The sequence below is a fragment of the Sphingobacteriaceae bacterium genome, from assembly GCA_002319075.1.
In the GTDB taxonomy this organism is placed as follows: domain Bacteria; phylum Bacteroidota; class Bacteroidia; order B-17B0; family Aurantibacillaceae; genus Aurantibacillus.
Map to the genome: position 1 here is coordinate 57,672 of NVQB01000001.1, position 57,671 is coordinate 115,342.

59 protein-coding genes and 1 riboswitch (2 of these 60 cut by a window edge) are annotated in these 57,671 nt (G+C 38.5%); of the genes, 26 read left to right on the top strand and 33 right to left on the bottom strand.

Annotated features, from left to right (window positions below; genetic code table 11):
- From CNR22_00225 to CNR22_00260, 8 genes are all read right to left on the bottom strand, one after another.
- A protein-coding gene (locus tag CNR22_00225) for a hypothetical protein (protein PBQ30248.1) crosses the window boundary here: on the bottom strand, positions 1-1,457 show its 5' portion. Its footprint begins 790 nt before the window's first position; 1,457 of the gene's 2,247 nt are visible here — the first part of the coding sequence; the start codon lies at positions 1,455-1,457; its stop codon lies beyond the left edge, outside the window.
- Positions 1,454-1,789 carry a hypothetical protein gene (locus tag CNR22_00230; protein ID PBQ30249.1) on the bottom strand — a complete coding sequence of 112 codons (336 nt, stop codon included), beginning with the start codon at positions 1,787-1,789 and terminating at the stop codon, positions 1,454-1,456. The genes CNR22_00225 and CNR22_00230 overlap by 4 nt, the downstream gene beginning before the upstream one ends.
- A gap of 14 nt (positions 1,790-1,803) precedes the next feature.
- Entirely contained in the window at positions 1,804-2,295 is a 492-nt protein-coding gene (locus tag CNR22_00235; protein ID PBQ30250.1) for a hypothetical protein, read from the bottom strand.
- A gap of 10 nt (positions 2,296-2,305) precedes the next feature.
- The gene (locus CNR22_00240; protein ID PBQ30251.1) at positions 2,306-3,262 is read right to left on the bottom strand and encodes a hypothetical protein; all 957 of its coding nucleotides are present in this window, start codon (positions 3,260-3,262) and stop codon (positions 2,306-2,308) included.
- An 86-nt stretch (positions 3,263-3,348) separates the two neighbouring features.
- Positions 3,349-4,623: a hypothetical protein gene (locus CNR22_00245; GenBank protein ID PBQ30252.1), complete on the bottom strand. Its 1,275-nt coding sequence runs from the start codon at positions 4,621-4,623 to the stop codon at positions 3,349-3,351.
- A 135-nt stretch (positions 4,624-4,758) separates the two neighbouring features.
- Positions 4,759-5,406: a hypothetical protein gene (locus CNR22_00250; protein ID PBQ30253.1), complete on the bottom strand. Its 648-nt coding sequence runs from the start codon at positions 5,404-5,406 to the stop codon at positions 4,759-4,761.
- A gap of 154 nt (positions 5,407-5,560) precedes the next feature.
- Positions 5,561-6,646: a DNA alkylation repair protein gene (locus tag CNR22_00255; GenBank protein PBQ30254.1), complete on the bottom strand. Its 1,086-nt coding sequence runs from the start codon at positions 6,644-6,646 to the stop codon at positions 5,561-5,563.
- 159 nt (positions 6,647-6,805) lie between these two features.
- Positions 6,806-7,219, bottom strand: coding sequence for a DoxX-like family protein (locus CNR22_00260; protein PBQ30255.1), 414 nt, complete (start codon positions 7,217-7,219; stop codon positions 6,806-6,808).
- A gap of 137 nt (positions 7,220-7,356) precedes the next feature.
- On the opposite strand from CNR22_00260, the gene CNR22_00265 reads away from it, so the two are divergent.
- The 3 genes from CNR22_00265 to CNR22_00275 all read left to right on the top strand — a co-directional run bounded on the left by CNR22_00265 (position 7,357) and on the right by CNR22_00275 (position 9,693).
- Complete coding sequence (locus CNR22_00265) at positions 7,357-7,758, top strand: transcriptional regulator (GenBank protein PBQ30256.1); 402 nt, start codon at positions 7,357-7,359, stop codon at positions 7,756-7,758.
- Positions 7,759-7,766: 8 nt separating this feature from the next.
- Complete coding sequence (locus tag CNR22_00270; protein PBQ30257.1) at positions 7,767-8,801, top strand: LLM class flavin-dependent oxidoreductase; 1,035 nt, start codon at positions 7,767-7,769, stop codon at positions 8,799-8,801.
- Positions 8,802-8,985: 184 nt separating this feature from the next.
- Positions 8,986-9,693, top strand: coding sequence for a disulfide bond formation protein DsbA (locus CNR22_00275; protein PBQ34778.1), 708 nt, complete (start codon positions 8,986-8,988; stop codon positions 9,691-9,693).
- 157 nt (positions 9,694-9,850) lie between these two features.
- On the opposite strand, the gene CNR22_00280 is transcribed toward CNR22_00275, so the two are convergent.
- From CNR22_00280 to CNR22_00325, 10 genes are all read right to left on the bottom strand, one after another.
- A complete protein-coding gene (locus CNR22_00280; protein PBQ30258.1) occupies positions 9,851-10,273 on the bottom strand; it encodes a response regulator in 423 nt (140 codons plus the stop codon).
- Between the two features lies 1 nt (position 10,274).
- Positions 10,275-11,495 (bottom strand): PAS domain-containing sensor histidine kinase, encoded by a 1,221-nt coding sequence (locus tag CNR22_00285; GenBank protein ID PBQ34779.1) that lies wholly within the window; start codon positions 11,493-11,495, stop codon positions 10,275-10,277.
- 44 nt (positions 11,496-11,539) lie between these two features.
- On the bottom strand, positions 11,540-11,815 hold the full coding sequence (locus tag CNR22_00290; protein ID PBQ30259.1) for a circadian clock protein KaiB: 276 nt from the start codon (positions 11,813-11,815) through the stop codon (positions 11,540-11,542).
- Between the two features lie 9 nt (positions 11,816-11,824).
- On the bottom strand, positions 11,825-12,121 hold the full coding sequence (locus CNR22_00295) for a circadian clock protein KaiB (protein ID PBQ30260.1): 297 nt from the start codon (positions 12,119-12,121) through the stop codon (positions 11,825-11,827).
- Entirely contained in the window at positions 12,118-13,821 is a 1,704-nt protein-coding gene (locus CNR22_00300; protein PBQ30261.1) for a KaiC 1, read from the bottom strand. The genes CNR22_00295 and CNR22_00300 overlap by 4 nt, the downstream gene beginning before the upstream one ends.
- A 235-nt stretch (positions 13,822-14,056) precedes the next feature.
- Positions 14,057-14,554 carry a hypothetical protein gene (locus tag CNR22_00305; GenBank protein PBQ30262.1) on the bottom strand — a complete coding sequence of 166 codons (498 nt, stop codon included), beginning with the start codon at positions 14,552-14,554 and terminating at the stop codon, positions 14,057-14,059.
- Between the two features lie 63 nt (positions 14,555-14,617).
- Positions 14,618-14,851 (bottom strand): hypothetical protein, encoded by a 234-nt coding sequence (locus tag CNR22_00310; protein PBQ30263.1) that lies wholly within the window; start codon positions 14,849-14,851, stop codon positions 14,618-14,620.
- Between the two features lie 697 nt (positions 14,852-15,548).
- Positions 15,549-16,946, bottom strand: coding sequence for an aldehyde dehydrogenase family protein (locus CNR22_00315; protein ID PBQ30264.1), 1,398 nt, complete (start codon positions 16,944-16,946; stop codon positions 15,549-15,551).
- A gap of 47 nt (positions 16,947-16,993) precedes the next feature.
- Positions 16,994-18,109 (bottom strand): hypothetical protein, encoded by a 1,116-nt coding sequence (locus CNR22_00320; protein PBQ30265.1) that lies wholly within the window; start codon positions 18,107-18,109, stop codon positions 16,994-16,996.
- 120 nt (positions 18,110-18,229) lie between these two features.
- A complete protein-coding gene (locus tag CNR22_00325) occupies positions 18,230-18,919 on the bottom strand; it encodes a DNA-binding response regulator (protein ID PBQ30266.1) in 690 nt (229 codons plus the stop codon).
- Between the two features lie 157 nt (positions 18,920-19,076).
- On the opposite strand from CNR22_00325, the gene CNR22_00330 reads away from it, so the two are divergent.
- Together CNR22_00330 and CNR22_00335 are read left to right on the top strand one after the other, a co-directional pair.
- Positions 19,077-19,826: a hypothetical protein gene (locus CNR22_00330; protein PBQ30267.1), complete on the top strand. Its 750-nt coding sequence runs from the start codon at positions 19,077-19,079 to the stop codon at positions 19,824-19,826.
- A 19-nt stretch (positions 19,827-19,845) separates the two neighbouring features.
- Complete coding sequence (locus tag CNR22_00335; GenBank protein ID PBQ30268.1) at positions 19,846-20,850, top strand: hypothetical protein; 1,005 nt, start codon at positions 19,846-19,848, stop codon at positions 20,848-20,850.
- A gap of 67 nt (positions 20,851-20,917) precedes the next feature.
- Here the strand turns inward: CNR22_00335 and CNR22_00340 are convergent, their stop codons facing one another.
- Complete coding sequence (locus CNR22_00340) at positions 20,918-24,163, bottom strand: DNA helicase (GenBank protein ID PBQ30269.1); 3,246 nt, start codon at positions 24,161-24,163, stop codon at positions 20,918-20,920.
- A 349-nt stretch (positions 24,164-24,512) separates the two neighbouring features.
- Here CNR22_00340 and CNR22_00345 point away from each other — a divergent pair, with 349 nt between their 5' ends.
- Positions 24,513-25,004, top strand: a complete 492-nt coding sequence (locus tag CNR22_00345) for a cyclic nucleotide-binding protein (protein ID PBQ34780.1) — start codon at positions 24,513-24,515, stop codon at positions 25,002-25,004.
- Between the two features lie 158 nt (positions 25,005-25,162).
- Entirely contained in the window at positions 25,163-25,582 is a 420-nt protein-coding gene (locus tag CNR22_00350; GenBank protein ID PBQ30270.1) for a hypothetical protein, read from the top strand.
- Between the two features lie 96 nt (positions 25,583-25,678).
- On the opposite strand, the gene CNR22_00355 is transcribed toward CNR22_00350, so the two are convergent.
- A complete protein-coding gene (locus tag CNR22_00355; protein ID PBQ30271.1) occupies positions 25,679-27,241 on the bottom strand; it encodes a phospholipase D family protein in 1,563 nt (520 codons plus the stop codon).
- Here CNR22_00355 and CNR22_00360 point away from each other — a divergent pair.
- The 13 genes from CNR22_00360 to CNR22_00420 all read left to right on the top strand — a co-directional run bounded on the left by CNR22_00360 (position 27,231) and on the right by CNR22_00420 (position 37,380).
- Positions 27,231-27,416, top strand: a complete 186-nt coding sequence (locus tag CNR22_00360; protein ID PBQ30272.1) for a hypothetical protein — start codon at positions 27,231-27,233, stop codon at positions 27,414-27,416. The two genes, CNR22_00355 and CNR22_00360, sit on opposite strands and share 11 nt — an antisense overlap.
- A 47-nt stretch (positions 27,417-27,463) precedes the next feature.
- Positions 27,464-27,608: riboswitch (SAM riboswitch) on the top strand.
- A gap of 255 nt (positions 27,609-27,863) precedes the next feature.
- Positions 27,864-28,094: a hypothetical protein gene (locus CNR22_00365; GenBank protein ID PBQ30273.1), complete on the top strand. Its 231-nt coding sequence runs from the start codon at positions 27,864-27,866 to the stop codon at positions 28,092-28,094.
- 18 nt (positions 28,095-28,112) lie between these two features.
- Positions 28,113-29,192: a homoserine O-acetyltransferase gene (gene metX, locus CNR22_00370; GenBank protein PBQ30274.1), complete on the top strand. Its 1,080-nt coding sequence runs from the start codon at positions 28,113-28,115 to the stop codon at positions 29,190-29,192.
- A gap of 8 nt (positions 29,193-29,200) precedes the next feature.
- On the top strand, positions 29,201-30,457 hold the full coding sequence (locus CNR22_00375; GenBank protein ID PBQ30275.1) for a homoserine dehydrogenase: 1,257 nt from the start codon (positions 29,201-29,203) through the stop codon (positions 30,455-30,457).
- Positions 30,458-30,498: 41 nt separating this feature from the next.
- Complete coding sequence (locus CNR22_00380; GenBank protein ID PBQ30276.1) at positions 30,499-31,134, top strand: peroxidase; 636 nt, start codon at positions 30,499-30,501, stop codon at positions 31,132-31,134.
- A gap of 85 nt (positions 31,135-31,219) precedes the next feature.
- Complete coding sequence (locus CNR22_00385) at positions 31,220-32,116, top strand: aldo/keto reductase (protein ID PBQ30277.1); 897 nt, start codon at positions 31,220-31,222, stop codon at positions 32,114-32,116.
- 4 nt (positions 32,117-32,120) lie between these two features.
- Positions 32,121-32,744: a hypothetical protein gene (locus tag CNR22_00390; protein ID PBQ30278.1), complete on the top strand. Its 624-nt coding sequence runs from the start codon at positions 32,121-32,123 to the stop codon at positions 32,742-32,744.
- Positions 32,745-32,756: 12 nt separating this feature from the next.
- A complete protein-coding gene (locus CNR22_00395) occupies positions 32,757-33,170 on the top strand; it encodes a disulfide bond formation regulator (protein ID PBQ30279.1) in 414 nt (137 codons plus the stop codon).
- Positions 33,170-34,342 (top strand): O-succinylhomoserine sulfhydrylase, encoded by a 1,173-nt coding sequence (locus CNR22_00400; protein PBQ30280.1) that lies wholly within the window; start codon positions 33,170-33,172, stop codon positions 34,340-34,342. Before CNR22_00395 ends, CNR22_00400 begins: the two co-directional genes overlap by 1 nt.
- A 97-nt stretch (positions 34,343-34,439) precedes the next feature.
- Positions 34,440-34,805, top strand: a complete 366-nt coding sequence (locus CNR22_00405) for a hypothetical protein (GenBank protein ID PBQ30281.1) — start codon at positions 34,440-34,442, stop codon at positions 34,803-34,805.
- 168 nt (positions 34,806-34,973) lie between these two features.
- Positions 34,974-35,429: a GNAT family N-acetyltransferase gene (locus tag CNR22_00410; protein PBQ30282.1), complete on the top strand. Its 456-nt coding sequence runs from the start codon at positions 34,974-34,976 to the stop codon at positions 35,427-35,429.
- A gap of 508 nt (positions 35,430-35,937) precedes the next feature.
- A complete protein-coding gene (locus CNR22_00415; protein ID PBQ30283.1) occupies positions 35,938-36,723 on the top strand; it encodes a hypothetical protein in 786 nt (261 codons plus the stop codon).
- Positions 36,724-36,759: 36 nt separating this feature from the next.
- Positions 36,760-37,380: a hypothetical protein gene (locus tag CNR22_00420; GenBank protein PBQ30284.1), complete on the top strand. Its 621-nt coding sequence runs from the start codon at positions 36,760-36,762 to the stop codon at positions 37,378-37,380.
- Between the two features lie 241 nt (positions 37,381-37,621).
- Here the strand turns inward: CNR22_00420 and CNR22_00425 are convergent, their stop codons facing one another.
- The 8 genes from CNR22_00425 to CNR22_00460 all read right to left on the bottom strand — a co-directional run bounded on the left by CNR22_00425 (position 37,622) and on the right by CNR22_00460 (position 46,268).
- A complete protein-coding gene (locus CNR22_00425; protein PBQ30285.1) occupies positions 37,622-38,176 on the bottom strand; it encodes an inorganic pyrophosphatase in 555 nt (184 codons plus the stop codon).
- Positions 38,177-38,315: 139 nt separating this feature from the next.
- Complete coding sequence (locus CNR22_00430) at positions 38,316-38,690, bottom strand: response regulator (protein ID PBQ30286.1); 375 nt, start codon at positions 38,688-38,690, stop codon at positions 38,316-38,318.
- Between the two features lie 6 nt (positions 38,691-38,696).
- Complete coding sequence (locus CNR22_00435) at positions 38,697-41,408, bottom strand: histidine kinase (GenBank protein ID PBQ30287.1); 2,712 nt, start codon at positions 41,406-41,408, stop codon at positions 38,697-38,699.
- A gap of 220 nt (positions 41,409-41,628) precedes the next feature.
- Positions 41,629-42,369 carry an SAM-dependent methyltransferase gene (locus CNR22_00440; GenBank protein PBQ30288.1) on the bottom strand — a complete coding sequence of 247 codons (741 nt, stop codon included), beginning with the start codon at positions 42,367-42,369 and terminating at the stop codon, positions 41,629-41,631.
- Positions 42,370-42,448: 79 nt separating this feature from the next.
- Positions 42,449-42,700 carry a hypothetical protein gene (locus tag CNR22_00445; protein PBQ30289.1) on the bottom strand — a complete coding sequence of 84 codons (252 nt, stop codon included), beginning with the start codon at positions 42,698-42,700 and terminating at the stop codon, positions 42,449-42,451.
- 32 nt (positions 42,701-42,732) lie between these two features.
- Positions 42,733-44,259, bottom strand: a complete 1,527-nt coding sequence (locus CNR22_00450; protein PBQ30290.1) for an MFS transporter — start codon at positions 44,257-44,259, stop codon at positions 42,733-42,735.
- A 35-nt stretch (positions 44,260-44,294) separates the two neighbouring features.
- A complete protein-coding gene (locus tag CNR22_00455) occupies positions 44,295-45,734 on the bottom strand; it encodes a hypothetical protein (GenBank protein PBQ30291.1) in 1,440 nt (479 codons plus the stop codon).
- 108 nt (positions 45,735-45,842) lie between these two features.
- Complete coding sequence (locus tag CNR22_00460; GenBank protein PBQ30292.1) at positions 45,843-46,268, bottom strand: hypothetical protein; 426 nt, start codon at positions 46,266-46,268, stop codon at positions 45,843-45,845.
- 117 nt (positions 46,269-46,385) lie between these two features.
- On the opposite strand from CNR22_00460, the gene acs reads away from it, so the two are divergent.
- Positions 46,386-48,299 (top strand): acetate--CoA ligase, encoded by a 1,914-nt coding sequence (acs, locus tag CNR22_00465; protein PBQ30293.1) that lies wholly within the window; start codon positions 46,386-46,388, stop codon positions 48,297-48,299.
- Between the two features lie 18 nt (positions 48,300-48,317).
- On the opposite strand, the gene CNR22_00470 is transcribed toward acs, so the two are convergent.
- Both CNR22_00470 and CNR22_00475 read right to left on the bottom strand, forming a co-directional pair.
- Entirely contained in the window at positions 48,318-49,223 is a 906-nt protein-coding gene (locus CNR22_00470) for a transporter (protein PBQ30294.1), read from the bottom strand.
- Between the two features lies 1 nt (position 49,224).
- Positions 49,225-50,712 carry an XRE family transcriptional regulator gene (locus CNR22_00475; protein ID PBQ30295.1) on the bottom strand — a complete coding sequence of 496 codons (1,488 nt, stop codon included), beginning with the start codon at positions 50,710-50,712 and terminating at the stop codon, positions 49,225-49,227.
- 146 nt (positions 50,713-50,858) lie between these two features.
- Between CNR22_00475 and CNR22_00480 the strand changes: the two genes are divergently transcribed.
- From CNR22_00480 to CNR22_00500, 5 genes are all read left to right on the top strand, one after another.
- Positions 50,859-52,487 (top strand): malate synthase A, encoded by a 1,629-nt coding sequence (locus tag CNR22_00480; GenBank protein ID PBQ30296.1) that lies wholly within the window; start codon positions 50,859-50,861, stop codon positions 52,485-52,487.
- Between the two features lie 21 nt (positions 52,488-52,508).
- Positions 52,509-53,783: an isocitrate lyase gene (locus tag CNR22_00485; GenBank protein ID PBQ30297.1), complete on the top strand. Its 1,275-nt coding sequence runs from the start codon at positions 52,509-52,511 to the stop codon at positions 53,781-53,783.
- Positions 53,784-53,789: 6 nt separating this feature from the next.
- Positions 53,790-54,104: a hypothetical protein gene (locus CNR22_00490; protein PBQ30298.1), complete on the top strand. Its 315-nt coding sequence runs from the start codon at positions 53,790-53,792 to the stop codon at positions 54,102-54,104.
- Positions 54,105-54,245: 141 nt separating this feature from the next.
- On the top strand, positions 54,246-54,677 hold the full coding sequence (locus CNR22_00495; protein PBQ30299.1) for a hypothetical protein: 432 nt from the start codon (positions 54,246-54,248) through the stop codon (positions 54,675-54,677).
- An 80-nt stretch (positions 54,678-54,757) separates the two neighbouring features.
- The gene (locus CNR22_00500; GenBank protein PBQ30300.1) at positions 54,758-55,759 is read left to right on the top strand and encodes a hypothetical protein; all 1,002 of its coding nucleotides are present in this window, start codon (positions 54,758-54,760) and stop codon (positions 55,757-55,759) included.
- Between the two features lie 39 nt (positions 55,760-55,798).
- Here CNR22_00500 and CNR22_00505 read toward each other — a convergent pair whose 3' ends face one another.
- From CNR22_00505 to CNR22_00515, 3 genes are all read right to left on the bottom strand, one after another.
- The gene (locus tag CNR22_00505; protein PBQ30301.1) at positions 55,799-56,350 is read right to left on the bottom strand and encodes a hypothetical protein; all 552 of its coding nucleotides are present in this window, start codon (positions 56,348-56,350) and stop codon (positions 55,799-55,801) included.
- 150 nt (positions 56,351-56,500) lie between these two features.
- Positions 56,501-56,869 carry a hypothetical protein gene (locus CNR22_00510; GenBank protein ID PBQ30302.1) on the bottom strand — a complete coding sequence of 123 codons (369 nt, stop codon included), beginning with the start codon at positions 56,867-56,869 and terminating at the stop codon, positions 56,501-56,503.
- Between the two features lie 346 nt (positions 56,870-57,215).
- A protein-coding gene (locus CNR22_00515) for a hypothetical protein (GenBank protein ID PBQ30303.1) crosses the window boundary here: on the bottom strand, positions 57,216-57,671 show its end. Its footprint extends 1,869 nt past the window's final position; the window shows 456 of its 2,325 coding nt (coding positions 1,870-2,325); its start codon lies off the right edge, out of view — the gene reads right to left on this strand; its stop codon occupies positions 57,216-57,218.

Sequence of the window (57,671 nt, forward strand, 5' to 3'; positions counted from 1 at the left end):
GGTGTTTTGTACGCAGTATTGTAAGCATAACGAATTCCCGGTTTTATAACCAGCTTTGAAAGTTTGTATTCTGAAGTAGCGAACAAAGCATAATCGCCAATATTTTTTGTCTGCCCCTCTATACGTCGTCCTAAAATAGATTCATTATTTATGTCGTAACCTAATTCATAACTTATTTTTGAGGAAGGACTGTTGTGAATAAATGAAGCTCTGTTCATCAACAAAGTGTATTTATTTGTATCCTGGTCTCCTGAGCCTGTGGTAACTTCTTCACCCAATGTTGTAAGGTCTTTGTAAACTGTGCGCTTGATCCTTTGATAATAATTGTAAGCAGAAAGAGCGTTAACAGACCAGTTTTTAGATAAGCTTCCTGTTAAAGAAAGGCTATTGTCAACACGCTTGGTAAAATAACGGTCGTCGAGAGCATACTCTTTATAAACACCCAGTGGCAAGCCGCGATTAATAATCACTTCATCGAAATAAGCACTTTTAAATCCGAAATTAAATTTTTTAAAACTGTATGTATAAGCCAGACTGGCAAAATACTGTTCTTTTGGTTTCCATTGTTTAAACCTTGTACTGTCAGCAATATGCGGTTTCGGCATAAAAAATGCGGGTTCGGAGCTATTCCACCCGTCAAAATAATTTCTGCCGGCACTTAGTTGTAGCCCGTGTTTTTTGTGGGAATAAGCAAGGTCTGCCGTTAAGTTGTAGGTTCCTATGCTTTCGTAATAAGAAGTAAGGCCCGCAGAGAGCTTTTTCGTTAAGGTCTTTTTCGTAATGATATTGATCGTGCCTGCAAGTGCATCGGTACCGTATTGCACAGAGAGTGGCCCTTCAATAAATTCGATACGCTCTACGTTGTTCATGTTGATTTGTGAAATGTCTATGTTGCCGTCCAGTCGACCGATCACGGGCACACCATCTACCAGGATCTTTACATTTTGACCATTGATCCCCTGCAGACTCATAGTGCTTCCAAGAACATTATCTTGTTGTAACCGCACATTCATTTGATTGGTTAAAACATCCCGCAAATTTATTGCACCCATTTGTTGAATCTTTTCTTTATCGATGACCTTAATTTTTTGAACCGCTTTTTCGGCCGACGTTGGCTCGTACTGCGCTGTTACAACGACCTCTTCCAGGCTGATGTTGGAAGGAACCAGGTAAATTTTTTCAATCTTTTTTATCTGGTAACCATAATATTTTTTAGAGAATTTATCGAAACCGAAACAATGAACCGTAACTGTATAGTTTACAGAATCTTCAATCACCGAAGAAATCTGGATAATGCCTTCATCGCTGGCTGTTTTAGAATAATTGATCAGGTCGCCATTAATTAATAAAGAAGCAAAGGACACCCTAAGGGAGTCCTTTGCTGAAAATACCTGAATTTGTTGGGCTGATAAGAACATACATCCCAACATGAGAGTACCAAAAATAAGTTTCCTCATTCGCGTAATAAATTTATATCCTCAAAAATAGTTTCCATCTTTTCGTTGAACGAGGCTAGTGCAACAAGATCATTTAATTTCAAAAATTCTTCGTAAGTAAGAACCATTATTGTGCAGCGACAAAACAGATCTAATGAAATACATTTTTGCGCAGGCGACGTTTTGTATTTTTCCTGATTAAAGTGGTAGGTTAACTGACTTTTAAAAATCGAAAAATCAGAGGGCGGAAAACTCACTGCTGTAGTGCCGAAGGCCAGCCGGTAGTGATTGCAACTATTACATAAAATAATGTAGCCGTTTTCGTTATGCGCCAGGGTTTTATAGTTACACATTCGCTTTAATTTTTTCAAACTGCTTTTGCAATTTTAAAGGACCAGTCTTTAATAAATAAATTTTTAAGACGATCAGAATAAAAAACCAGCAACATCACGTTTAATAAAAACAAGAAACCCGTTTCTATATTTTCGTCAGGACGATTATCCATAAAAAAATGAAAACAGAATACGTTTACCGTTAAAGGCAAAAGCATTAACAAACCTATTAAACGTGATGGCGGTAGAATAATCAATAAGCCGGCTAAAATTTGCAATACACCAACCATCTTTAAAAAACCGCTGGTTTTAAGCGCCTTTATGGCCATCTTAAATGTAACCGGACTCTCGAATTTATTTTCTTCAAAAGCTTTTACAAACGCTTCATTGCTTACCGGTTTATTTAACGGGGGTTTAGGAATAAACTTTTTAACCCCCGCATAAATAAAAAACACAGCTAAAAAAACGGAAAGAACGATGTGATTAATTCTTACTAAAGTTGGATAACTACTCACCCTGTTCTGCATTACCGATAGTTTAAGCTTTAATAAAAGAAACCAAAACCTTTTTAATTTCTGGTGTAGCCGAACCTTGTACGTAGTTAGTTTTACTTACTTTATCACCAAGATCAAAAAGGTGTTCGTACAACCGTTTATCATCTACTTTTGCTGCTAGTTTTAAACTTGGAGTAGCAGTATAAATTTCGTCCCAGGCTTTTCTCACATCGGCCCAGTATTTTTCTTGTTTTTCCCAGTACTTAACAGCAGGTGTAGCATTGAAATCACCTTTTGTGAATTTCTCCATACCTCTTTCCCAAACAAGTGTTTTATCCATACCGTCTTTACGAATTACTTTTTCGTTGTCCTGAATTAAAGCCCAGCTACCGTCGTTAAATACTTCCATGCGGCTGTGTCTTCTCATCACATTGTAATCGTTGCGTTTTGTAAACTCACGACGCGGTAAGGGTGCATCGTTTAAACCTTCCCAGAAATGTTTTCCGTCAACATGAACCCATGTTCCGTAGCTTTCGTAACGTGGACTATCATCTACCTGGTAAACTTTTTGAGTCCAGGTTCCTTTAGCCTGATCTGCGGTTAAGGTTTCTTTAATCCATTCGTTGTCTTTGTAATATTTGTAAAGGTCTTTGTTTTCAAAAACCCAGTCCTGACGCCAGTGCTTAATAATCATAGTGTCGTTAACGATCAGTAAATGTTGTAAAGCAAGTTTATTCGGTGACTCTTCTGCAAGAAACACGTACTCTATACCCCACTCTTTGTAGCGCGATTTGTATTTGTATCCTGTATCTGCCGAAAAAGTTTCCGCAAAATCAAACGATACTTTGTAGATTCCGCACATACTTTTAATGATGGCTTTATCTTGTTCGTATTTTGAATTGGATGTTGTTGCCGCAGCGGCCTTTGTTTTTGGAGCTGCGGTTTGCGAAGCCAATGTAAGGCTTACTGCCAGGGCTGTGATGGTTAGAAAAGATCTCATTTTTTTTATTTTGTTGTTAAGGCCGGAGATTTGTAATGACTTAAACCCCTACAGTTTTTTCATCACTCCTCCCCGGCCTGTTTTTCTTATTGGATGATTAATTTTTGTGAGCTTGAATAACTTCCTGAATTTAATGTCACGAAATAAATTCCTGGTGAAAGTTCACCTGTATTTAAAGCGTGAGTAGTAATTCCTTCAGAAACCTGCAAAGCTTCTGTTGAAAGTACTTTTCCTGTCATGTCTATAATAGACACAGAAACATTCTGAGCAGCTTTGTTAGAGAAAAGTAAAGTTGTATTAAAGCCATTTGATGGATTTGGATAAACCATCACTTCAGAAACCACCGTTCCTTTTGTGTTAGCGATACCTGTAAAACTTCCCATTTTTTCTTTAGAGAAAACGAAATCTCCGTTAGCAGAGCCTCCAAAGGAAATCGGACGCACTTTCCAGATATCACCCACTTTATCTTTTACAAAATAAACCGTATCGTTTACAATGTTCCATGCACTTGTAGACATGTTAACTGTTTTCCAATCGTGGCCAATGGTTGTGATGTTTGTTTTATAACTTTCTGTCGACCAATTGCTGTATGAGGACGGATTAGCAACATTCTCAGCCTGAGCTACAGTAACGCCTTTATTTTGCGCAATTCCAACAACTGCATAAGGCGTTAGAGTTGGAGCCATCAACATAGCAGTGTAACGACCAAATACAAGATCCCAGCTTGAAGAAACCGGCTCTCTGTCGATGATTGTATTTGCAGTTAGATCAGCATACACAAAGTTTTTACCGGTGTAAGTTGCTTTGGTAATTGTTTGTGTAAACGAATTGGTTCCGTTTATATTAGCATATTCAAAAGTGTAGATACCGTTTGCAAGACTCACGATCTTCAATTTTTTGTACGACGTAGCCGATAACTTGATCACGAAACAGCTATCACCATTTACATAGTGAGTACTCATATCATACACCCCCCAACCCAAATCGAAAGCGTCAGAAAGATCTGCCCCTTTATTGAAAGCACCTACATTCCATGTAGTATCGCTGTTTTGCAGAGTTTTCCATGAACTAATGCCGGCTGTATCTAATGTTGCGTAATCCGCTAGTTTATAAGGAGCGTTGTATAAAGCGAAACCCGTTTTTTGCGTATTAGCTAAAATGGCAGAAGAGTAGCCTGTAATTTCAAAAGCAATGTCCCAGTTATCTTTAGATTGAGCAGCTCCTACTTCGCCATTAGCGAGGCTATACCATTTTTGATTAGCGTAAGAAGCTCCAATAGAAACTGTGTTTGTGATAACTTGTGCTGAAGCGCCTACAGTTAAAAGGACTGAAACACCTAAAGAGACTAATTTTTTGTTCATTTTTTATTGTTTAGAATGATTATAAATAATTTTTGTAAAGGTCTTCACTCTTTGCGCCGATCACAATACACCAAAAAAGGTATATTGTTTCGAGTAGTACCATAGTAAAGGTACCGCACTACCATAATCTTGGTATTATTTGATGAGGCCGGTTTTGATGGCGTATTGGGCTAATTCAATCGCGTTGCTGATTCCGAGTTTGGAATAGATGTTTCGTTTATGGGTAACGATGGTATGGTAACTTAAGTTCATGAGTTCCGCTATTTCCTTTGGACGTTTGCCGGAGACTAATTTTAAAATAACTTCAGCTTCTCTATCGGAAATACTGCCGGTCATGCAATGCTCATCGGGAGACAATTCTTTTTCAAGAAGCACATCAATGATTTGTCCGCAGAAATATTTTTGATTTTTAGCGCAGGCTACAATGGCGTCTGTTATTTCCTGCTCACTACAATCATTCAATAAATAATTTTGAATGCCTGTCTGAATGATCTTGCGGATTTGTTCAGCAGACTTCTCATGAGAGATAACAAGAAGATTTAGATCAGGATTTTCGTTTTTTACTTTTTGAATTGTATCAACCGAAAAACAGTCCTCACAACAATGTTCTATAACCAGGACATTTGCTAATTCGCGTGACAGAAGAACCTCAAGACTTGCCTTGTCTTCTGCCTCACCAACGAATATAAAATTTTCAGTTTCCTCAATCAAAGTCCTGAGACCTTTTCGCATAATAAATGCGGTGTTGGCAACAAGTATTCTTATAGGTTTGTGAGTTTTCAAAAAACAGATTCTGTAGAAATTCTGTTTTCAAAGGTATAGCAAAAACTAATGAGCGCTAATACCTCGAATGTGGTATACCGTTCGATTACTTATTTGGGATCGACTTACTTCGGGCTTCGAAAAAATTAAACTATGTATATAAAGCGTTTGATAGTCAGGAAATGAAAATTGTAAAATTGTTTTTTGCGAGAACTTTACCATTTACCTGTATCTCTATCTCATGAATACCAGCAAAGTGTTTACGGGTTGTGAAGTCTTTAAAGGTTTGTGATTTAGAGATATGGATGGTTTCTTTCGCCTTTAATTCCACATCCTTCAACTTAAATACTTTTGCTGATAAGTCGCCGGATTTCTTTTTATAATGAATAATGTAGTCCACTACCAGTTTTTGGTCTTTGGTCTTTTCAGAAATTAAATCAAATTCAAAAGTCAAACTTTCACCCAATGTTATTTTAGACTTACTGAGTTTAAAATTTTCCACCCGCACTTTTACATTCTTTTCGTAGTCAAATACAGAGAGGGAACCGGCGTGACCTTTTTTAATAAGGCTTCTGCTGGCGTGCTTAATGATCCATGCCGTATGCGGATGCTTTTTATTCCAGCTATTCACCAGGTCGAGCATGTAACCGGCATTTTCTTTGGTGATATCATTTAAATGATTGGCCACTGATTTACGCACATACAACTCATCGTCTTCTTTTAAAGTTTCCAGAATAGTTTTTGTCACAGCAGGGTTTTTAATGACTTCATCCAGTTTAAAAGACCAGGGCAAACGCGGACGACTGCCTTCGGAAGAAAGACGACGCACATGTGCATTTTTATCTTTCGCCCAGGTCTGCATCACTTTGATAGTTTTAGAGAAATCACGCTTTAAAAATTCCCGGATAGCAAATTCAGAAGAACCAAAAGTGGTGAAATATTTTAACGCTTCCATAGAAAGGTCGAAATGATCATGTCCATACAAACCTACAAAATCTGGAAACACCAGATTTGTGTATCCCCCTCTTGTATTGGGAATTACCCTTTCCAGAATATCCAGTGACTTCTTATAATCAGAAGGAAGATTGTTTTTAAGCGTTTCGGAGGTTCTTCGCATGCGTTGATTCAGCGAAAGATCCTTTATATTCTCAGTAACTTCTTTAAGAAATTTTTTAGAATTAAAATTTTTATCTGCTCTGGAAAATTCTTTTGCAAGATTTTCGTAGTAAGCAAGGTTGAACATTTCTTTGAGAGGTTCCATAGAATAATTTGTTTTGCAAAAGTAGGGAAATTGCCCGGACTTGTTTCCGGATGTTACAGCCGGAGAAATTTAAATAAGAAAAAACTGAGCACTAAAAAAAGCAGTCCATGTTTACGAACTGCTTTTTTAAGGAACTTTACCGATAATAAAGCTTAAGTATTATGCTTTTACCGAAGCTAGTGTTTGCTCCGCCGCACCCTCACGCACTTTCTGCCAAAAGAAATAAGAAAGTCCGGTAAGTAATAAAAATACCAGTGGCGCTACAAATGGAGTGCCGGTGGACACGTGAGTCCAGGTTGCTCCTATTAAAACGAAAGTGTAACCGGCATAAGCCCATTCTTTTAATTTAGGAAACCAGGGATTTAAAATAGCTACTGCTCCAAGCAATTTAGCACAGCCAAGAATAGTCACCATATACACTGGAAGGCCTATTTTCGCGAAACCTGACATCAGTTCGGGATTTTGACTGAGATACATATAGGCGCTCATTAAAAATCCAAAGGAAATAAAACCTGTAAATATCCAATAAAGAATTTTGTTCACTTTGTTTGATCTGTTTGTTTCTGTTTTCATGTTTTTTTTGTCAAAAGTAGTGTATTCACTACCCCATTTAGAGCAGGTATCTTTTAGGATACCGATATCCTTTTGGAAACCACTATTAAAAATATACCAGGTTTCTTCGTATATTTGTAGGGTAATTCGTAAAACCCATGGAAACACACGATAAAAGAAAATGTCCTGAACACCTTTCTTCGGAGCAATGCCAGAAAGCCTTGTTGCCGGTTAATGACGCCCTTGATGTATTGAGTGGCAAATGGAAAATACGCATCATCCTTTCTCTCACTTTCGGAAAAAAACGTTTTAAACAAATTCAGCGCGAGCTTCCCGGCATTACACCCAAGATGCTTTCTAAAGAATTGAAAGAACTGGAAATGAACCAGCTTGTGGATAGAAATGTTTACGATACGGTTCCTGTTAGCGTAGAGTATGAGCTAACCACTTATGGTAAAACTTTAAGACCCTTAATTGGCGAGCTCGGCGAATGGGGTGCTAAACACCGCAAGAAGATTATCGATGCCAGCAGGAGAGTAAAAGAAAAAGAACTTATATAACCGCCTCTATGACTAAAATTAAATTAGGAATTCTTGATCAGTCCATTGTACATCACGGTAAAACAGCCAAAGATGCTTTAGACGAAACTATATCAACCGTTAAGCTTGCAGAAACTCTTGGTTACAGCCGCTTCTGGGTTTCGGAGCACCATAACTCTACTTTTATAGCGGGTTCTGCGCCAGAATTACTAATGGTGAAACTCGCTTCAGAAACTAAAAACATTCGCATTGGTTCGGGTGGTATCATGCTACCGAATCACAGCACTTTAAAAGTGGCAGAGAACTTCCGTCTTTTAGAAACTTTGTTCCCGGGTCGCATCGATTTAGGCATGGGGCGTGCACCTGGAAGCGACCGTATTACAGCTTCGCTCTTGAACCCTTCGAATACTTTTAGCGAAGAAAGCTATTTAAAACAACTTGATCACCTGCAGCATTTTTTTACCGATTCTGCGGCTACTACTTACGGTCCCCTCCTTGCCGTACCACAGGCCCAAACAATTCCCGAGCAATGGATCTTAAGTTCGAGCGGAGGCAGTAGTTCTATTGCAGCGAAATTTGGAATGGGTCTGGCTGTGGCAAGATTTATCAATGGCTTCGCTGGTCCTGAAATTGCAAGCAATTACCGTAAAAATTTTAAAGCTAACGAGCATAGCAGTCAACCAAAAGTTTTACTATCCATTACAGCTCTTTGCGCTGACACAGAAGAACAAGCCCTGCAAATGCGTAAGTATATAGACTACGTTCTCATTCAATTTGAACAAGGAAGATTTGATGGCTTCGGCGATTATGAAACCATCAATAACTATAAATTTTCTCCGTCAGAATTAGAGCGCATCCGCCACAATAGCGGTAGAGTTGTATCCGGAACGAAAGAACAGGTAAAGGAACAGCTGACTAAGCTCGCGAATGATTTTGAAATTGATGAGATTGTTGTGTCGGCAATGGCCAACAACAGTGTGGCAAGGAAACGCTCTTTTGAATTGCTTGCAGAAGCATTTGAATTAGATAAAGTGGAGAAAAAAACTGCTATCGTCCAGAATTAACAAGAATGGATTTAAACCTATGAACGCGACAGTCAAATTAAACAAAACTTTTTCTCTTCTGCTTGCCGGCGGTTTTTTAGTGAGCTCCTTGAACTCGTGTTCGCAGGTTTCAGCCAAATCAAGTGCAAATGACGGAGAGAAAAAAGAAAACAAATCAAGTATAATAGCATTAAAAGCAAAAAAAATGAAAGTAGAAATCTGGTCAGACGTGATGTGCCCATTTTGTTATATCGGCAAACGTAAATTTGAGTCGGCATTAGACTCTTTTGAAAATAAAGAAAACATTGAAATTGTATGGAAAAGTTTCCAGTTAGACGCGGGTTTAAAGACCGATCCTTCCAAAAACACCATTCAGCATTTGGCTGAGAAAAAAGGCTGGACTATGGAGTACACACGCAACACCATAAAGTATGTAACCGATATGGCAGCAGGTGTTGGTTTGCATTACGATTTTGATAAAGCAGTTGTTGCCAATTCTTTTGACGCGCACCGTTTTATTCAATATGCAAAAACAAAAGGAAAAGGCGATGCAGCTGAAGAAAATCTGTTTAAAGCCTATTTTACTCAGGGAAAAAATACAGCAGATCATGCCGTTTTAATAGAATTAGGAACTCAAATTGGACTTGATGCGGAGGAATTAAAAAAAGTTCTGAGTGGAAATGACTTCGCAACTGAAGTAAATAAAGATGTTCAGGAAGCGCAACAGATCGGCGTGACTGGTGTTCCATTCTTTGTATTCGATCGCAAATATGCGGTTTCAGGAGCGCAGGATCCAAAAGCGTTTTTAGAAACATTGGAGAAATCTTTTGCAGAACATGCAAAAGCAAATCCAGGCGTGTTAAGTAAAGACGCAACAGGAGCAGTTTGCACACCTGATGGAGAATGTAAGTAGACACCTTAAAAAGACATTGTTATTTTCCCGTGAGATGTAAGCAACTGCCTTATATCTCACGAGGAAGATGACCCGGGACTTAATTAAGCGTGCGATCAATCCTTTAAAAAAGACGCATAGAGTATATTGATGCTGAACTCAAGTAGTTCATGTATGATCACATGGCGCCAGAACTTCTGCCCTGATTCAAAACGTAGAGGATCTGATAGGGAATATCGTCATAATCACTTAAACTAAAAGGTTTAATCAAAAAAGATTTTATACCTAATTCCTTGCATTTTAACTCATACATGGGGTTTACAGTGGAAGAACAAACAAAGCTGGGAATATCGGAGAGTGCGCGATCTTTAAAAATGTGCTCCAGCGCCTCTATACCGTTCAAGATCGGCATATTGATATCCGTTAGAATGATATCAGGCGGTGGTGAAGTGGTTTTTAAAAAATGAAGTAGTTCTCTTCCATTCTTTACCCAGTCAATCCGGGCAAATGAGGGATGTTTGGAAAAACTTTTTTGAATAAATTCTCCGTCATCCAGGTCGTCTTCCGCAATAATAATGTGGAGTTTCTTAAATTCCGTCATATTATTTTTTTACAGGAAAATAAAGATGAAAAGTGCTTCCATGGTCCAGAAGGCTTTCTACTTCCACTTTACCAAGGTGATTTTCCATTATCTTTTTACAAATGGCCAGGCCAATTCCATTTCCACTGTACTCATTTTGCATATGAAGTCTCTGAAAGATCGTAAATATTTTACCCAATTGATCTTGTTCCATGCCTATTCCATTGTCCTGAAGACTTATTTTATAAAATTTTTTATCGGGAAAGTGCAGGTCCACATTATCAATGATCTCAGCACTTATTAAAATTTTTACAGGCACCTCTTTTTTTCTGTACTTAATGGCGTTGTTAATGAGATTAGAAAAAAGTTGGCGCATTTGAACACGTGAAGCTATGATCACCGGAATATCCCGGCAGATAATCTCCGCTCCACTTTCTTCAATAACTAATTCCAGATCTTCTTTTACTTCTTTTAAAACAGCATTGAGGTCTACTTCCACCAGGTCTATTTTTATAGTACTGAAGGAATATTTCACCAGATCATCCACGAGAGAATTTAATCGTACAGCTGAATTGCTGATAACGTTCAGATTCCTGATTTCCATATCCGTTAAATGATTCTGCTGATTTTCGTTAAGATGCGAACTGTAAGCAATAATTTTTCTCAATGGCTCTTTAATGTCGTGGCTGATCACGTGAATAAACTGTTCTAAACTTGAATTGGTTTGGTTTAACTCATTCACTTTTATTTCGAGTTTACGCTGATATAAAGCAAGTGCCTCCTCTTGTTTTCTTTTATCACTTAGATCCGTGATCACAATCCCTATGGCAGAAAGCATAGGATTAAGATCGGTAAGAGAGGCGTAAACATGCAGCTTGCGTCCTTCTATATTGAGAACAATTTCACCTTTACTCGGACCATTGGAAAGAGCGGATTTCAATTTTTGAAACTCGCTGATCGAATCTACATAAGAATCAAAATATGTTCCAATAATTTTATTGGCGGGAATACTTATAAGCTTCGAAAAATAATCATTGCAATAAAGTATTAGTCCTTCTTCAGAAATACTTAAGGCTCCCTCACCGAATTTTTCAATAAGAATACGATAGGTGTAATCGGCACTCTCAATGGAGTACACACTGGACTTTCCATCTTTGTTCAAAACCAAAGCGTCTACCGATCCATCTTTAATTGCCTCAATCATATTGTTGGCTTCGTATAACTGAGCTTTAAGTTCAGCCATCTCTTCCAATAGTTTATCTATGTCTTTAGTTTCTTTCAAACGTTTTATTCGAGTTCTAGTATTTTTAAAACTTTTTCTTTGTCAGATAGATCTCCCAGTACGGTGCGCGTAGGCAAAGGAGAAATCTTAATTAAAGTAGGGATGGCGAAGATCTGGTATTCTTCGGCCTTATCACTGGCTTCGCGTATATCAATGATTTCAAATTTTATTTTTTTTGCGGGATATTCTTCACAAATTTTTTGCAGGTTTTCTATTGCATGACTCGACTTCACAGACATTCCAGAAATAAATAATATGAGCCTATACTCTGAATCTTCCATTTGTAGTACCTAAAAGACTTTTAAAGGTTTAATATTTAAACCCACTAAAACTTTTTCCTCATTAGACAGATCACCTATAATTTTACGGATAGGTTCTGGAAATTTCCTTACTAAAGTAGGAACGGCCAAAATCTGGTCACCTTCGGCCAGTTGGGGATTTACAAGGAGATCAATGATCTCAATAGAATAAATACCCGGCAAATGTACCTCGGCATATTTTTTTATGTTGCTAAGCGCCTTTATCGACTTAGGCGTTTGTCCGGCAATGTATAATAATAACTGCCATTCTGCTTCTGGCTTTTTCATTTCTTTTTTCGGATTTTAGTTTCGGACTCTTCCAACTCTTTTTGCATATTCTCATTTGCCCTTAAAATGCTCAGTTCATCTTGTATGGACTCAAATTCATTTTGCAGCATGGCAATATTCGATTCAAGAATCTTTCGTTTACGATCTATCTCACGGTCTTTGAGATCAAGCTCTCCCTTTTTCTTTAACTGGGACATTTTCCGATTTTGTTCAGACTTACGGCGTGCCCATCCGGTAAGAATTCCGTTCGGACCATGTTCTACTTCCAGAAGTTCAATTCCTGTTTCTGTAATAACAAATTCACGAACCTGGTTAGAGTGCCCCATGCCACGCGATTTGATAATAAAGATTCCACGGTTTCGCTCTCCGATGCCTTCCATATCCCGCACTGTGATCCAGGTATCTACCAAAGAAGAAACTGAATTCTCAGCCAGATCAGGTTTTAAATTATCATTCTGTTTATTAAGAGAAGTAAAAAGGGCCGTTATATTGTTGAATTTCAGAAGATCAATTAAACGTACCAGCATTGAACGTACTTCATTTTCACTTCCTACACTTATAAGATTACTAATGGGATCGAGGATCACAGTTGTTGGCTTAAATTCTTTTATAAGCTTACGTAAAGTAAGAAGATGTAATTCCAATCCGTTTAAAGAAGGACGGGAAGAGTGAATCTGTAAATTTCCCTTTTTTATATAGTGTTCGAGATCAATACCAATAGATCTCATATTACGAATCAATTGTTGAGGAGATTCCTCGAAAGCAAAAAACAACACGCGTTCTTTCCGCTTACATTGCTCATGCGCGAAGTAAGAAGCAACCGTAGTTTTAGCAGTGCCTGCTGTTCCTGATATTAAAATATTACTGCCCCTGAAAAATCCGCCTCTGTCGAACATCGCATCCAAACCGGGAACGCCGGTAGACACGATCTCTGAAGATACCGCATTATCTAATTTTAGAGACGTTATAGGAAGTACAGAAATGCCGTCTGCATCAATTAAGAAAGGATACTCGTTGGTTCCATGAAGCGATCCACGGTATTTTACAATTCTTAAGCGACGTGTAGACACTTGCTCAATCACTCTGTGATCGAGCATTATCACACAATCAGAAACATATTCTTCAAGTCCCTGACGGGTCAAAGTGCCATCGCCTTGCTCGCCGGTAATAACGGCTGTAACTCCTTTTTCTTTTAACCATAAAAAAAGTCTACGGAGTTCTGCACGCAAAATCCCCTGGTTATCAAGTCCCGCAAATAGAGATTCAAGTGTGTCTAACACCACACGTTTTGCTTTAACGGTATCTATGGCGTGACCTAATCGGATAAATAATCCATCAAGATCGTATTCGCCTGCCTCATCAATTTCTGACCTTTCAACGCGGACATAATCCACTACCAGCCTTTTTTCGGATTTTAATTTTTCGAGGTCAAAGCCCAGGGATCTTACGTTTTTAGAAAGATCTTTTGACGGCTCCTCAAAAGACATGAAGACGCCAGGTTCGTTATAGTCTGTAATTCCTTTTATAAGAAACTGCATAGAAAGCAGGGTTTTTCCGCATCCGGGTCCTCCGCAAATTAAAGTGGGTCTTCCCGTAGGAAATCCACCTTCTGTTATTTCATCGAGTCCCTCCACCCCGGTGGGTGTTTTAGGAAAGACGAATTTTTCGTTTTTAGATTTTTGTGATTTTGATCTATCCACCTTTTTAATTTTTTTAATTGTTGTTTAATCAGAACAAAAATTATCTAAAGAGTAATTATAATAATCGTACCGAATTTATTACATGGAGCAAGATTAACTGCTTAGCCCCGCCAACAAAGAAAAGTATTTAAACTTTACAGGCAGAGTTTGCTTTATAAGGGTTTTCCCTTGTTGAGAAATTTCCACACTTGAAAAAGTGTAGAACAGTTTGTGGACGAAAATCAACAAAAAAAATCTATTTTTTTCTGATTATTTTTCTTTGCACGCCATAATAGTTGTCATCGGCGGTACCATCGTTATCGCAATCCTCCACACCGAAGAACTCGGTAATATTGTCTTTAATAACTATTTTGTATTTATAAACCGGACCGGGTTGTGGGAATGTATCACGTAAAACAATAGTGTCGCCTAAAATAGTCCAGGTACCAAAGGGGTTAAAAATTATACTGTCATTCAAATTGCGGTGCTCCGCCATAAAAGTGCCATCACCAAAATAAACGGTTTTAACGGGACGAATATTCATTTCCTTTTCCCAATTACTTTCATCCACCTCAAAAACTCTTGTCGAGTCGCGGTTACTAAAGGTATTCATAGTAATTTTCAGAGAGGTAGAATTCCATTCGCCAATTAATTTTTTCTCCAAAGCCTTGTTCTCAGGCATTTTATAGTCATCGCAGGACACTAAAAGAAATAAAGGAAAAATTAAAAGTCTGAAAGCCGGTTTTAAATTCATAATAGTAATTTGGTTCACGAAGATAAAAAATTCAGACGATAAGGAAAGCGCTTATTTCAGAACTTATTGCTCTACCTCTTTTTTGAGGCCCCTGAGAATTTTTTCCCATCCTTTAACCGAACGCTTATAACGGTTCTCAGCACGATCACCGTTGCCTGCATTGTCGCTAACGGTTACCGTAGTTATTCCTTTGTTAGAAGTCAAAACATCGGTTACTACACACTTTCCGGCGGAAGCATCCGAACTGGATCCATTCTTTAATTCATAGTGTAAGAGTATGTTCGGTTCGCTACTCAAAATTTTGCCCTTCTTCTCAAATATAACAATGAAAAAAACATTCGCCCCTTAATAGTTATGTCGCTGCCAACCTTCCAATCAGAAAAAACTTTAGCGTTAAAAAATAGTTTTTTGTCCTGTCGCGATTGGTGAGGCATCCCAAACCTCCTGCGGTTTTGCTTTAATGCTGATACTTTTTCTTACAATGCATTCTTTCATATTGGAATTTCTGATAACGTAAACTGGCATTTCCCTGACTCTTATTAAAGCCGGCGCGCTTGTACCAGGTAGTGAATAAAATTACGTTGCCGGGGTAATTCCTGTTACCTGGCAGTAAACAAAACAAATGGCACCCGGGCTTAAAAACTGGGGAATTTCTCTGGCACGTGAATTGAGTTTACATGCTGACAAATAAACTACAAAACCCAACAAAAGATAACAGGTATGAAAGCATCTATATTTACTTCAGAATTCTCCATATATAAAATAAACAAGGAAGAAAACCTTTACATCGCTATCCCACAAGCTTTTGCGCGCATAGTGAGACAGTATGTGTTAGAATACCATAACTTATTATCTGTTCCATCTGACAAAAAAGTAAAGGGCATTCTATTTAAGGATTTGAACACTTACAATACGAATGTAGAAACCAGTCAACGTGTAATGGATGTATCCATTAACCAGTTAACTTTTGACAACTCTGACATGTTCTGTTAGACTACATCATTTTTTTCAACCATTTAAGCCAGCCTGTCTTCTTCTCGTAGGGAGGGTAGATCATTTTTGTAATGCCAAATTTTGATTGAAACATCACAGCCCTTTCATGTGAAAAGTTTTTAAAGCCGTAAATACCGTGAGAACTACCCATACCACTGCTATTCACACCACCAAAGGGAATATTAGGATTTCCTATATGCACTAGAACATCATTTATACAACTTCCACCCGAACTGGTTTCCTGAAGAACCTGGTGAATGTTCTTATCAGATACAGAAAACATATATAAGGCCAGAGGCTTGCTTTTATGATTGATCAGGCTTATTGCATCTTCCAGTTTGTTGAACGTAAGCACCGGTAGAAGCGGCCCGAAAATTTCCTCTCTCATTATTGGATTTTCCAGCGCAACCTGGGTTAGAAGCGTTGGTAAAATTGTAAGCGTAGGTTCTTCATTTTCTCCGCCCCAGGCTAATACAGCTCCTCCTTCCACTGAGTCTTTTATCAGTTTTGTGAGACGTGAGAATTGTTTCTGGTTGATTATTTTCCCATAAACTTCCTTATTAATTTTGCCATCTTTAAAAAATAACTTTTTACAAGAAGCCTTGTATTCCTCTACAAATAAGGCTGCCAGCTTTTCATGCACTAAAACATAATCAGGTGCTATACAAGTTTGACCGGCATTGACCAATTTGCCCCAGGCAATTTTTTCAGCAGCCTTTTTAAGATCTGCACTTGAATCAATAATTGCCGGAGACTTTCCACCTAATTCCAGGGTAACAGAAGTCAGATTCTTTGCCGCCGCTTCCATTACTATTTTTCCTATAGCGGTGCTTCCTGTGAAAAAAATATGGTCGAAAGGAAGCGTGAGAAGATCCTTAGAAAGCTCAGCTCCGCCTTCAAAACAGGCAATTTCGCTGGAAGGAAAAAGAGAAGCTATCATTTTGGTTATAACTCCTGATGTTGCAGGACTCAATTCAGAGGGTTTCAGCATACTGCAATTTCCAGCAGCAATAGCGGAGATCAAAGGACTCATTACTAACTGGAAAGGATAATTCCAGGGGGCAATGATCAAACAAGTACCTTTTGGTTCGTAGTAAATTTTACTTTTCGTGAAAAAATTTGTGAAGTTCGCTGAAGCGGATTTAGGCTTCATCCAACTGCTTAAATGCTGAATGGCATGATCTATTTCCGCATAGGTGAAAAATAATTCGGTAACGGCAGTTTCAAATCTGCATTTCCGCAGATCAGTCTGCATGGCGGCGTACAGCTGCTCTTCATAACTTTCAATTCCTTTCTTAAGAATTTTTAGTTTTGTTATGCGCTGCTCTGCGGTTGTTTTGCGTAACTCCAGTTTGTTTTTTTGTTGTGAATCGAAAACGTTTTTGATCTGCTGTTCCATACTTAAAGGTAAGCAAATTGTATACCCCTATTCTAACTTTTAAAAAATTACAATGGAATCTCCACCGTAACCGTTGTACCTTTTGTTGGGCAAGAATCAAAAAAAACGACGCCCTTTAAAAATTCTACCCGCGACTCAATACCTTTCAGGGCATTACTTTTGTTACTTTTCATGAGTTGCTTTACGTCAAAGCCAATTCCGTTATCCTCCACCAAAATACTCAATTCCCTTTCATGACGAATAATTTGAACGGTAATGACACTCGCCTCCGCATGCCGCAGTGCATTTGTGATCAACTCCACAACAACGCGATATAAAACCGATTCACTCACAGGTTTTTTCCGTTCAAAACTACCATAACTTTCAAAATGAATCTTTGTTTTTTCTGAACTAAGCCGCGAAGTGTAAGATTTTAATGCTTCAACCAGGCCGGCTTTTACCAGAACATTCGGCAGCATCTTTTGCGTAACATTCCTGACTTCTTTCACCGAATCATCAAGTATATCTACAGCATTCTGCAACATCCGTTTATCTGAACCGTTTTCGGTTTTCAAAATGGTTTGAAGAGCAGAAATATGTATGCGCGCAGCCGAAATTTGCTGTCCAATACCCTCATTTAATTCACGAACAAGCTCAACACGTTCCTTTTCTTCAGCTTCTATTATAGACCTTGAACGACTATCCTGCTCTTCCAGTAAATTTCTGAATACAGCGTTAAGCCTTTTTTGTCGCATTCGTAAAAAAAGCAAAAGCAGTATACCCGCCGAGGCAATAACTAAGAGTGAGAAACTGATTTGCTGAAGTCGTTTTCCTGAAGAGATAGAAGAGTCTGTTTTGTTAGCGTTCTTTTGATCTGTTTTTAAGCTTTGTTCCATATTACTTTTATTACTCAGTAAGCTATCGCTGGCATTCTGATAAAGCAGTGAATAAGTATATGCTTTCTTGTAATCTTTTTCTGTTTCGTAGTAACTGCTGAATTGCCGGTAAAGATTTTTGAGTTTTTCATAATTCGCCTCCGATTTTGCGAGCTTTAGATGTTGAGCAAGTGAATCAACAAGAGCTTCCTTTGCAGGAAGATCCAAACAATAAAAAAGTAGAACAGAGAAAAACAGTTTCTTCATGCGTTTGTGTGGAATGTGTGGTGGGTGAGTCTCGGCTTCCACACGAGACTTAAACTTATTTTAAGGTCTGATGTGAAAATTTAAAATTAAGATGAGAATTTGCCGGATAAAATACCGGGCAAAAGGTAATTTTTTATCCGTACTGGTACGGACAATCTGAACTTAGATCAGGTTGTGGCCAATGGCAAATTTTACAAGCCCTGCCACGCTCTTGGTATTTGTTTTTCTGAAAATATTTTTCCGGTGTGTTTCTACCGTACGTTCGCTTATAAATAACTTATCCCCGATCTGCGCATTACTATATTCCTCTGCGATAAGCTTTACAATTTCAAGTTCTCTGTTGGTAAGGTTTACAAGCTCTTTCGAATCGATTTTAGGTTGAGAAAAAGCCTTCATCATTTCCGCAGTTACTTCTTCACTAAAAAACTGATGTCCCTGAGAAATTTTTGTAAGTGCCGCTATAAGTTCTTCCATGCCGGTATTTTTAAGTACGTAACCGTTGATGCCGGCTACCAGCATTTCTGAAATAGTTTCCCGGTCGCTATACATAGAAAGGGCGAGAATCTTAAGATCTGGCATTGAAACTCTCATTTTACGGGCCAGCTCGATGCCTGACATTTCCTTCATACTGATATCCGTTATAAGGATATCCGCTTTCTTTTCAGGAATAGCTTCGATGGCTTTCAGTGGGTTTGTTTGTTCACCTACAACCTCAAAGGCATTAGAAATAGCCAGCAATGATTTTATGCCGTCGATCATGATCTGGTGATCATCTACTATATAAATCCTTTTCTTATCTACAGACACTGCTCGCTGATTGCTTTCCAGTGTAAAAGTAAAATTTTTAAGCATACTTCAAAAAAAATATACCCACCAGTACGGATATATTTTTACCCTGCATTGGGTATTTAGCAAAAGCCAGTAAACACGCACCTTTGACATCACACACACCTGCCATTTTACAGAAAACCAGACACCTTAAATATTTGTAATCAGAACAGGTAAAACCATGATAATATCTAAACACTACAGTATGAAAAAAACAATTATCACTTTGTCACTCCTGCTTGCCGTGACATTAAGCCGGGCGCAGAGCCTAGGAATGAGCTGCCAGTATTTTCCAGGATTACAGGTAGGTTACGTAAAAGTTAAGGTAACTAACAATGCGCAGTTTCAAAAGTACACCTTTGCTGCTGCGGTGCCACTCTTACTGGTTGATAAGCTGGCAAATCACTGGTACACTAATATTGATTTCAGTGCTTTTTATTATAGCGCTACACAAACCAATAAAGCCAATGATAACCGTGTAAAAATTTCAAAAGCCGAGGGTGGCCTGGTAGCCGGACGTTTAGGTTATGCTTTCGGTGAAGGAGATAAGGGACGTTTCGGTTTTTTTGGAGCGGGCGGACTCTCTACCTCTAACCTGGATTCGATTAACAGACCTTTCAAACAACGGTCTTACTACAACTTTGGTGGCGGTTTAATTGCCCTGAGAAAATTTGGAAAATTCCGTGTCATGGCAAAAGTAGGTTACGAACTCTACAAAATGAAAAATTACATTACCAAGGGTCACGGAACTTATTTTGAAGGAACAATCGGCTATTCGTTCTATCAAAAATACGGTATATCTGTTATGCCTTGTTTCTACAGTAAAAAAATGGATTACATGCCAAAGACAATGGATGGCGTAACCGGCGGTCCTGCAAACGCTAAAGTAAAATCATTTGTACTCAGAATTGGTTTAACAAGATTTTTCTAACACTAAAACAAAAGAAGACATGAAAAAAATATACACTTATATACTAGCTCTGGTAGCATTAAACGCCACTTTGAGTAAAGCACAATCTCTTTCTTATGATTATGTGAGAAACAATCCATTTGATATTAAAAATCTTACTTTCTCTATAGATCCATTTTTTGTAGATGTAAATGGACATAACGGTTATTCATTTGGCTGGGGAGCAAGAGCTGAAGGCATGTTTGGAAAACGTTTGCTGTTAAATTATGATGTAAGAACAGGATTTGGAACCAACCATTACCGCAAATCAAACGATAACACGCGCAATTATTTTGCCATGGAAGGCGGTATTGGCCTCATTCTTTCAAATAAGATGAAAAGTAAAAATCTTCGTATCGTGCTAAGTGAATCTACTTCTGGAAATGTAAAAACCACCACAACGGTTCGTGGCGGTGTTCCTGCAAAGACACGATTAATTATAGCATTACGCGGCGGATTTGCTCAGTATACAAACACTTTAGATTATAAAAATTTAAATGACAGTATCCTGACTTTTAATGGCACGCCCTACAAAACTGCTCAAACCAACGGTATGTTTACTGACAGTTCCGACATACAGAGAATTAAACCTATTGATCAATATGGCGGGATTGCGATGATGACTTTATATGGCGGTTTTCAATTTCGCAGAATATGGGATCTGGTGGTAGATGTGAGTGGATATGGACAACGCAGCAATGTACGTTTCTCTGACTTTTACATAGATGTGATGTTTGCCCCGGTTATAGGAATTAAAAATTTCGAAAACACCGATGGTAGAAAATACGATGTAAAATATGATGCCAAGAGTCACTTTGGTTACCGTTTAGGATGGTATTTCCGTAAACCAAAAGATCAGGGCTTCAGTTTCAAATTTGAATTAGGAAGTAAACCAGGCTTTAAAGCAGAAAAAGATAAGTATGTAAATCCAAAAAATCTTTATGGAATGTTAACTTTTGGTTTATACATACCATTAAAAGTAAAACCGTTTTACGAGGGCGAGTAAATCAGACAATTTTTTTATCCACTAAAAGCAGGAAGGCCGTGTCAGCAATGATGCGGCCTTCTTAGTTTTAAGAAAACAAAGTGAGTAGCTCTTTTTTACTTAGTGAGCTTATAAATCCAGAATCTGTTTTTACCAGGTCATCCGAAAGTTCTTTTTTAGATTCCTGCATCAGCATCATTTTTTCCTCCACAGTTCCCGGGCAAATTAAACGGATGGCATGAACCATCTTGTTTTGACCAATGCGGTGAGACCTGTCGATTGCTTGATTTTCAACCGCCGGATTCCACCAGGGATCTACGAGATAAACACAATCTGCTTCTGTTAAATTTAATCCCGTACCGCCGGCTTTTAAGCTTATTAAAAAAACTCTCACCGATGTATCCTTTTGAAATTTATCTACTACTTCTTTGCGATTACGGGTACTTCCGGTCAGGTAAGCATAGGTGATGGCTCGTGTGTCCAGTTCTTTTTTAATGAGGTCCAGCATGCCTACAAATTGCGAAAAGACAAGGATTTTATGATGCGGCGCTTTAGCCTCTAACTGTTGCATCAGCAGTTCTATTTTTGACGAAGGACCTTTCATTGTTAAGTTACCATCGGGCAGCAGGGCCGGCGAATCGGCAATCTGACGAAGCTTGGTAAGCCCTTTTAAAACGTTCATCGCACTTTTTCTTAAATCCTCATTATCAGTTGCTGCCACGTAATCGCGAAATTCTTTTTCGTAGGTTTTATAAATGGAAAACTGTTCCTCTTTCATCTCACAATACAGAATAGTTTCCAGCTTCTCAGGTAGATCTGATGCAACCTGCTCTTTTGTACGTCTTAAAAGAAAGGGCTGAATCTTAGCTTGCAATTCGCGGGCGCGCTTCGAACTTTTAAATTTGTCAATCGGCATCGCATATACTTCTCTGAAATACCGTTTACTTCCTAACAATCCAGGACAAGCAAAAGAAAACTGTCCATACAGATCAAAAGTATTATTTTCAATGGGAGTTCCTGTTATCACGATCTTGTTGCGCGATCTTAACAGGCGAACGCTTTTGTATCGCTGGGTTTCCGGATTTTTAATGGCCTGAGATTCATCCAGGAAAATGTAATTAAAAGTAGTGTCTTTAAGAAATGAAATATCGCTTAGCAAAGTCGTGTAAGAAGTTAATACGACATCGTACTTATCCAGCTCTCTGGCACTTTTATCTCTTTCCGCTCCGTAGAGTGTTCTTACCTGCAAACATGGTGCGAACTTCTGAAACTCTGCCTGCCAGTTAAAAATCAGCGTTGTTGGAACAACCAGTAAGTTGGTAGCGTTTTTGCGTTTCGTTTTCTGAGAAAGAATAAAAGCTATAATCTGAACGGATTTTCCAAGACCCATATCATCTGCCAGACATCCACCAAAATTAAAGTCATCCAAAAAATTAAGCCAGTTTAAACCTTGTTTTTGGTAAGGTCGTAAAGTAGCTTTTAAGTCTCCAGGAACTTCGATTTCTTCAATATTTTTAAAGTCGTTGAGTTTTTCCTTGTAGAAATTAATTTCTTTTTTCACTTCCTCATTCACTTCATCTTCCTCAAATAATTCTTCGATAAGAGCGAAATTTGTTTTTGGAATTTGTAAGGTAGAACCATCCAGTACTTCGGCAGCATTAAAGTACTCGGTGAAACGCTCTATCCATGCCTGCGGAAGAATGCCAAGAGTGCCATCGCCTAATTCAATGTATTTGCTTTTTTTACGAATGGCTTTCTGAATTAATTTTACAGAAACTTTTTTCTTTCCAAAACGCGCATCCACAACAGCGTTAAACCAATTGATGCCGCTTATAATTTTGATATCGATCTTTACTTTATTCGGATTTAATTTTAATTCTTCAATGGCGTTAAATCCAAAAACAGAAATACCATAATTTGTCCATTCTTCACAAACATTCAAAAACCAGTCTTCATTTAAAAAATGTGTTTTATGAAGGCAGAAATAGGACATATCGTCGGTGACCTGCTCTTTAAAGTCCGGATGCAGAAGCGATAAAAAAGCTATAAAGTGAAGTTCTGACTCTTCATCTCTTTCTAACCGGAATTCGTTCCCCTTACTATCTTCACCATAAATAAGTCTTTTACTTCTAATTGGAATTTCAACCTGACCATACTTTATTACCGGAGTTAACAAAACATAGTTGCCAAAATCGGTGAGGTATAGAAATTTTTCGGGAGTTTTATCAAAACCATTTTCTTCTATCTGTAAAGAAGATGCGGCCTGAATATATTTATAATCCAGGGCGATCTTATCACCAAGTTCTTTTAAAACCTGCGTTTTAAAGATTTCGTATTTAGAGGCATGAATGAGTATATCGCCTTTGTTTTTAGTAAAAAGTTCTATGGCAGATAAAACTTCCGGTTTATCAATAAGGTAAAGCGTGTTGTCAGCATAAATGAAATACGAGAATTTGATAATCAGGTCTTTTAAAAGATGTTCTGTATTACTTAATTCTATTTTTCCTGATAGTTTATAAAAAGGCAGTTCATGTTCAATAGACAAAACAAGTTGCTGCGCTAAAATTTTTAAATCTATTTTTTGTAAGGTACTTGCAGTTGTGTTTCCTGAATTTGTTTCGTCGTGCACATAAAAAGCATAAGCCAGGGGATTTTTAAGAATAGCTTTTAAAGCCTGGATGTCAGCAAGTGATCTTTTTTCACTGGAAGCACTTTGAAACTTTGCCAGAGCACTGAAAAACTTGATATGATCCGCATGCTCCGATTCCCATACAAGAGTCATTGGATTCACTGGCTTTAAAGGATTTTTTGGTTTTCCTTCTTTAGTACTTTGTGCAGAATATAATTCTATAACCAGGTGGCTGTAATATCTATGCTTTCTTAAAACCACATACAGAGATTCTTCGCCTGCATTCATCGCATTTGAAGAAGGCTCCACCACTTGTGTAGCGATGTCCTTTCGAAGTTGGCTCAAACTTTCTTTAGTTACTGAAAGTAGTCCGGGAAGTCTTGGTTTAATCAGCAACTTTTTATCCTCCAGCACAATCTGAAAATAATTTTCAAGCTCTGTCTCGTTTTCGAGTCCGTACTCTGCTGCAAATTTTTTAAGGACTTCCAGTCGCTTTTTTTTATGATAATAAAGTAAAAAGCTCTCGCGAGTAATAATGGCAGTTAAAACAAGTGCTCCATGCCGGCATAATTTCTCTTTCCCCTTTGAACAAGTACATGCCACTAAAACCTGCAAATCATCCTCCACAACCGTCACCAAAGGAAAATCAGGGTCCTGCGGAAGACTAAACGAACCCTGGTTTATTTCAACATGAATAGCTTCCACCTCATTTAAAACCTTCTGAGTAAAATAATCACCCAGCGAAGCTTGTTGTAAAATAAAATGTTCGGTTACATGAAAGAACTCTTCCGTATTTAAAGCGTAATGATGCGTTTGCCCTGAAAGCTTTGATGAAGCTAGTTCAGATGAAGTATGTAATGAGTGTTCCAGCTCTTAAAAATACGGATTTGATTTGCAAAAACCGGAACTCTTTATCAGCAATGAAAATGCCTTTCAAATGTATCAGACGAAAAAATTAAAATTTTTGATTTACATTTATCCCATGGGACTTATCAACGAAATAGCACAGCTCACACATCTTTCCCAGGAAGCTGAGATCTTTCTGAGAGAACACATGCAGAGTCGTAAAATTAAAAAAGGCGAGCAGTTGTTAGACATTAACCAGGCCTGCAACTACCTTTATTTTATTGATAAAGGCATTTTACGCGGACACTACTTTCTGGAGACCAAAGAAATTACCAATTGGTTTGCGCAGGAAAATGAATTTGCTACTTGCTTTTATTCGTTCATTGCTAAAAAACCTTCTGTAGAAGGCATTCAGGCTTTGGAAAATTCAGAGATCACTCAGATTTCTTATTCTGCTTTGCAAACACTTTATTCTACTTTTCCTGAAACGGAACGGGCTGGCAGAATTATTACCGAAACTTATTATTTAAAACTCGAAGAGCGTTTGTTAAGCATTCAGTTTAAATCAGCAAAGGAACGTTATCAGAATTTACTCGAGACAAAACCCTCTATCGTGAAACGCGCAGCCATGGGTCAGATCGCCACCTATCTGGGTATCAGCCAGGAGACTCTCAGCCGTATGCGTGCAGACCTTGGGTAAACTCTGAAAGTGTTCATCACCACTAGCCGCAAAATTTTCAAAAATACATGCTCCAAAAATTCGTTAAGAAAAATCAATGCTTTGTTTTTTTGATAATTATCAAAAAGAAGGGTTTTTAGTGCCGCTACTTTTGATCCATAATTTTAAACGAAAAATTCATGAATCAAAAACCATCCAATGCATTTATGGCTGCCGCATGGGTAGCTTTGTTAGCCGGTAGTATTTCTTTCTGCGTAGGACTATGGAATGCAGATATGTATCTTAATGAAAAAGGATATTATTTCACCGTGTTAATGTACGGACTCTTCTCAGCCGTGTCACTCCAAAAAGCGGTACGCGATCAACTCGAGGGAATTCCAGTAACTACTATTTATTACGGCATCAGCTGGTTCTCAACAGTACTTACGATTTTATTGCTGGTAGTAGGACTTTGGAACGCCGATCTTTTAAGAAGTGAAAAAGGCTTCTACGGCATGTCATTTACCTTAAGCCTTTTTGCTGCAGTAGCAGTTCAAAAAAACATTCGTGATTGCAATATTGCTGAACGCAACAATTTAAAAGCAAGCGAAGAAGCCTAACCATTTCAGAGGCCGTGCATCGCGGCCTCTTTTTCTTTATTTAACCCGGACAGGCTTAAATAAACAAATCGTCAAAACCTGTGGGTTGCGAAGGACTTAAAGAATTTTTTTAGGAACTACCTTTCGGGTAAAAGTATTCAGACGCTTCATTTTTCCGGCTTCCTTATCGGGATTAGATTCAGAAGTTGTTTCCCATGAGTTTTCAGGCTTAAACTCTTCGTTCATCCCTTTTAAAACACCCTCTGCAATTTTTTCTGATTGAATTACTGTTAAACATTCTGTATTTAAATTCGCACTGCGGGGATCTAAATTAAATGTGCCAATTACGGTCACCTTTCCGTCAATTACCATTGACTTCGCGTGTAGCCCAAAGACAGGCGTATAATGTAATTTCTCCTGCAAAGCTCCGGTCATTACTTTATAACGCTCCATTGCATCCGGGCGAAACTCAAAAATTCTCACTCCTGTTTCTAATAATTTTTTGCGATCCCTTTGGTAGCCACTAAAAGCTTCTAAGTTATCCGTAGACGCCAGGCTATTGGTTAAAATTCTTATCTTCACACCCCGCTTCACTGTTTCTGCAAAGAGTTTTTTTCCCAGATCTGTTGTTACCAAATAAGGCGATTGAATATCTATTGAAACCTTTGCTGATCTTACTAAACGAATCAGTTCATCAGTAGTTACACCCCCTTTATGATCTGCGCGCTCTTCATTTTTTCCAGGAATATCGCTTACAAAAGCCACGCTGTCGAGCCACTGCAAGTTACCAGAGTTTTGAATCTTTTTAAAAAGTACCGGCATTTCTGCCAGGTGCTCTCTCACCTGGGGCCAAAAATTTTCAGGATTACAGGCATACTGGTGCAATCTCTCAAAACGTTGTTTATCCTTAAAATCGTTACCCTCCTCCTCTACCAACTGAGTTACCGGTACACTCAGAGAACTTGTCCAAAACGCTTCGAATGAATTTTCCACCGTTGTTACTGCTTTTCCCATAAACATTACATCGCGGTCTCTGAAATTATATTCGTGGTCATAATCAAAGTACTCGTCGGCAATATTTCTTCCGCCGGTAATAACCACTTTTCCATCTACCGTAAAAGTTTTGTTATGCATACGTTGATTGGCTTTACGAAAATCAGTGGTAAATTTTGCTACCTTTTGAACAATATTTTTTCCAAGATTAATTCCGGGATTGTAAATCTTTATTTCAATATTTTCATGAGAATCGAGGGTTAAAATTTCATGCGGACCGGCATCCACCAAAATATCGTCCACCAGGATGCGCACCTTTATGCCCCGGTCTGCAGCCCTTACCAGGTAGTCGCAGGCAATGAGACCCACATTATCGGTAGAGAAAATAAAATACTGAATATCTATTGTTTTTTCCGCATACTCGCTTAACCAGGCCCTTGCAAGAATTGCATTTCCCCCGTCTTCCAGAACAACCACTCCTGTTTTTGATTCCATTAATTTTTCAAGGGGAGCCAGCTCTCTAGAAAGACTAAAAGAATCGTTACGATGAATACTTGCACAAAAATCTTTTGCAGGCGCGGGAATTTTATCTATTTCATTTTCCCCGCAGGAAGAAAATAAAAGGCTCATAAAAAAAACGAAAAAAATCAAAACGTTTTCCTTTGATAAAAAATGAATGTACTTCATAGATTTTGTAAAAAACATGAAGATATTCTTTCCTGAAGAAATTTCCGAGCAGGAAACAACATGCATCAAAAAACAGGTGCTGTTTCGCCGCCCTGAAATGCATATATGTCACGTAACCCTTGTCATTCCTGCAAAAGTCACTTTTATGAAAATTTATTTGGTGGTGTTAAAATAAATGCACTAAATTTGTGCAAGAATTAAAACCATCCCTAAGTGTGTTTTAATTTATTAAGAAGTGGTGAGAGAATAGGCTCGATGACCCACTGGCAACCAACTAGAAGCGCTTCCTTTTAACCGGAAGTGTTGGAAAACAGGTGCCAACTCCTACTCTGATCCCGATAGCAATAGGGACAGAGGTAAATAAATTAAAAATGTAAAAATGAAACACGCAAAAATCACAAACAAAAAAGACACCCTGTCTAAAGTATTTAATTCGGATTCGCCTGCTCAATTCTTAATGATGATGTGTTGTATGTGCTGCTGTTGCTGCATGTGCTAAACTGATTTTTCTCTAAACTCTTACTGGAAAATTAAACCAGCCGGCCCCCCGGCAGATGTTGTGCATTTCTGTTTCAGGAATCTCACATCACAATTCACATTATTCATCATTAAAAAAATTATCATGAGCCAACATAAATCAAATTTCAATTTATCACAAGAGGTTAACCTTCTGGAAAACGAAAACTACAAAAATTATCTATCCATTATTTCCGAATACGGTGTTGCTCAAAGCGGCGGCTCCTTTCCGATCAGTCTGGCGCTGCAGGCCAGGAGACTTGTATTCGACGTCAACCTTTTGGTTTCGCCGGAAAGAAAACACGTTGTTTATTCAGAAATAATTTCAAAAAACTAATTATAATCCACACCCGAAATGTCAGAATCTATTTTCAAATACCACAAAAATTTTCCGCTCGAAAATGGCGGAAGTATTCCCGCCCTTGAAATTGTATACCATACATACGGCACCTTAAACGCCGATCGTTCAAATGTGATCTGGGTTGCTCACGCGCTAACGGCTAACAGCAACGTGTTTGACTGGTGGAATGGGTTGTTCGGAGAAAATTCATTCTATAATGCAAAAGACTACTTTATTGTGTGCGCAAACAATCTTGGGTCTTGTTATGGAACTACCGGCCCTCTCAGCCACAATAGTCATATTAACGCTGCCTGGTTTGATTACTTTCCGCAAATCACTATTAAGGATATGGTTCAGACTTTTGACCTGCTACGTCAGCATTTAGGACTGGAAAAAATCCACACGCTTATTGGCGGCTCGCAAGGCGGACAAATTGCACTGGAATGGTCCTTATCTCATCCGGATCTGGCAGAGCATCTTATTCTTGTAGCCACAAATGCGCAACATTCACCCTGGGGCATTGCTTTTAATGAATCTCAGCGCCTTGCTATTAAAGCCGACCGCACTTACTATTCAAACACACACGATGGCGGCGTAAAAGGGCTTGCTGCAGCCAGAAGCATGGCTTTATTAAGTTACCGTGGTTATGAAACTTATGCGCAAACTCAAAAGGATGCGCAGGTTGAAAAAACACGCAACTTTAACGCGGCGTCTTACCAACGTTACCAGGGCGAAAAACTAGTACAACGCTTCAATGCATATTCTTATGTGCGTTTGCTGGATGCCATGGATAGTCATAATATCAGTCGCGGAAGAAATTCAGGTTTGGAAGAAGTGCTAGCTACAGTGAAATCTCAAACCCTTGTCATATCAGTGTCCAGCGACATTCTTTTTCCCGTATCAGAACAAAAGTTTTTAGCAGAGCATATCAAAGATTCAACCTACGCAAGCATTGACTCAGCTTATGGACATGATGGATTTTTGATCGAAACTGAAAAATTAGCGCAGCTTATCTCCAGCTTTTATAAGTCACGGAAAAAAAATCCTGCAGCAAAAAAAGAAAGTAGAAAACAAAATTTATTAATCTCTCTATAACATACAAAATGGCAAAAAAATTAAAAATAGGTCTGTTTGGATTTGGCGTTGTTGGACAAGGCTTATATCATGTATTAAATAACAGTACCGGCTTTACAGCTGATATTGTAAAGATCGCAGTAAAAAACAAAGAGAAGGAACGCAGCATTTCAAAGGATCATATTACCTACGATAAATGGGAAATACTTGACAACCCGGAGATCGATGTGATTGTAGAGCTGATTGATGATGCGGACGAAGCATTTCACATTGTGAGTGAAGCATTAAAACGTGGAAAACACGTGGTGAGTGCTAATAAAAAAATGCTTGCTCTCCATTTGGAAGAACTATATGCTTTACAGTTAAAATACAATGTCTCGCTTTTGTATGAGGGCGCTGCGTGTGGAAGCATCCCTATTCTTCGTACCCTTGAAGAATACTTTGATAACGAAGAACTCGAAAAAATAACCGGTATTTTCAACGGCACAACGAATTATATTTTAAGTAAAACCATCAACGAAAACCTTTCCTATCCTGAAGCACTGAAACAAGCGCAGGAAAAAGGCTTTGCAGAATCTGACCCCACAAACGATGTAGAAGGTTTTGATCCCAAATTTAAAGCGGTGATTCTTGCTCTTCACGCTTTTGGGTTGATCATAAAACCAGAAGAAATCTTAAATCTTGGCATAACAACTTTAACTGAGAATGATATCCGCTACGCTTCTGAAAAAGGCTACAAATTAAAATTGACGCCCGTAATTCAACGTTTAAAAAACAATAAAGTAACAGCGCTTGTAGCACCACGTTTTGTGAAAGAAAGCAGTCAATTGTTTAATGTAGAGAACGAATTTAACGGTGTTATTGTAGAAGGCCGGTTTTCAGGAGAACAGTTTTTGCAGGGTCGCGGCGCGGGCAGTTTACCTACCGGAGCGGCAGTGCTGTCTGATATCTCCGCTCTTTCTTACGGCTATAAATATGAATACAAAAAGCACACCCAGGTGCATGCCGCTGAATTTACAGATGATGTGTTGGTTGAAATTTATTTAAGATATACTACCGCCAAAGACCTTGAACACATAACCTTTGAAGAAGTGACGGAAAAATATACCGGAAGCGAATACAATTATAACATCGGAAAAGTGAATCTCAGAACACTGATCGCTAACCGGGACTACATTTTAAAAAACAATTTATTTGTGTCTTTAATAAATGAGACTGTTTCTCTTAAAACAGCGGAAGATACAACCGATAAACAAAAAGCAATGAAGACGGCATTTTCAGCTTAACTCTTCCGCTAAATTATTAATAACCTTTAAATAAACGAAACATGTCAATCAGATTAGGAGACCTCGCACCCGACTTCACAGCAGAGTCAAGCACCGGAACAATTAAGTTCCACGAATTTTTAGGAAATAACTGGGGGATTTTATTTTCGCATCCTGCAGATTTTACACCTGTTTGTACAACCGAACTTGGAAGCGTAGCCAAATTAAAACCAGAGTTTGATAAGCGCGGCGTTAAAGTTATAGCATTAAGTGTTGATGCCGTTGAATCTCACTTACGCTGGATCAAAGACATTAACGAAACACAAAATACTACCGTAAATTATCCCATCATCGCAGATCCGGATTTTGAAGTTGCGAAACTCTACGGCTTCGTGCATCCGAATGCCTCCGATAAATTTACCGTGCGCTCTGTTGCAGTTATTGGTCCGGATAAAAAAATAAAATTGCTAATCACCTACCCTGCGTCCACCGGAAGAAACTTTGATGAAATATTACGGGTGATCGACTCTTTGCAACTTACTGCCAATTATAGTGTAGCAACTCCTGCCAACTGGAAACAGGGAGACGATGTGGTAGTATCTGCCGCTATTAAAACAGAAGATATTCCTGCTAAATTTCCAAAAGGATTTACAGAAATCAAACCTTACTTAAGAACAACGCCGCAACCCAATCTTTAAAAAATTAGCCGCGTAGTTGCACCATATTTGTTGTTTAGGGAAAACAGATCACTACACAACTGCGTGGCTTTTACAAAATTACAACATGAAAAAAATTAACCTGAGCGAAAATGGTCCGGAAGTTTCTCCATTGATTTACAGTTTCTGGAGAGCTATGGAAGATAAAGATGGTGTGACCTACGAATCTATTCTGGGCAAGTTAGACGCGTGTCTCGAATTGGGCATTAACACTTTCGACCATGCAGATGTTTACGGCAATTACAGGGTAGAAAAATTATTCGGAAAAGCTTTAAAAGAAAGTCGCGTTAAGCGCGAAGAGATTGTTATTTCAACAAAGTGCGGAATAAACAATGTTGACCAATTGCGACCTGCTTATAGAACCCGTCATTACGACAGCAGTTCTGAATACATTCGTAGCAGTGTTGAAAAATCTTTAGAGAACCTCGGTACAGATTACCTGGATATCCTATTATTGCATCATCCAGATCCCCTGATGGATGCCGACGATACCGCTTCAGAGCTAACCAAACTCGTAAACAAAGGATTGGTAAAATACATTGGGGTAGCTAACTTTACGGTGCATCAGCATAGGCTATTGCAATCGAGATTAAGCATACCTATTATAACAAATCATCTGGAATTAAATGTTATGAATACTTCTGCTATTAAAGACGGCACACTTGATTTTATCAAGGAACACTATAGCAAACCACTCGCCTGGTCGCCCCTGGCGGGGGGACGTTTGGTAGATGAAAATGATGCAGCCACCTACAATGTGCGTAATACCTTAAAAAAACTGGCAGCCAATTATAATTGCAACGAAGAACAAATAGCTATAGCCTGGTTATTGCGTTTGGGAGCATTACCCATACTTGGAACAAATAGTATAAGCAGAATAAAGAACGCCGCTTCTGCTGTAACAATTGAATTAGATAAACAAGATTGGCACGAAATTTATTTTTCGGGGCTTGCAACAAACTAGTACAATGCAATTACAATACACACTCGAATTATTAGGCACAGGATTATTCGCCATTTCAGGAGCTCTGGCAGCAGATGAAAAATCAAAACCCGATTGGTTTGGAGTAACATTTATTGGTTTTATTACAGCTATTGGCGGCGGCAGTATCCGTGACATCCTTATTGGAAGCTACCCCCTGGCCTGGGTAAAAGATATTAACCTGATGTATGCTATTTTCGCCGGAATTGTTTTAGCCAGCTTATTTTATAAAACCCTTATCCGCTTAAGACGAAACTTATTCTTGTTTGAGACTTTAGCAATTGCCATGTTCACCATCATTGGCACAGAAAAAGCTGTAAATTTTGGTTTAAATCCGCTTATAGCCGCGATCATGGGCATGTTTTCGGCTGTAATGGGCGGTGTTCTGCGGGATGTGCTGACAAATGAAATTCCCCTTTTATTCAGGAAAGAAATATACGCGACCGCCTGTCTGGCAGGTGCCTTTTTGTATTTGGTACTTGACCATTTCGGATGCAGCCGTACACCAACTATTATTATTTCATCTGTTCTCATTGTTGCCATACGCATTGCTTCTGTAAAATGGAACCTGAGTTTACCAAAATTCAGAAGTGATGTAACTCCCACATAAAATAAAATAACTATGAAAATAAATATAAAACGGATTGGTGAAAATTTCAACCTTCAGGCTACCAGTGAAGAAGGGCATGCTTTTATAATGGACGCTTCACAAGACATTGGCGGCGAAAATACAGGAATGCGGCCTATGCAGGTTTTGTTAAGCTCTTTAGGAGGCTGCAGCGCTATTGACGTGATACTCATTCTGAAAAAACAGAAACAGGAAGTAGATTCCTTTGAGGTAGAACTTACAGGCGATCGTGAAAAGATCGAAGACTACTCGCTCTTTAAGAACATCATTCTTCACTTTAAAATAAAGGGAAAGCTAGAGTTTGAAAAAGTAGAACGCGCCGTAAAGCTTTCGCTCGAAAAATACTGCTCCGTAGCAAAAACACTTGAACCCACAGCAAACATTACTTACAAAATCACTTTAAACTAATGAACGACAAACATTTTGAAACACAAGCCATCCGCGCGCAAATGGAGCGGAGTCAATACAACGAACATTCTGCTCCGCTTTACCTTACCTCCAGTTTTGTATTTGATACCGCTGAAGAAATGCGCGCAGCCTTTAATGATGAATCTCATGAGTTTATATACTCACGTTACAGTAATCCAAACACCGATGAGTTTGTGTATAAAATGTGTTTATTGGAAGGCGCCGAGTCCGGACTAAGCTTCGCCTCTGGCATGGCCGCCATTTATAACAGCATGGCTGCCTTGCTGAAGTCTGGTGACCATGTGATATCCTGTTCTTCAGTTTTCGGTGCCACCCATACCATTTTTCATAAATACTTTCCTAAATGGAATATCACTTATTCGTATTTCGACGCTAATAAGCCTGAACAAATTGAAAGCCTGGTAAAAAAAGAATCTAAAATTTTGTTTGTGGAAACGCCTACAAATCCTGCCATTGAGGTTATTGATCTGGAACTACTTGGTAAGCTGGCTAAGAAACACAACTTAATTTTGATCGTCGACAATTGTTTTGCCACTCCCTACATTCAAAAGCCAATTATTTATGGGGCTGACATTGTTGTGCACTCCGCTACCAAGTATATCGACGGACAAGGCCGTGTACTGGGCGGTGTAGCTGTTGGAAAAACAGATCTTATCAAAGAAATTTATTTGTTCAGTCGTATTACCGGACCTTCGCTCTCTCCTTTTAACGCCTGGACCTTGAGTAAAAGTCTCGAGACCCTGGCCTTACGCATGGACCGTCATTGCGAAAATGCTTTGTTCGTTGCCGAAAAACTAGAGAGCAGCACCCAACTTGATTTTGTGAAATATCCTTTTTTAAAGTCACATCCCCACTATGAACTTGCAAAAAAACAAATGAAATTAGGTGGCGGAATTATTACTTTTTCTGTAAAAGGCGGTTATGAATCGGCGAAGAAATTCCTTGACGCGTTAAAAATGATTAAGATCTCTCCCAACTTAGGAGACTCGCGCAGCATTGCCACGCATCCCGCCTCTTCTACCCATTGCAAACTCAGCGAAGAAGAACGCCTGGCAGTAGGCATATTACCCGGACTCATTCGTATATCTGTAGGGCTTGAAAATAAAGAAGATATTATAAATGATATTTTGCAGGCTTTGAAATCAACTTAAAAATAATTCATTTTCGTAATTCCTTGAATAAGCAGTTTGACTTTACCTTGTTTATTTTTAATTTAACCTTAGTTTTTTTAAAAAATAAATTTAAAGCATGAAACCTACAGACAACCACAACCAGCGCATGGCCGAAATGACCTTCTCTTCTGTTTACCCTTTGTATCTTGCAAAAATAGAAAAGAAAGGTAGAACAAAAGAAGAATTGCAACAGGTAATACAATGGCTGACCGGCTTCAACGAAAAAAAACTGCAGGAATTGATTGCAGAAAAAGTAACTTTCGAAACCTTTTTTAAAAAGGCTAAACTTCATCCAAATGCCAGTCTTATCACAGGAATGATTTGCGGCTATCGCATAGAAGAAATCGAAAATCCTTTAACGCAGCAAGTACGTTACCTGGATAAACTGGTAGACGAATTAGCAAAAGGGAGAAAAATGGAAAAGATCTTACGGACAGCTTAAAACCTCATTTAATTATTTTTTATATTTGATTTATTCATGAAAAACAAAGAGTCCTTAGTCATTTGCGCCTCTCTTTTTATGCTTTTTATTTTTTCATTTCAGAATACATGCGTTCAGGGTTTTGAAAGATGCAGGCTGGTGTTCTTAAACAAAATAAACTAATAGATCGTGATTCAATTAATAAGAACCAATTCAACGCATCCTGATTTTCGCGAGCTTGTAAAGGAGCTGGATAAAGAGCTAAGAATCCGGGATGGTGAAGATCATTCTTTCTTTGCACAGTTCAATAAAATTGACGCCATAAACTGCGTAATACTCGCGTTTGACGATCAACAAGCAGTTGGCTGTGGAGCAATAAAAGAATATGCTGATAAAGTGATGGAGGTAAAAAGAATGTATGTTCGTCCGGATGAGCGCGGCAAAGGCATAGCTACACAGGTTTTACAAGAACTTGAAAAATGGTGTAAAGAATTATATTTTAAAAAGTGCATTCTGGAAACTGGAGAGAAACAACCGGAAGCAATAAAGCTATACCTCAAGAACAATTACACTATCATACCTAATTATGGTCAATATGCCGAAGTTGAAAGCAGCGTATGTTTTGAGAAAAAAATAAGCAAATAATCTATTCAAGCCAAAAATGTATATGGACTTATATTATAGGGACGCGGAAGTTCACGACTGTTACTTGTAAACGGAAACCGCAAATCTTTCTAAGCTCTCCCGGGTATACTCTCAGGAACAAATGGTTTAAAGGAAAGACAATTTAATAATTGATGAAACCTGCGTTCTAAAGAATACTGCCGCAAAGATCTTTGTAAAAGAGAACTATTGCAGGACTCTTGTTTTCGAAAAAACACTACTTATTGCTGATCCTTAAGCAAAAGTTTTCTACGCAAAAATAAAAAGAAATGTTGAAGGGGAATTCCAGGGCAAAATTAAAGATAGGTATCTGACTGTCTATCATTTTAATTTGTAATCGGCATCAGAAGTTAAAAAACTTTAGTTCATTTAAAGTATGGATTCAACCGGTTATTGACATTTATTGTCCATTTAAAAGAATAGGTACGAAAATTTTATGTTCATCCTTAATTTGGAGTAAGACAAATAAATTTATTCTAAACTCCCTGTCATGCAACAACATTTACAAACAAAATTCTTAGCGTTCCTACTGTCGTTAATCTTAATAACCAACCAATGCGACGCGCAAATTGATTCTGTACTTGCCAGACAATTGCAACAAATTCTCGACAAACGTATACAGTCTTATGGTGAGCACGGTGTATCGGCAACCGTTATAATGCAAAATGGAGCAACCTGGAAAGGCACTGCAGGACTGGGTAAAAACGGGATCTCTATAAGCGACTCGACCGTTTTTCATGGCGCCAGTATTACTAAATGCAACATTGCAACCCTAATGCTTTTACTCGCTGAAGACGGGCTCATTCATCTCGATTCTTCCTGGCACAAATACATTACGCTAAATGTCAGTTTTAATCCCAGCATTACAATCCGGCAATTGCTTAGTCATACAAGTGGAATAAAAGATTATCTAGAAGTTGCAGGTAGTGGTACTCTCGTTACCAGTGATTTTAATCACGCATTTACCCCTATAGAGATTCTTGAAACTCATGTAAGCGGCACTCCAGACTTCGCGCCGGGAACTAACTTTAAGTATTCGACAAGTAATTATGTATTAGCAGCGCTTATTGCGCAAACTGTTACAGGCCATCCTGTTCAGGAAGAATTAAGATCAAGAATCTGGGCTCCGCTCGGCATGAGCCACACTTACTTTGGTGGATTTGAAAACTATTCAGAAGCAAGTGCGGGTGTATGGTGGGATTTCGAAGGGGGATTACAGGATTACAGTAACAGCCCTGAGACCTCGATGCTGACTTATGGCTTTGGTGGTAATTAGGTGACAAGTGTTTACCTGTGATCTCCTGAGACCTCGATGCTGACTTATGGCTTTGGTGGTGCAAACATTATTTCAACACCTGCAGATCTTGCTCTTTTTGCACGTGCGCTTCTCACAGGTTCATTGTTGACGCAAAGTTCACTCAATCAGATGAAAACTATTGTTCCAAACAGTGCTTCCTATTGGGCAGGTTATGGCCTGGGAATTCATCACGCTTTGTCATATGCCTCAGCAGATATGTTTGGGCATGATGGATATTACACAAATCTTTCAGATATGTTTCACAGCAACGACTTTGGATTTACGCTGGTTACTATGAACAACACTCAGACTCAACCATTTGGCATGTTTAACCAAATGTATAATGCCCTGCGAACTTATATCAAAACTGTAGGTATGCAAGAAAAAACATTATCCTCATCTTTCCATATTTTTCCTAATCCTGTTAGTGGAAATCTTTTTATTGATATGCAAATAATTAGGCACGAGGCCCAAATCACTATCATGACTTTGGATGGAAAAATTTTATTTAAAAATATTCAAAGAGACATTCAACATTTGGAAATAGACACCAGATCTATCCCGGTAGGAGTTTACATGATTCAGGTTCAGGGTGAAAATTTTATTAAACAGAAAAAACTAATTGTCTCAAATTAGAGAATTCTAAGGACATGATATCCCGATTTTAACTGCTCTAGTATAATTTCCTGCGGTTATAGCAACGATTTGCGACCTCTCCGACGAACGGAACGCAAAGAACTTTATACTGGATCTCAGAAAACCATAGCGACTTAAATGCGCGGATGAATAACATTAGAATTTAAAACTGATCTTTGTTTTTGATTTCACTTTTTTTGAAAAACACTTTAAAGTCTGGTAATCTTGACTATTACTGGTTTTATACCCCAAACTTTGCCGAATAATCAACAATAGCCTGTTGCACAATTTGCCTCGCTGTCTCACTATCTCTAAATTCAATTACCTCTACAGTCTTTTTCTCAAGTCGTTTGTATTCTTCAAAAAAATGCTTGATCTCATTAGAAAAATAAGGCGGCAAACTTTCCAGATCATTGATGTAATTCACTCTGACGTCATTTGCCGCAACAGCAATAATTTTATCGTCGCTCTCACCACCATCAATCATTCGCATAACGCCAATAATTTTTGCTGATACCAGGCACATTGGAACAATGTTTACCTGAGAAATTACAAGAATATCCAGCGGATCATTATCATCACAGTAGGTCTTCGGGATAAAACCATAATTTGCAGGATAATCTACAGATGAATAGAGCACCCTGTCGAGTTTCAACAAACCAGTTTCTTTATCAAGTTCATATTTTGCCCTACTTCCTTTAGGAATCTCGATAATGGCATTAACAACTGCTGGTGCATCTATTCCAAAAGAAACAGAGTGCCATGGATTAAAAATTAGTGTGTTGGAATCTTGCATTTATATTTCCTGTAAAATTTGTAAAGTTTTTGCCGGATAGCCGAAAACCCGTCCTGACAAAGATTTCGGCAGCAAGTTATTACAAATACAAATTGAAAATTAAAAAGCTATACTAAATAAGCAAAATTATGAAAGGACCTTATCTTAATAATTCCTCTACGCGTTTAACAAGTTCTTTGGTAGAAAAAGGTTTGGTTACGTACAGATCCGCGCCGAGTTTATACCCTTTTTGAATATCACTTTCTTTTGTTTTAGCACTTAAGAAAACAACTTTGCTATGTTTCAGCTTTTTGCTGGACTTAATATGTTTGCAGATCTCATAACCATCCACATCCGGCATCATAATATCCAGCAAAGTAAGATCAGGGGTGTTTTCATTTAACAGCTCTAATGCCTCGGTCCCATTTCGCGCAATTAAAACATCGTATCCGCTTTTGCGCATTAAAAATTCAAGCGACATTAAAATATTGGGGTCGTCGTCAACCAAAAGTACTTTACGAGAATCTGCGTCCATCTTTATTTAAACATTTCTGGCTACGAAATTAGGAATTAAAAATACAAATCTGGAACCTTTTCCTTCCTCACTTTCCACCCATATCTTTCCACTATGCATGGTCACAATCTTTTTAGAAATAGCTAGTCCCAATCCGCTTCCTTCCGGCTTCTTCAATGTTTGGTTGCGCGCCTGAAAAAACTTGTCAAACAAAAAGGGATGCACCTCTTTGGGAATGCCTTTACCATTATCCTGTATGGTAACAATAATTTCGTCGTGGTTGTCAACCACAATAAATTCTATATGCCCATGCTCAGGTGTAAATTTAATAGCGTTCCCCAAAAGATTAATCATCACCTGTCGCAGCAAATCTTTGTCTGCGTGCAATAACAAGGTACTGTTAGGGTGAACAAGTTTTAAATTTATATTTTTATTTCTTGAAAGAGGTTCTAAAGAATCGTAAGCATCTTTTGCAAGATCGATCATACTAAAAGATGAAAGATTAAGTTTTTGCCTTCCACTTTCATAACGTTCGAGGTTAAGCACTTGTGTAATCAAGTGACTGAGACGTTCGGTTTCTTTAGCAATTTTCCCTAAAAAATCACTTCGCTGACCTTCTTCCATGTCTGGGTTGTCGTGTACAATTTCAGAAATGGCTCTAATCGAGGTTAAAGGAGTTCTGATCTCATGTGTTACAGTGTAGAGAAATTCATCTTTCAGAGCATCCATATCCTTCAACTGATTGTTCGCATTTCTTAACTCCCCGGTGGCTTTAGTGAGCTCCAATGATTTTTTTCTAAGCTCTTTATTTACTTCCATCAATTGTTGCGACTCATGAAGAATTTTCAAAACTTCATCGATGCTTATTTCCTCCTCTTTGGTAACAGATTGTACCATAATACGCGCCGAGGCAGAACCAATAACCCCTGCAAGAATCTTTTCAGAAAAATCAACAAGACGTGGATCAGCCTCCTTGTTATGATCAATAGATATTTTATTCCGTTGAGCGTAAGAATCGATAAGGTTCCGCGCCCGTTCTTCACCCAAAAAATTAATGAGCAGAGCATTTAGGTCGGGAATATAAGCTACGCCCTTCCAAACACCTTGATTATCTAGCTCTGCGTGCTTGTAGATATTTACAAAAAGTTCTGCCTGGTAAAGTTCCTGAGCCTTTTGTTTACTGTATATAGAAAAGAAAACAAAGCAAACAAGGTTAAAAAACATGCTCCAGATAAGAGAATGCGTAATACTATCAAATCCCTGCAAGCCAAACAGGGCGTTTGGTTTCAACCAGGACTGGCCGAACAATCCATCTGTAACAAGCGAAGCTCCCATAACCCCTGAATTTGCAAGAGATGGCACTACCAGAGTATAAAACCAAATAATAAAGCCAGCAATAATACCCGCCAATGCGCCGTTCTTTGAAGCGCCTTTCCAATAAATACCACCAATAATCGCCGGCGAAAACTGGGTCACGGCAGCAAAAGAAACGAGTCCTAATGAAACCAAAGAGAAGTAATGTGCCACATGTTTTTCATATAAATACGCACAAATCAAAATAAGGATAATACTAAAGCGACGAACATATAAAATAAACTTACTGAATGAGGTGTCGATTTTAGTTTTAAAAGTTGGGTTACGAAGAAGCACCGGCATTAAAATCGTATTGCTAAGCATAGTACTAATAGCGATTGTTTCAACTATAATCATACTTGTTGCCGCCGAAAAACCACCTATAAAAATAAAAAGGCCAAGAATGTTATGGCCATAATGTAAGGGCAAAGCCAGCACATAAGTATCTGCATCTACTTTGCTGTTACCAAAAATTAATTCGCCGCCAAATGCTATAGGCAAAACAAAAATATTAATCACAAATAAATAAAGCGGAAATAACCAGACTGCTTTTTTCAAATGCACCTCCTTAATATTTTCAACAACACTTACCTGGAATTGTCGTGGTAAAAAAAGCACAGCCATCATAGAAGCAAAAATCATAAAGAGCCAACTTATGTAAGATGAACTTCCTTGTAAAACAAAAAGTTTACTAAGGTTTTCGTCTTTGATCGCCTGTGAAAAAATGTCACCAAAGCCATTGAAGATCCCGTAAGTCACGAAAATTCCAGCGCAGATAAAAGCGAAAAGTTTAATGAGGGTTTCAAAAGCGATTGCAGCAACCAGGCCCTCATGCTTCTCCGTAGCATCTGCCGAGCGGGTTCCGAACAAAATAATGAAGACAGCCAGAATGATGGTAATAACAAAAGTACTGTTATCAAAAAAACCATTATCCACCGAATTACTTTTAACGATAATTTCAAAGCTTGCAGTGATCGCTTTAAGCTGAAGAGAAATATAGGGTATAACACCAATGATACAAAGCAAACTAACCACTACTGCAATTGAAAAGTTTTTGCCATAACGTGTAGAAATAAAATCAGCAATGCTATTTATACGCTGAAACTTTGTGATACGAATAATTTTACCAAGCACGGGGATCATAAACATGGCCATAATGGTCGGACCAATGTAAATAGCCAAAAACATAATGCCATCGCGTGTAGCTCTTCCTACACTTCCATAGTAAGTCCACGCGGTACAATAAACCGCCATTGAAAGTGAGTAAACGTAGGCATTATTAATAATGCTTCTTCCTTTCTTTAATAAGTACTCTGCATAATACGCAACACCAAAAAGCAGTAGTAAATAAAATAAGGCAGAAAGAATGACCAGCGTGTTATTCATTTGCGTTTTTGTTCTGAAGATCCTGAAGTATCCATTAAAATAAAAACTACGAGAATTAAAAACAACCAAATCCCAAATACATAAATATATAGTACAGGCACCGAAAACAATAAAGCTATTTTACTGGGTATAGAAATAAAAGGAAAATTTAGTAGCATCAAAGCAAATATACCGAGCAGAGCTGTTTTGAATATTTGTTTGCGAGTTTGCATTTTAATTTTTATTTCTGAATTCTTGCGAGCCGCAGTAAGATAGGAAATTTTATCTTCCTAACGATTTCTGCACCCCAGGCCTTTTGCAGTTCCGGGAGCATCGTTAAAACCGGATTTTCATTTTTCTGTTTCTCGTAATGCTTCACGGCTGACCATGTTTGAAGGTAACCAATTAATTGATCAAATGTCCACTCATACTCATTTGGAAATTCCGGAGCTATGAGTTCTTCAAAAGGAAAAGGAATAGTTTTATAATTTTCGTCAATGTACTTCCTTTCTTTGTCCCAATAACCACCTAAAACCTTACCATATAATTCTGAAATTACAGCATCGGTTTCTGTACCTGTTTTTAGTAAACCATATCCTATAACTGCTAGTACGCCTCCTCGCTTTATAGTTCGCTGAGCTTCTGCGTAAAAAGCCGCAAAATTAAACCAGTGGATTGCCTGTGCAACCGTTATAAGATCAAAAGAATTATCCGCAAATGAAGTTTTCTCTGCTGATTCCACCAGGTACTGAATATTTGCTTTGGCACTTGCTTCTTTAACTTGCGACTCACTTATATCACTGGCGTAAACCTGCTTAAAATTTTTCGAAAGCTCAAACGCCAGCTGACCATTCCCTGTTCCACAATCCCAGGCGCTTTCCCGCGTTCGTACAATTTCAGTTAGAAATTTTACCAGCGCAGATGGATAGCCTGGTCTGAATTTTAAATACTGTTCCGACTGTAGTGAAAAATTATCTTTCATTTCTACTTCTGTAAATTTACAAATGTTCAGTTAATGTTTTAATAAAAAACACCCAATGCTTACATCGGGTGTTTTTTACTTAAAGGTCTTTTGAGCTTTTTGGAAGTTTTCTGTATTCATCCTGCAGGGCGTAATAACCAAAAATTGCAAGACCAGTACAAATGGGAATAAAGATAAATAAGATAATTCCCCATTGCAACGCTGTATTTGTTCTGGCAATGCCCTCTTTGGCGGCATGCGTTTTTTCAATCGCCTGCATAAACATAAAGATTACTGCTGAAGGAGCCAGTAGTATCCAAACCACTCCTAGTATTTTTTTTAATCCGTTCATTGTGTTTAATTTAAAAGTTTATAATTTATTTATTAATCTGCTACGTTTTCGTCTGATTTATTATTCAGGTAAACTGCACCAATAATAAGACTTAAAGTAGCAACTCCAATAGGATACCAGAGTCCTGACAAAGGTGTTGACCCTGCAAAGCTGGCGATGAGTGTCGCAATAAAAGGAACGAGTCCTCCAAATACCCCGTTACCAATGTGATAGGGCAATGACATAGACGTGTAACGGATTTTTGTCGGGAAGAGTTCTACTAAGAAGGCTGCAATTGGTCCGTACACCATAGTTACTAAAAGTACCTGGAAAAACACAAATGCTACGAATTTCCAAAAAGTGCCTTGCGATAATTGTTTGTCGATAAAGCTGGTTTTTTCTTCAGGAGCTATCGATGCATCCGCAAATACTTTTAAAGTTTTCACTTCTTTATATTTTGTTCCATCGTTTAAAGATTTCGCTGTTGTAGTGGTAATCAAACTATCTTTTGAATCCTTCACCAATTCTCTTTTCACTGATGGCTCGCCTGCTTCCTTCAATTCTGTTTTCTGAAACTCGGCCACATTGGTACTATCCATAAAATTTTGATAGATAGGCCGGTAAAAAAGAATTCCCAGTAACATACCGGTAAGCATAATCCACTTACGTCCTACTCTATCACTCCACGATCCAAAAATCACAAAGAAAGGTGTTGCAAAGGCAATGGCCCATAAAAGGATGTATCGTGAATCGTTGAAATCCAACTTACAGGTATTTTCCAAAAACGACTGAGCGTAAAATTGACCCGTGTACCAGATTACCCCTTGTCCCATAGTAGCACCAAATAAGGCGAGCAGAACCATTTTAAAATTCGCCCGGTTGCTAAAGCTTTCCTTTAAGGGATTGACAGAAACTTTCCCTTCACTTTTTAACTTGGTAAATTGGGGTGATTCGTGCATTTTCATACGGATATAGATGGAAACTACAACGAGTAAAATAGAAATCAGGAAAGGAATTCTCCAACCCCAGGCACCAAAAGTTTCTGCACCTAAGGCATTTTTTGTAAGAACAATAATTCCTAACGACAAAAATAACCCCAGGGTAGCTGTTGTCTGTATCCAACTGGTAAAAAAACCACGTCTGCCAGCAGGCGCGTGTTCAGCCACATAGGTTGCAGCACCACCGTACTCGCCTCCCAGGGCCAAACCCTGGATTAGACGTAAAATTAAAACCAGAATAGGAGCCGCATAACCAATGGTTTCGAAAGAAGGAATTAAACCGATTAAAAAAGTAGAACCTCCCATCAAAACCAGTGTCAATAGAAACGTGTATTTACGACCAATAAGATCTCCAAGACGACCGAATACAAGGGCTCCGAAAGGACGCACGATGAAGCCTGCTGCAAAAATGGCAAGTGTATTGATGAGTGCGGAAGCTCCTGAATCAGATGGAAATAAGTGCTTACCAATAATACTGGCAAGACTTCCAAAAATATAAAAATCATACCATTCAATAAGAGTACCTAAAGAGGAAGCTCCGATGACCTTTGCAATGCTGTTTGTACCTGAAACTGTTTTCATAAGATGAAATATATAGTGTTAATTATTATTTTTAATTAGAGGTAAACTTGGAATTGAATAGTAAATTCCGATTTCTTACCCGACTTACTTACATCGCTCCAACGTTGCGCAGGATTTTCGTAAGTAAAAACCGGACGGATACGATAATTAAACGTAATCTTCGCTGAGTGCCCGGCAAGAAACCAGTTCATCCCAAAATCAGGAATTACTACATTATCTTTTATGCGCTCGTATTGCCCAACAGTGGTTGACACATAGGGCTGGAAGCGCCCGATTCTATTAACTTTTGGGAAAACAAATCCTGCCTGCGCAAAAATCACGTTACCTGTGCCGATAGTGGGAACGGCATTCCCGGTACCGTTATAACTCACTTCACTGGCAATGGTTCCATTTGTAGGGTTATTGATGCCGATATTTCTTACGAAATTTTTACCCATGTCTACATAAGTGTAAGAAGCATATAATGTCACTGCTGACTTTTTATTTTCACCCAAAGGCATGTCCATGAAAACATCTGCAGCAGCTAAAAATTGTGTGTGCGCCGTAGTGTCTACTTTGTTAGTAGCAGCGTTTACAGCGGCGGTCCACATAGCATTTTTCTGATGATAAAATCCAGCTCCGATATTGAATACTTTTTTTGTTCCTACATAGGTTCCAACATTAAATGGCAAGAGGTTACTTTCAATATCTTTAAACTGATAAGCAAAATAACCTGTGTATGCTGCTTTTGGCTGACCACCGATTTTATAGTTAGATAAAGGAAGTCCGCGTCTTGCTGAAACCGTATCCAGAGAACCAAGAGCAGTTCCCCTTGTCATCGCAAAGGGAAAATTCATAGCCAAGCGGTAATCCACGCGTTTATTTTTTAAGAGTTTACCTTTCAGGTACATTCCATACTGACGGGCAAATTGATCTGTCGCATCAATATTTTGCCAGCTAAATATCGGAGAATCCATGGCTAGAAAATTAAGCGTAGATGTTCCTGACATGCGTGATGGTCCTTGCCAATAGTGCAGCCCTGCACCTACAGAAATAACATCTTTGTAAATACGGTGTTCTACATAAGCATCATGTAGAAACAATTGTGCTTTGCGCCCATCTACAACTGCAGCGCCAACGTTAGCACCCTGACCTACTCCACCACCGCTAACCTGGTTAGCGTTGTTAATTCCAAAATGCATGAGAATTAAAAAATTGGAATTAATCTGCGAATAAATTAAAAACCTTGAGCGACGCATACTCATGTCCCACTGATAATTTGATTTTTCGCCGTTAATGGCTGAACCCGGATTATTTTCGTTTGCCCGCACCCACACCTGATGCCAGGTAATAATCCGGACAAACTTTTTACCGCTGGTGTCCAGATTAATTTTAAGTCCCGATCCGTAGTTATCAGTGCCCTGCGCCTGCACCTTTGTGCTGATAAAAAAAAGGAACAAAGCAAACCCGGATAGTAATGGTAATTTGTTTTTCATAACCTTAAGTGTTTTTGATTTATATGAAGACAAATGTGCTATAACTAAGGACCTAACTTCTTATCCGGATATACCCAGTGTTAATTAGTATATTTATTTCATCCCTCTCTAAACGGCGCGCTTGAATTTCTCCCATTTGATCAACATGTATTTATCGCCAAGTTCTGTAATGATCATACCAGAATCTTTTATCGCTTCACGGTCACTTAAAAAAGCCACCAATTCCGCATGTTTCAACACTTTGTATGTAGGGCGATATTCCATATTTTCCGGTGCCTGAACCTTGTACTTTTTCACCCAATTCAACACAGACACGTGACTGACACCTATCAATCTTTCAATCTCCCGCAAACTCACACCCTCCAGATAAAGCTGCAGTGCTTTTATCACATAGTAGGGATCTATGTTTTTGCCATCTTTAAATACCGTGAAAAAATAATTACAACTCTTGCACCTGTACCTCTGACGCTCTTTAACCACGCCACTTTTAACTACTTCCTGCGCTTGACATTTGGGACACCTGATATTCTCCATAAAACAAATGTAGTTATTAAGATATACCAATTTTACATATGTATACCAATTTAGCGTAATAAATTATGAAGAGGTTTTTTAAACATCTATTTTCGTTCACATAAACAATCACACGTTATGAATTATCCCTATCAAATCAAAACTCTTGAGAGTTATAAAGAACAGTATGCACAAAGCATTAAAAGTCCGGAAGCTTATTGGGCTGGAATAGCCGAGAGTTTCACATGGCGAAAAAAATGGGATAAAGTACTCGAATGGAATTTTAAAGACCCTGACATCAAGTGGTTTCAGGGCGGCAAACTAAATATTACAGAAAACTGTTTAGACAGACACCTTGAAACAAATGGCAACACACCTGCGATCATTTGGGAATCGAACGATCCGGAAGAGCATCACCGTATTCTTACATACAAAGAACTTCACTTTAAAGTAGTTCAGTTCGCAAACGTTCTCAAAAATAACGGAGTTAAAAAAGGCGATCGCGTTTGTATCTATATGGGAATGATTCCTGAGTTGGCAATTGCTACTTTGGGCTGCGCAAGAATAGGTGCTGTGCACTCTGTCATTTTTGGAGGATTTTCAGCGCAGGCAATAGCTGATCGACTGGAAGATGCGGATGCAGAATTTATTATCACCTGCGATGGCGCATTTCGTGGAGCAAAAGATATTCCTTTAAAAAGTGTGATTGATGACGCTTTGATTGGACGTAAAAACATTAAACGTGTAATAGTTTGTACGCGTACCCGCACTCCCATCAGCATGCTGAAAGGACGCGATGTGTGGTGGGAAGACGAAATAAAAAAAGTGGAAACACAGGGCAACCCCGATTGCGAGGCAGTGGAAATGGACGCCGAAGATATTCTATTTATTCTTTATACCTCTGGCTCTACCGGAAAACCAAAAGGTGTGGTGCATACTGTAGCCGGTTATATGATCTGGGCCAATTACACTTTTGTAAATGTCTTTCAATATCAGCACGGACAGGTTCATTTCTGTACAGCTGATATAGGTTGGATAACCGGCCATAGCTACATTCTTTATGGCCCTTTAAGTGCAGGCGCTACTTCGCTTATGTTTGAAGGCGTTCCTACCTGGCCAGATGCAGGGCGTTTCTGGGAGATCGTGGATAAATTTAAAGTGAACATCCTGTACACCGCCCCTACAGCTATTCGCAGTCTTATGGGTTTTGGCTTAGAGTATGTAAATGGAAAAGATCTGAGTTCATTAAAAGTACTCGGTTCAGTAGGAGAACCTATAAATGAGGAAGCCTGGCATTGGTTCCATAAAAATATCGGGAAAGAAAAATGTCCTGTTGTTGATACCTGGTGGCAAACAGAAACTGGAGGTGTTATGATTTCCAACATTGCAAACGTAACTCCTGCCAAACCCTCTTTTGCTACGCTTCCCCTGCCAGGCATACAACCTTGTTTGGTTGACGAGAATGGAAAGGAAATTGAAGGAAATGGCGTGAGTGGCAACTTATGTATTAAATTTCCCTGGCCGGGAATTATTCGTACTACTTACAAAGATCATGAACGGTGCCGCCAGACTTACTTTTCTACTTATCCGGATAAATATTTTACGGGCGACGGTTGTCTTCGCGATGAAGATGGAAACTACCGCATTACCGGGCGGGTAGACGATGTATTAAATGTAAGTGGTCACCGTATTGGAACTGCAGAAGTTGAGAATGCAATTAACATGCACGCCGGTGTTACAGAAAGTGCGGTTGTGGGATATCCGCATGATATAAAAGGACAAGGCATTTATGCTTACGTTATTTACGATGGCAATCATGGTGACCCCAATCTATCTAAACAAGATATTATTCAAACTGTATCGCGCATTATCGGACCTATTGCGAAACCAGACAAAATTCAATTCGTACCAGGCCTTCCTAAAACAAGAAGCGGAAAAATTATGCGCCGGATCTTACGAAAAATTGCCGAGGGAGATACAAATAACCTGGGTGACACCAGTACCTTGCTCGACCCTTCGCTCGTTGATGTAATAAAAGACGGAAGACTGTAAACTTCTTTTAAAAGGCTGTTAAAGAAAATGCATAGTGATTATCCACCAAAACCATGTGGTAAAAAAAGATAGTACTATACTTACACCAATTATTAAGTTGGCCAGTTTTGGATTTAAGTTGTAGCGATCTACCAAGATACTTACAGATAAAAGCACCGGCATGGCTGCTTCAAATACGGCTATTTTAGAAGGAACGCCTTTTAAACCGAATGCAAGTAAAAGCCCTAACACCAGCGCCGGGGCAATGAAAAGTTTATAAGTCAAAATAGAAAGGATGGGCTTTATAAATTCCTGCCACCCTTTAAAACTTAGCTGCAGGCCAATTGAAAATAAAGCCAGGGGCGCCACCGTAGCTGCCAGCATTTGAAAAACAGGCTCTACAAGTGAAAGGTTTGTACTTTTTGGAATGCTTAAAGCTATAATACAACCTACTAAGGGTGGAAATGTAAAAAGTCTTTTCAGGATTTCCTTAAAAGAGAGTGAAGATTTTCCCGATGATCTTACGGCGACAATTATTCCAAAAACAGAAAATAAAATAAAAGTTACCTGATCACAAATAATGGCGATGCTAATTTCTGCCTCACTGAAATAAGCTATGATTAAAGGAAATCCTATAAAAGAAGTGTTACTCAGCCCCGCAGTGAGTTGAACGGCCCCGTAGCTTCTTTTATCCAGTTTAAGAGACCGGGCAATTATTTTCACAAAAAACAAACCTCCACAAAAAACCAGAACGGGAGCAAGCGCGGGTATAAGAAGTTCACTGGTGAAGGTTATCTTAGTAAGGTATTTAAATGAAACTGCCGGTAAAGCTATGGTAATAATCCAGGCATTGATAGTTTTATGAGCATCCGTTGGTACAAGATTTCTTCTGCGGAATAAAATACCTGCAAAAATACAGAGGCCTATTAATATAAAACCCGACATCTTACTGGGCCAGTTTTTTCAGTGCCTCCTCTACTCTATGCGATTCTTGATGCTGTTCGATAATAACAGGAAGGGCTGCTCTTTCTTTACAATCCATAATTCCGCACCGCTCGCAGGTGGTGTGAACTGTTCTAACCGGAATACTGAGATCATTTACAAAAGGCATACGCTGCAATAATTGTGAGTCTATAAGTATACCCAGTGTTACGCTAATAATTTTATCTGAGACTTTCGACTGTGGCTTTGCAAAAGTAATACAGAGATAACGGTTATGGGTTTGCCAGTACTGAGATATCTGCGCGCCAACTAAAGGATGTTTGTATTTTTTTGTTTTATTTTTCTGATAAACGTCCTTCATCAAATGAATCGACACCCAGCGCCGACAGTAATGCTCCTGCAAATTATTCGCATACGGACTGTGGAGCCGCGATAAATGAAGCTCTTTTGTCATTTCAAAGTTATCTTCGGGAATGTTACCCCGTAATCTTAAAAAGAAAAGCTGATCGAGACCAAAATGTTTCGGCAAGATATTCGTAAGACGTTGCACCAACATTTCCGGGGTCACATCATAATCATGCATTAAATCCAACCATACTTTCTCACTCCACTTTGTGTTTGAAAAAATAATCTTGATATGATGGGTGAAACTATCCTCCGGTAATAACAATGCATTAGCGAAATAGGAAGCATTAAAATTATTAAGAAGAATTTCAAAAGAACCGAAATCCTGTAAAACTGTTTCATAGGGCCGGGGACTTAATTGCAGATTCTGAAAACCAATTTCTCTTGCTAATAAAAACTTTTCCTGCGCCTGACTAAGGCCTTTATTAAGATATAAGATCTTCTTTTGAGCTGCATAAAAAGAACGCAATTTCACCAGGGTATCTTTAGTAGCCATTACTTTACGGTCTACTTTTATACCGTATTGAGCACTCAGCAAACCCTCCAGAACTTCTACGCTTAAAGCAACTTTTTCCTTTAATTTTAATTTTTCACGAAAGGCCTGCGCAGCCAGCTCAAGATTTTCAAAATAATTATCGTGAATATCCTGGTAGCTTCGTAGGGCAGACATATAAAAATCTCCTTTACTAACCTGCATACTACGGCTTAATTTTAAAATCGTACTTATAAAAGCGGTCATTTTATCAGGAGCGTCAGCAAACAAATCTAACAATGCAGAAGGCTGCACACCCAAATGTTCCCATGGAATAGCTTGTGTGAAATCTGTATTGATAATATCAATGATGGGCTGAAGCCTTTTGTTCGCAGTTAAGGACACCAGGTAATCGTAATCCACATCCAGAGCTTTTGCCAGAATAATGATCTTATCAGCCTTGGGATATTTTTTACCATTCTCAATGCTATGAAGGTAAGAAACGGCTATACCTGTTTTTTCAGACAGTTGCTGATAATTTATACCTCTTTGTTGCCGTAGCACTTTTAGTTTTAATCCAAAAATGAGGCGAATGCCTTCGTTGTCTGTCGTCATTGTTTCAAAATTATAGCATCAGAGTCCTGACTTATAGTAGAAAAATTTAAAAATAGCGTTTTTTCGTCTAAAAACGAAAAAAAACCATTTAGAGAAAATTTCTCTAATTAGTATTTTTTCTATATTCGCAGTATAAATCATTGTTTATGGAAAAATCTACTGTCCTTACAACCGAAAAATCACACTACACATGTCCTGAAGGACTTGAAATAACAGGTGACTACACTATTTTATATGAACAAATTCTAAGTTACGAGGCCCTTGTTTTTATAAAAGCTCTTCACGGGCATTTTAATGCCCATCGTATTGACTTACTCAATAAACGGGAAAAAATTCAGAGCCAAATTGATCAACACATCTTTCCGGATTTTTTAGAAGAGACAAAATTACTTCGCGAAAATGAGTGGACAGTTGCACCTGTGCCGAAAGACCTGCAAGATAGAAGAGTGGAAATAACAGGGCCTGTTGAAAGAAAAATGATTATAAATGCATTGAACTCCGGGGCCAGGATCTTCATGGCAGATTTCGAAGATAGTAATTCACCCAGCTGGCGAAACATCATTGAAGGTCAGATAAATTTAAGAGACGCCATCAACAAAACAATTTCTTATTCTACGGAAGGTGGAAAAAAATATGTCCTGAACAAAGAAGTTGCTACTCTAATGGTAAGGCCGCGTGGCTGGCACCTTCATGAAAAACACGTTAAGGTGCACGGAGAATACGTTAGTGCCGGAATTTTCGATTTCGGACTTTATTTTTATCACAATGTAAAAACTCTTTTAAAAAACACTTCTGGTCCATATTTCTATTTGCCAAAACTCGAAAATCATTCAGAGGCGCGTGTCTGGAACGAAGTCTTTGTTTTCGCACAAAATTACCTTAACATTCCTCAAGGCACCATTAAGGCAACTGTGCTGATAGAAACCATTCTTGCCCCTTTTCAACTTCATGAAATTCTCTGGGAACTGCGTAATCACAGCGCGGGCTTAAACTGTGGCCGCTGGGACTATATATTCTCGTTCATTAAAAAATTCCGTAATCAAAAAGCGTTTATATTTCCTGAGCGCGGACAAATAACTATGACCGTTCCTTTTATGCGCGCATACACGCAACTAGTTATCCAGACCTGTCATAAACGCGGTATTCATGCTATTGGAGGCATGGCAGCACAAATTCCAATTAAGAATAACGAAGAGGAAAATAAAAAAGCCATCGCTAAAGTTACACTCGACAAATTACGTGAAGTAACCGATGGTCATGATGGCACCTGGGTAGCGCATCCCGGACTTGTTTCCACGGCGATGGATATTTTTAACCTGCACATGAAACAGGCAAACCAAATTGCAACAAAAAAACGGGAAGACTTTTCTTGTACAGCAGAAGATCTGCTCCGTCTTCCGGAAGGCACCATTACCGAAGAGGGCATGCGGATGAATATAAATGTGGGTATTCTCTATCTCGAAAGCTGGTTAAGAGGAAATGGCGCTGCAGCCCTCTATAATTTAATGGAAGATGCTGCAACTGCCGAGATCTCAAGAACGCAGATATGGCAATGGATCCAAAATAAATCACAGCTAAGCGACGGGCGTTTCATTACCAAAGAACTTTACGAAAGCTTTAAAAATTCTGAAATCGCCAAAATCAAAAAAAGTCTTGGCGAAAAAATTTATTCAGAGGGAAAATTTGCAAAAGCAATAGAACTTTTTAATACACTGGTTTTACAAGAAAGCTTTGAAGAGTTCTTGACTGTAACCGCCTATGACTTTATTAATTAATCATCTCTAAAAAACAAAACCATGAGCAACGCATCAAAAGCAGATCAGCTAAGAGCTGAGTGGACTACAAATTCCCGCTGGAGCGGCATTACACGTCCCTACACCGCAGAGGAAGTTTTAAAACTTCGGAGTAAAGTTGAAATCGAATACAGTCTTGCACGCAACGGGGCCGATAAACTGTGGTCACGTTTAAACCAACAGCCGTTTGTAACTGCCCTCGGTGCTTTAACCGGCAACCAGGCCGTGCAGGAAGTTGCCGCCGGATTGGAAGCCATCTATTTAAGTGGCTGGCAGGTAGCAGCAGACGCTAATAGCTCAGGACAAATGTATCCCGATCAATCCTTGTACCCCGCCAACTCAGTTCCAGAAGTTGTAAAAAAAATAAATAACGCCTTGTTACGCAGTGAACAGATTGATAGCGTGACCGGTAATAATACAAAAGACTGGATGCAGCCTATAGTTGCTGATGCTGAAGCCGGTTTCGGTGGAAATCTGAATGCTTTTGAATTGATGAAATGGATGATTGAAGCAGGAGCGGCAGGAGTTCACTTTGAAGATCAGCTATCAAGTGCAAAAAAATGCGGGCACTTGGGAGGGAAAGTTTTAGTTCCTACACAAGAGGCTATAGGGAAATTAGTAGCAGCAAGGTTAGCTGCAGACGTGTGTAACGTGCCTACCCTTCTTATAGCCAGAACAGATGCTGAAGCTGCGAATTTAATTACCAGCGATATTGATGTGCGCGATAGTGAATTTATTTCCGGTGAAAGAACTCCTGAAGGGTTTTATTATGTTCGTAATGGGATTGAACAGTGCATTGCACGCGGCTTGTCTTATGCCCCTTATGCAGATATGTTATGGATGGAAACTTCCAAACCTGATTTAAAAATCGCTAAACAATTTGCAGAAGCTATTCACAAAGAATTTCCCGGAAAGTTATTAGCCTACAATTGCTCGCCTTCTTTTAATTGGGCAAAATATTTGAGCGAAACAGAAATGGAATCCTTCCGAGAAGAGCTTGCTGCCCTCGGGTACAAATTTCAATTCATCACGCTGGCTGGATTTCATGCATTAAATACCTCGATGTTTGAATTGAGTAAAGCATATAATAAACGTGGTATGGCAGGTTTCTCAGAACTGCAACAAAAAGAATTCGCTTTACAGGAGGAAGGTTTCCGCGCTGTGAAACACCAAAGTTTTGTGGGAACAGGGTATTTTGATTTTGTACAGAACACTGTTCAACAAAATTCCTCTACCGTTGCCATGAAAGAAAGCACGGAGACAGAACAATTTCACTAAAACACTATGAGTAAGTTAAGTAAGATGGAAATTGAGATCTACGCAAGTGGCAATTCCGAAGAGAGCTTTGCTCTTTTTACAGAAGCAATGACTGCGGTTACAGCCTTAAATGCTAATGTCACCATCAAACTCATAACTGATCCTGAAAACACAGGGCATAACTCCTTCTTATTTCTTTTACCGGTATTAGTTATAGATGGAAAGGTTATGCTTCGTGGAAGAGTTCCTAAACAGAATGAAATTCGCGAGATGATATCTGACGTAATGATCTACGAATGGATGGAATACGAAGAGCAAGGGTTTACGATTGTTATTCAGTAAAATTTCGTCCACGCTGGAATAAGGGTATGTGGTTCGCTCTTAAAACATGTAAAATGGTTTTACGGCGAACCCGCAACCTTTCCCAATTAACTTAGTACTGAAATGAACTTTTTCTATCTTTAGGTGTAGATAAAAAAAGGCATGGTGACGACTAAAATTTTTATCGGAAGTTTTTTTCTTTTGATCTCTTGTCAGAGTCCCGAAGATGCCAGGCTTGAACGTGAATACCAGTTTGAAAGGAACATTGACTCCCTGCAAATGGAAAGTTTTAAAATTCCAGATTCTATAAATACGGCTCTCATAATTGCTACGTATTACGACCCTGAAAACGCTATTCAATCCTTGCTGGTTTTTGAAAATGCCGATAAAAAAAGTGTTCTTAAAATTGATTATTTAGCCGACAGAACTTCCACCGTTGATGAACTTGAAATTTTAAAACCTAAGGAATTTCGCTCTAACCGTTTTTTAGTAGAGTATGTGGTAGAGGATAACTCGGTGCATAGAATAAAAATGCGTCGCAATGAAGGTCCGATGCAAAGAAGCCAGGAATACAGGCGTACGGATAGAGACTAAATGAAATGCTCATAAGTAGAGGGCATAAAATTTGCATAATTACTCAGGTTTAGTGTACTTTTAAAACACAAACTACTTTTATGTACGTAGGTAAAAACATTCATTTCAAAATCGTTTTCCAGTTTACCTGGAAATCTATAGTCTTATTTACAATTTACTCAAGCTTTATTGTTTTTGTGTTGTCTTATCTTTTACCAAGATTTAATGGACTTCCCTTCGCGGTGGTTTCGGTAACGGGAATAGCTGTAGCTTTTTATGTGGGTTTCAAAAACAACTCCTCTTACGAAAGACTCTGGGAAGCACGTAAAATATGGGGTTCTTACGTTAATAGCAGCAGAATTTTCGCTATGTATCTGCTTGATTTTGCAAATCCTTCTTCTGAGATAAGCCGGGAAGAAATTGATGTCATTGTGAAGCGCATGGTTAAACGTCATATTGGGTATATAGGAGCGGTAAGACTTCAACTTAGAAAATATACGGTGTGGAAAATTGAGGAAGTGGGAAACCGGATCGTGTCGCACGATACAAATTTTACCAGCGAAGAGTTAGACAAGGAATTAAGCTGTTACATGAGCGATGAAGAGGTAGATTATGTGCTGGAGCAAAACAATCCCGCTGTGCATGTTATTAAATTACAAAGTCAGGATCTTCAGAATCTGTATGCCAAAAAAAGTATGAGTGACATTCACCATGTTGAAATTTCGAAAATGCTTGCCGATTTTTATAACCAACAAGGTGCCTGCGAAAGAATTAAAGGGTATCCTTTCCCGCGTCAATATGCCTATTACAGTAAGATATTTGTATACCTGCTTGTTGGCATTATCCCTTTTTCAATTTATAGTGAATTATCAAAGCTCAACGAAAATCTTGTATGGCTAACTATTCCCATTTCTGTAACAATCAGCTGGATTTTTTATACCATGGAGGTTGTGGGCGACAGTAGTGAAAATCCTTTTGAGAATGCGATCAACGATATTCCAATGACCGCTATCTGCAGAAACATAGAAATAGACCTTCTACAAATGATAAAGGAAACCGAGGTTCCCAAAAAACTAAAAGCTGAGAATAATATTTTGATGTAGAGCTAGCTCTAGGTGAGGACCTGGAGGTTCATAAACCTGTCAGTTACAGCTATCGGGCGAAAAAAAATATAAATTCCTTTGCCCTCTGCCGCCACCCAGAAAAAATATACTTTTGCCTTTGAAATAGTTATTCTCAACCATCAAATATCCATATGGATGAAAGGCGATTCTAAGCCTGTAAACATCGACGTCACTATATATGAACGGAAAAAACGGCGGTATTTCAATTCGTTTTTTACGTAAATAAACTTGATAAAATCCTCTTTTAAATTTTCCATTAAATTCAGCTGACCAGTCTTCAGACAGAGATGCTAGTTTAAGACGACCGATGGAATCGAAGCTTATCTTTAACTTTTCCTCTTTTGATGCGCCTGCTGCAAACAACTCAAGCATATTATCTTTTTCGGTGACACCACGAAATTTACACACATTGTTTGTAAACGTGCCACTAAAATTCTGGTCGATGGCCATAAACTCTGCAGGAGGAATTGTACGAATACCGGTGCATGAAACGAATGTAAAATTAATGAGCAAAAAGAAACCAAAGTAGTTGACTATTTTATAAAACTGACATGGGTTAAATCTATTCATAAAGGAGTGTGAAAGTAGTAAAGTTCACCGAAACCTAAAAAAATTTCACACTAACAACTACATGTTTCACTTTTATTTCTTCATTTGATGGTTAAGAGGCAGATCGAAAACTTGCTTCTGCCAATACAGGCCTTGTATTAACTCCGTTTATTAATAATAAAAATAATTCCGGTTAGTATAGGTGCCGCTCAGTTGCCGCCTGTAGTAGGTAAGGTGCAGACAACTGTAATTCTTATGGAATGCAAAAGACTTAAAAGTTTGCCCGTTGCGTTTAATCGTCACCATTGTGCGTTGCGTTTTGGGTATAGCCTTTAGCAACGCAAAACCAATAAAAGCATCGGACCTAACAACACCTTTAAATTTCACGGTATTGTCAATCAAAATCTGTATAGTGTCATTTCCAAATCCTTCATCAAAATAAAAAAAGGCTGTGTCCTTATGATTTTCGAATCGTTTGTCTACCCGCACATTTGGATCTATTAAAAATAAAATAGCCGGTACATTTGACTGAGAAAGCAACGCGTTACTAAAGAATTCAAAAATGAAAATAAGGCAAAAACAAATTCTCAATTGGTAACCGCGTGTGAATGTATATATGTGTCGAGGCGTATACAGAACGCGATAAATTTCGAAATTTATTTTGAATATTCTCTTCTATTTTGGAGAACATCAAAAAAAAATTATCGCGACTACTCAACAGTTAACTAAAAATACTCATTAGTTAGAAGGCGGATTATATAGCTATAAAATATTATGTTTCGCCTTATCTTATTTATTAAAATCAAGGTTTAAAAAAGTACTAAACAAACTATTTCATTAAAAAACATTCAGGAAAAGAGATCCGAAGTTTAAAATTAATCTCAGATTATTTCATCTTAATAATAATAAACTCCGTACGTCTGTTTTGTTGATGCTCTTCTTCTGAACAAGATGAAACCACTTTGCCCTCGCAAGCGCAGCCGTTTACAAGTTTCGATTCGCCGTAACCTTTACCAAAAATACGTTGCGGATACGAAATTCTTTTGCGTATATAGTCAGCGCTGGCTTTTGCACGTTTGTCAGATAGTTTTAAATTGGATGATTTGTCGCCGCGGCAATCACTATGAGAGCCCAATTCTACCACCATGCCAGGATACTCGTTCATGATGCTTATAATTTTTTCGAGTTCAATCGCAGCATCAGGACGAATATTGTATTTAGCAAGATCGAAATAAATCGGGTTTAAGTTTATTGCTTTTGCAATATCCAAACCTACTTCCACTTTACTCATATTTAAATCTAATGTTTCGTGAAGATTATAAACGCCGGGCCTTGTAATTTT

Bases quoted from the DNA above. Each gene is read 5' to 3' on its own strand.
- CNR22_00230 (PBQ30249.1), bottom strand. From the start codon at position 1,789: ATGTGTAACTATAAAACCCTGGCGCATAACGAAAACGGCTACATTATT.
- CNR22_00235 (PBQ30250.1), bottom strand. From the start codon at position 2,295: ATGCAGAACAGGGTGAGTAGTTATCCAACTTTAGTAAGAATTAATCAC.
- CNR22_00240 (PBQ30251.1), bottom strand. From the start codon at position 3,262: ATGAGATCTTTTCTAACCATCACAGCCCTGGCAGTAAGCCTTACATTG.
- CNR22_00245 (PBQ30252.1), bottom strand. From the start codon at position 4,623: ATGAACAAAAAATTAGTCTCTTTAGGTGTTTCAGTCCTTTTAACTGTA.
- CNR22_00255 (PBQ30254.1), bottom strand. From the start codon at position 6,646: ATGGAACCTCTCAAAGAAATGTTCAACCTTGCTTACTACGAAAATCTT.
- CNR22_00260 (PBQ30255.1), bottom strand. From the start codon at position 7,219: ATGAAAACAGAAACAAACAGATCAAACAAAGTGAACAAAATTCTTTAT.
- CNR22_00265 (PBQ30256.1), top strand. From the start codon at position 7,357: ATGGAAACACACGATAAAAGAAAATGTCCTGAACACCTTTCTTCGGAG.
- CNR22_00270 (PBQ30257.1), top strand. From the start codon at position 7,767: ATGACTAAAATTAAATTAGGAATTCTTGATCAGTCCATTGTACATCAC.
- CNR22_00275 (PBQ34778.1), top strand. From the start codon at position 8,986: ATGAAAGTAGAAATCTGGTCAGACGTGATGTGCCCATTTTGTTATATC.
- CNR22_00280 (PBQ30258.1), bottom strand. From the start codon at position 10,273: ATGACGGAATTTAAGAAACTCCACATTATTATTGCGGAAGACGACCTG.
- CNR22_00285 (PBQ34779.1), bottom strand. From the start codon at position 11,495: ATGGCTGAACTTAAAGCTCAGTTATACGAAGCCAACAATATGATTGAG.
- CNR22_00290 (PBQ30259.1), bottom strand. From the start codon at position 11,815: ATGGAAGATTCAGAGTATAGGCTCATATTATTTATTTCTGGAATGTCT.
- CNR22_00295 (PBQ30260.1), bottom strand. From the start codon at position 12,121: ATGAAAAAGCCAGAAGCAGAATGGCAGTTATTATTATACATTGCCGGA.
- CNR22_00305 (PBQ30262.1), bottom strand. From the start codon at position 14,554: ATGAATTTAAAACCGGCTTTCAGACTTTTAATTTTTCCTTTATTTCTT.
- CNR22_00315 (PBQ30264.1), bottom strand. From the start codon at position 16,946: ATGGAACAGCAGATCAAAAACGTTTTCGATTCACAACAAAAAAACAAA.
- CNR22_00325 (PBQ30266.1), bottom strand. From the start codon at position 18,919: ATGCTTAAAAATTTTACTTTTACACTGGAAAGCAATCAGCGAGCAGTG.
- CNR22_00330 (PBQ30267.1), top strand. From the start codon at position 19,077: ATGATAATATCTAAACACTACAGTATGAAAAAAACAATTATCACTTTG.
- CNR22_00335 (PBQ30268.1), top strand. From the start codon at position 19,846: ATGAAAAAAATATACACTTATATACTAGCTCTGGTAGCATTAAACGCC.
- CNR22_00345 (PBQ34780.1), top strand. From the start codon at position 24,513: ATGCAGAGTCGTAAAATTAAAAAAGGCGAGCAGTTGTTAGACATTAAC.
- CNR22_00350 (PBQ30270.1), top strand. From the start codon at position 25,163: ATGAATCAAAAACCATCCAATGCATTTATGGCTGCCGCATGGGTAGCT.
- CNR22_00360 (PBQ30272.1), top strand. From the start codon at position 27,231: ATGTACTTCATAGATTTTGTAAAAAACATGAAGATATTCTTTCCTGAA.
- CNR22_00355 (PBQ30271.1), bottom strand. From the start codon at position 27,241: ATGAAGTACATTCATTTTTTATCAAAGGAAAACGTTTTGATTTTTTTC.
- CNR22_00365 (PBQ30273.1), top strand. From the start codon at position 27,864: ATGAGCCAACATAAATCAAATTTCAATTTATCACAAGAGGTTAACCTT.
- metX (PBQ30274.1), top strand. From the start codon at position 28,113: ATGTCAGAATCTATTTTCAAATACCACAAAAATTTTCCGCTCGAAAAT.
- CNR22_00375 (PBQ30275.1), top strand. From the start codon at position 29,201: ATGGCAAAAAAATTAAAAATAGGTCTGTTTGGATTTGGCGTTGTTGGA.
- CNR22_00380 (PBQ30276.1), top strand. From the start codon at position 30,499: ATGTCAATCAGATTAGGAGACCTCGCACCCGACTTCACAGCAGAGTCA.
- CNR22_00385 (PBQ30277.1), top strand. From the start codon at position 31,220: ATGAAAAAAATTAACCTGAGCGAAAATGGTCCGGAAGTTTCTCCATTG.
- CNR22_00390 (PBQ30278.1), top strand. From the start codon at position 32,121: ATGCAATTACAATACACACTCGAATTATTAGGCACAGGATTATTCGCC.
- CNR22_00395 (PBQ30279.1), top strand. From the start codon at position 32,757: ATGAAAATAAATATAAAACGGATTGGTGAAAATTTCAACCTTCAGGCT.
- CNR22_00400 (PBQ30280.1), top strand. From the start codon at position 33,170: ATGAACGACAAACATTTTGAAACACAAGCCATCCGCGCGCAAATGGAG.
- CNR22_00405 (PBQ30281.1), top strand. From the start codon at position 34,440: ATGAAACCTACAGACAACCACAACCAGCGCATGGCCGAAATGACCTTC.
- CNR22_00415 (PBQ30283.1), top strand. From the start codon at position 35,938: ATGCAACAACATTTACAAACAAAATTCTTAGCGTTCCTACTGTCGTTA.
- CNR22_00420 (PBQ30284.1), top strand. From the start codon at position 36,760: ATGCTGACTTATGGCTTTGGTGGTGCAAACATTATTTCAACACCTGCA.
- CNR22_00425 (PBQ30285.1), bottom strand. From the start codon at position 38,176: ATGCAAGATTCCAACACACTAATTTTTAATCCATGGCACTCTGTTTCT.
- CNR22_00430 (PBQ30286.1), bottom strand. From the start codon at position 38,690: ATGGACGCAGATTCTCGTAAAGTACTTTTGGTTGACGACGACCCCAAT.
- CNR22_00435 (PBQ30287.1), bottom strand. From the start codon at position 41,408: ATGAATAACACGCTGGTCATTCTTTCTGCCTTATTTTATTTACTACTG.
- CNR22_00440 (PBQ30288.1), bottom strand. From the start codon at position 42,369: ATGAAAGATAATTTTTCACTACAGTCGGAACAGTATTTAAAATTCAGA.
- CNR22_00445 (PBQ30289.1), bottom strand. From the start codon at position 42,700: ATGAACGGATTAAAAAAAATACTAGGAGTGGTTTGGATACTACTGGCT.
- CNR22_00450 (PBQ30290.1), bottom strand. From the start codon at position 44,259: ATGAAAACAGTTTCAGGTACAAACAGCATTGCAAAGGTCATCGGAGCT.
- CNR22_00455 (PBQ30291.1), bottom strand. From the start codon at position 45,734: ATGAAAAACAAATTACCATTACTATCCGGGTTTGCTTTGTTCCTTTTT.
- CNR22_00460 (PBQ30292.1), bottom strand. From the start codon at position 46,268: ATGGAGAATATCAGGTGTCCCAAATGTCAAGCGCAGGAAGTAGTTAAA.
- acs (PBQ30293.1), top strand. From the start codon at position 46,386: ATGAATTATCCCTATCAAATCAAAACTCTTGAGAGTTATAAAGAACAG.
- CNR22_00470 (PBQ30294.1), bottom strand. From the start codon at position 49,223: ATGTCGGGTTTTATATTAATAGGCCTCTGTATTTTTGCAGGTATTTTA.
- CNR22_00475 (PBQ30295.1), bottom strand. From the start codon at position 50,712: ATGACGACAGACAACGAAGGCATTCGCCTCATTTTTGGATTAAAACTA.
- CNR22_00480 (PBQ30296.1), top strand. From the start codon at position 50,859: ATGGAAAAATCTACTGTCCTTACAACCGAAAAATCACACTACACATGT.
- CNR22_00485 (PBQ30297.1), top strand. From the start codon at position 52,509: ATGAGCAACGCATCAAAAGCAGATCAGCTAAGAGCTGAGTGGACTACA.
- CNR22_00490 (PBQ30298.1), top strand. From the start codon at position 53,790: ATGAGTAAGTTAAGTAAGATGGAAATTGAGATCTACGCAAGTGGCAAT.
- CNR22_00495 (PBQ30299.1), top strand. From the start codon at position 54,246: ATGGTGACGACTAAAATTTTTATCGGAAGTTTTTTTCTTTTGATCTCT.
- CNR22_00500 (PBQ30300.1), top strand. From the start codon at position 54,758: ATGTACGTAGGTAAAAACATTCATTTCAAAATCGTTTTCCAGTTTACC.
- CNR22_00505 (PBQ30301.1), bottom strand. From the start codon at position 56,350: ATGAATAGATTTAACCCATGTCAGTTTTATAAAATAGTCAACTACTTT.